Genomic DNA, 57,671 nt, shown 5'->3' on the forward strand with positions numbered 1-57,671 from the left:
CGCGTGATCGGCGATTGGATCGGCTTTTACAACCACCAGCGTCCTCACCAGGCGCTGGGCATGAAGACGCCCGCTGAGGCTTATGCTTTAGCGGCCTGACCTGTGCAGGTTCTGCTGGGTCAATACACATAAATGCAAAGTTGTGGGGGCCATGCACCCCGCCCGCATTCGGTGCGCACGAGGGCATCACACCAAGCCGAGGTCTTTAACGACGAGGCTCAAGCCATCGGTGGCGCGGCGTAACAAGAATCCTGTTGGTGTAAGGCATCCAAATGCAGAATTCCAAAAACAAAAACGGCCATGCAAAAACCGCATGGCCGTTTTTTATTCATAGCAGAGATTCTGCGCTTAACGGCGCTTAGTCAACAAGGCCGTCAAGATCGCGCCAGCAGCAGCGGCCATGAGCAGGGCTTTGCCGGGTTGCTGTTGCACGTAGCGCTGGGCTGCGTCGGAGCATCTTTGCGCGCGCAGGCTGGCGCGTTCGGTGGTGTCGGCCATGAGGTGGATGCTGTGGGTGGCGATATCCAGCGCTTTGCAGGCCAACGCGTCGATGCGGGGGTCGGCGTATTCACCCAAGCGTTGCAGGCCTTCCTGAGCCTGATCCACGCCAGCATTGACGGCGCGGCGGGTTTGGCGCAGGGCGTGTTCGGCCCCGTCCAGGGCTTTGTCGGTGACGTCGTGGGCGATGTTGGCGGCTTTATCGACGCCTTCTTCCACTTTTTCCAGCCCTTTGTCGGCGGCCTGGCGGATGGTTTGCACGGCGGCTTGGGCTTTGTCTTTTTCAAAATCGTTGGTTGGCATGGGGTTTCCTTTCAGTGTTTGTAAAAGCGCTTAAAGGGCTGGCGCCAAGCATGGCACACAGCCAAGCTGGCTGGACTATTTTTTGCGCATTTGGTTCATCACAAAGCTGACGACCGCAAAAATGATAAAGACCCAGAACAGGATTTTGGCGATTCCCGCCGCACCAGCGGCCACACCGCTGAATCCGAGCACGCCTGCAATGAGCGCAATGATGAAGAAAATGACAGCGTAGCGAAGCATAGACCGTTCTCCTTTTTGAAAGTTGGTCGAGCGTATTGCGATAGGCGAAAGCTCGACGTTGATGGGCTTTTATGATCTTTTAAAATAACAAATATAAAAACATTGTCAAACGACATATAAACAGCGCTTGTGCATGCCTTATGGAGCTCTGGCCCCGGCTTTTATACTCCCCGCCCTGTTACTCATGCGGCGCCTGCCGGGAAAGCACACCACCCATGCAATTGAAGATCGCGCTTATTGGCATGCCCGCCATTGGCAAGACGACGTTGGGCCGCAAGCTCGCGAGCAGTTATGCGCTGGGGTTTGTGGATCTGGATCAGGTGATTGAGAGCGCGATTGGCTGCCGCATCAGCGAATATTTCGAGCGCATGGGCGAGGCCGCATTCCGGGATGTGGAGGCGCGTTTGCTGGCCGAGCAACTGGCGCGGCCCGAGCCGTTTGTGCTTTCGACGGGCGGCGGCATTGTGTTGCGGCCCGAAAACCGCGCGCAATTGCGCCAGCATTGCCATGTGATTTACCTCACCGCCCGTTTGGAAACGCTGCTGCGCCGGGTGCGCAACGACCGCACGCGGCCGCTGCTGCAAGTGGCCGATCCGCTGGCCAAGCTGCGCGAGCTGCATGCGGCGCGCCACGCGCTGTATTTGGATACGGCAGATTTCCAGGTGCAAGTGGATGCTGGCACGCGCGCCACCTTGCAGGCGATTGTGCAGGCGCTGGCCCAGCGCGGCGTGCCCAAGCCCCCACCGCGCACAGCCCCAGCCGCCCCCACAACGGCGCGCGCCGATTGAGCCTGTTGAGCAACCTCGGCCGCCTGGCCGTTTTCTTTCTTTCCACCACCTCCGAGAAACCCCGCCATGTCCAGCTCCATCGCCTCTCTCAACCGTGTCGATATCGCCTTGGGTGATCGTTCCTACCCCATTCTCATCGGCCAGGGCCAGGCCTTGTGGCAGCAGGCCGAGGCGCTTTTTCCAGCGGGCACCAGCGCGCTGATCGTCAGCAACGAAACGGTGTGGCCCCTGTTCGGCCCCGCCTTGCGCGAGCGCCTGGCGCCGCATTACGCCAAGGTGGAGCACGTGGTACTGCCCGATGGCGAAGCGCATAAGGACTGGCTCCACCTGCAACGCATTTTTGACGCACTGCTGCAAAACGGCGCCGATCGCCGCTGCGTGCTGTATGCGCTGGGCGGCGGCGTGGTGGGCGATATGACGGGCTTTGCCGCCGCCTGCTACATGCGCGGCGTGGCGTTTGTGCAAGTGCCCACCACCTTGCTGGCGCAGGTCGATTCTTCGGTGGGCGGCAAGACGGCCATCAACCACCCGCTGGGCAAGAACATGATTGGCGCATTCCACCAGCCGCAACTGGTGGTGTGCGATCTGGACAGCCTGGCCAGCCTGCCTGCGGCCGAGTTCAGCGCGGGGCTGGCCGAAGTCATCAAATACGGCCCGATTGACGACATGGCCTTTTTCGACTGGCTGGAGGCGCACATGCCCGCCCTGATGGCGCGCGAGGCCGATGCCCTGCGCCACGCCGTCACCCGCAGTTGCGAGATCAAAGCCGCCGTGGTCAGCGCCGACGAGAAAGAAGCCGGCCTGCGCGAAATCCTCAACTTCGGCCACACCTTTGGCCACGCCATTGAGGCGGGCATGGGCTATGGCGCGTGGCTGCACGGCCATGCCGTGGCGGCCGGAATGGTGCTGGCCACCGCGCTCTCGCAGCGCCTGGGCCTGGCCGTCGATGCCGATTTCGCTGCCCGCCTGCGCGCCTTGTTGCAACAAGCCAAGCTGCCGGTGCAAGCTCCCGCGCTGGCCGCCGATGCAGCCGCCAACGGCCAGCGCTATCTGGAATGGATGCGCGTGGACAAAAAAGCCCAAGGCAACGCCATGCGCTTTGTGGTGCTGGAGCGGCCGGGCAAAGCCATCACCCAAAAGGTGGATGACGCGACCGTGCTGGCCCTGCTGGGCGATGCCATTGCCCTTTAACCATACCTTGCAGCGCCATGCCTTGGAGCGCCTGTTCAACCATTGGCGCAACACACGCAGCCGCAGCATGAGCGGGCAAATGCAGCGCACCAGCAAACAAGCCTGGGCGAAAACCCGAACCAACGCCCGGCCCTCCCCGCCCGCGATAATCCAATCAAAGGAAAAATCACTCTATGTCCATATAGCCAAAACAAGGGCATTTTATTTCTGTTGATTTGCAATAAAAACCCTCTTCACCCGACTTCACCGCCATGCACGCCCTCCCCGCCCCCCGGCATGCGCCCTACGCCAGCCAGCCAGCGCACACCCGCGGGCGGCGCGTAGCGGAAGCGGCCGCGCCCACCCGCAGCGACTTCCAGCGCGACCGCGACCGCATCGTGCACTCCTCCGCCTTTCGCCGCCTGGTTTACAAAACGCAGGTCTTTCTCAACCACGAAGGCGACATGTTCCGCACGCGGCTGACGCACTCGCTGGAAGTAGCGCAAGTAGCCCGCTCCATCGCCCGCCCGCTGGGGCTGGATGAGGACCTGGTCGAAGCCATCGCCCTGGCCCACGACCTGGGCCACACCCCCTTTGGCCACGCCGGGCAGGACGCGCTGCACGCCTGCATGCGCGAATTCGGCGGCTTCGAGCACAACCTGCAAAGCCTGCGCGTGGTGGATGTGCTGGAGCAACGCTACCCCGCCTTTGACGGCCTCAACCTCTGCTTTGAAACCCGCGAAGGCATCCTCAAACACTGCTCTCAAACCAACGCCCGCGCCATCGAAGCGCGCGAGCCAGGCGGCATTGCCCGGCGCTTTCTCGACCGCGCCTGGCCCAGCCCCAGCCTGGAAGCGCAACTGGCCAACCTGGCCGACTCCATCGCCTACAACGCACACGACATCGACGACGGCATCCGCTCCGGCCTGCTGCGCGCCGAGCAATTGCAAGACGTGGCCCTGTTTGCCCAGCACCACCAAGCCGCCGTGCGCGAACACCCCGCGCTGCGCGCGCAGCCCAAGCGCTGGCTGTACGAAACCATCCGCCGCATGCTCAGCGCGCAGATTTACGACGTCATCGACACCACTGCCGCCCACCTGGCCGAGCACCAACCCGCCAGCGCCGACGCCGTGCGCCAACTGCCGCCGCTGGTGCGCTTCAGCGCCCCCATGCAGCAGCAAGCCGTGCTGCTCAAGCAAACCCTGTTTGCCAAGCTCTACCGCCACCCGCAGGTCATGCAAACCACGCAACGCGCGCAGCAAGTCATCACCGATTTATTCGCCACCTACCAGCAGACACCCCAGCGCATGCAGCCCGAATTCGCCCAGCGCGCCCACCAGGCCAGCGCCGCTGCCGAGCAAGCCCGCGTAGTGGCCGACTTCATCGCCGGCATGACCGACCGCTACGCCCTGGCCGAGCACGCCCAAATCACCGGCTATCGCATCATGCAAGAGCCTTAATAATCCTTATTTTTCAAATCATTAGGAAAACAAATTGCCATATTTTGGCAACACCATATTGAAATTGAATTTACATTTGATTGGCAAATTTAAACATGCCTCCCCGCCCGCGCCAAGACTTTGCGGCCGCGCCCAAACCGCTTCTGGCAAGCGGGTATGATCGATCGCACTGGCAGGGCGAATCGGCCCTGCGTACGCAAGGCGGGCCAGGTGCAATGCCTAACCAGGCTGCCGCTTTGCGTGTTGTGGGGCAGCCTGCGGGTTGCCGCTTCTTTTTTTGCAAGGTCTTTTCATGTTCAAGAATCTCGCGGTGCTGAACACACAGCAACATCGCCAATTGCGCTTCACCCCTTCGCAGCCCTACCACTTTGCCGACAGCGAAATGCTGATTCCCATTGTGGCTTCCGAAGCCTTCGTGGTTGCGCGCGAATACACCATCGTTTTTTCGCTGGCGGGGCAAACCAATGTTTATGCCTTGACAGGCGTGGATCAAGGCGTGAATGCCTACGTCGCCCCATCCGGGCACTGGCTGGGCCGCTACGTGCCCGCACACGTGCGCCGCTACCCATTCATTCTTTCCGAGGCGCCCAATGGCAACGGCAATGGCGAGCGCCATTTCGTCATGCAGTTCGATCAGGACGCGCCCCACATGAATTTCCCCGACGGCGCACCGCTGTTCACGGATGAGGGCGAAGCCGCGCCAATGCTGCAACAGGTGCAGGAAATCTTGCTCAACCTGCAAAAAGACTTCGACTACACGCAAACACTGGTGGCGCAACTGGATGCAGCGGGGGTTTTGGTTGAAGACGGCCTGCGCGTACAGCCCAAGCAAGCCGATGACAAGCAAACGGTGCTGCAAGGCTTCCGCCTGGTCGATGTCAAAGCGCTGGGCCAGTTGGAGGCGGACAAACTGGCGCAACTGCGCGATTCGGGCGCGCTGGCATTGGCGTATGCCCATTTGCTGTCCCTGACCAATCTGCGCGATGGCGTTTTGACCGCGCCCAAAGGTTCCCACGCCGCAGCGGCGCTGGAAGCCCGCCGCACCGCCCACCTCAACGATGGCGAAGGCTCCATCAGCTTTGAAGGGGTGGACTGGACCAAAGTCGGCCATTGAGGCCCCCCCGTTGGAGCCTATCCGTCTTGGCGCAAGGCAGTCCAGTCCCCTCTTGAGGACGCAGCCTGAAATTGGCTGACTGCGCGCCAAGAAGGCCCAACCAAGGAGAAAACCCAACAAAAGGAGGTAGCTGTGCTACCTCCTTTTGTTTTGCGCAGCCCTCAAAAAGAGAGCGAGAGAAGGCGCTCGCCCCGCCGAGCCACATGCAAAGCGGCGCCCCGCTCAGGAGCGGCCTAGGTGGCGTTGCTCGGATCCGTTCCAGGCGGCTCAGCGCTGGTCAAACGGATAGGTGGTTTGGCGCAGGTCTTTGCGTGTTTCCACCAGCATTAATGGCGTGCTGTCCTGCTGGGGCAGCGGGGGGCGCTCACGCGGGACGTGCACGGGCTTGGGCGCGGCGGCGATTGCCGCTTGGGCCTGGGCCACTTTGGCGGCATCGGAATGCACCCATTGCAGGCCGGCCTGGGCCACGACGGCTTCCAGCATGGCGATGTCCAGCGTGAACGGTTGCGGGGCCAGCACGGGTTGCGCCGCTTCCGCAAGGGCAGGCTCTGCGACTGGGGCAGCAACTGTAACTGCGGGCGCAGCAGCTGGCGGCTCCGTGGCCTCTGGGGCAATTTGCGCCTGGCGGGCGGGCGCTGCGATGTCCGGCGAGTCGGTGCCATGCTCGGCGGCTTGTTCGGCAACCGCTGCCAACACCGGCATGGGCGCAGGCACCGGCGCGGGTTCGGCTGTCGGCTGCGCCGGGGCCGGTGCCGCGACTTCTTCCACTGCCACGACAGGCGCGGCAGACGGCGCGGTTGGCTCGGCTATGGCTTCAGCTTTTGCTTCGGCACTGTCTGCTGCCATCTGCTCCGGCGCAGCGGGGCGCGCGAAATAGCTGCGACGGCGGGGTGGCTCGTCCTGGAGGTCTGGCGCTGCCTCGGCAGAGGTTTCTTGCTGTTGCGCCAGCATGGCGTCCGCGTCACTGGGTGCGCGGCTTTCGCGCTCCTCACGGTTTTGGCGGCGACGGTCTCGCCCGTAGCGGTCGCGCGAGCGGCGCTCGGTGCGCTCGGCACGATCAGCGGGGGCATCTTCAAGCCGCCCTTCGCTGGCTGGCAGCGGTGTATCGGCATGCTCCAGCGCGTCGGTTGCCGTATCGGTCGCCAGCGCCTGTACGGATTCCTGTGCGCGGATATCGGCCTCGTTGGCGCGCGGTGGGCGAGGGGCGTCACGCGTTTCGCGCGCTTCACGTGCAGGCCGACGTTCCGAAGCGCTGTTTTCAAGCGCTTCCTCCTGCCCTGGGCGTCGGTTGCGCGCACGCTCATGGCGCAGCGCTTCACGCTCTTGCACAGGGCGCTCCGCGCGCTCATTGCCACGCGGCTGTTCGGCTCGGCGGTCTGTGCGCGGTTGGCGTTCAGCGCGTTCGGTGCTGCGCTCGCGCTCCGGGCGTTCACGTTCTGTGCGCTCATTGCGCTCGCTACGGCGTTCGCTGCGCGCTTCTTCGCCCTCTTGACGGGAGCGGTTTTGACCGTTACCCCGACGGCTGCGGTCAGAGCTGCGGCGCTCGGACGGTGCTTTGTTGCCGCGCTGGCGCTCGCGGCTGTCGGTTTTGTCGGCGGGCGCTTGGGCCGCCTGTGCATCGGGCGCAGCGGGGGTGAGGCCCAGCAGGGCCTTCAGCCGATCCAGCAGGTTGACAAAGAAGCGCTTGGCATCGCCGCCAACGCTGGCGCTCGCTTCGGGTTTGGGCACGGGCGGTGGAGCATCGGGCAACACGCCTTTGATGAGCGGGGTTTGGCGGTTGGTCGGCTCCTTGGAGCGGCGCGAAGTGGCCAGCGGGTCTTCGATTTCCTCGGCCAGCTTGTAGCTGACTTCGGGGTTGTCCAGGCGGCTGTCGTCGGCCTTGAGGCGCTCGAGCCGATAGTTGGGCGTCTCCAGCGTCTTGTTGGCGACGATTTGCACGTTGACGCGCTGCTGAATTTCAATTTTCGTGACTTCGGTGCGCTTTTCGTTGAGCAGGAAGCTGGCGACCTCCACCGGCACCTGGCAGTGCACGGCGGCGGTGTTGTCCTTCATGGATTCTTCCTGGATGACGCGCAGGATTTGCAGCGCCGAGCTTTCGATGTCGCGCACATGGCCGGTGCCGCCGCAGCGCGGGCAGGGGATGGAGGTGCCTTCGCTGAGCGAGGGTTTGAGGCGCTGGCGGCTCATCTCCAGCAGGCCGAATTTGCTGATGGAGCCGAACTGCACGCGCGCGCGGTCCTGGCGCAGCGCATCACGCAAGCGGTTTTCGACTTCACGGCGGTTCTTGCTGTCCTCCATGTCGATGAAGTCGATCACCACCAGGCCGCCCAGGTCACGCAGACGCATCTGGCGCGCCACTTCGTCGGCAGCCTCCAGGTTGGTGCGAGTGGCCGTTTCCTCAATGTCGCCGCCCTTGATGGCGCGCGCAGAGTTCACGTCGATGGCCACCAGCGCCTCGGTCTGATCGATGACGATGGCGCCACCCGAGGGCAGTTGCACGGTGCGCGCGTAGGCCGATTCGATCTGGTGCTCGATCTGAAAGCGCGAGAACAACGCCGCCGGATCGCGGTAGCGTTTGACCCGCGCGGCGTTCTCGGGCATGACATAGCCCATGAACTGACGGGCCTGCTCGTAAATATCGTCGGTGTCGATGAGGATTTCACCGATGTCGCTGTGAAAGTAATCGCGCATAGCGCGGATGACCAAGCTGGATTCCTGATAAATCAGTTCAGGCTTGCGCAGGCCGTCGGCGGCCTCTTCAATGGCGCTCCAGACCTTGAGCAGGAAATTCAAGTCCCATTGCAGCTCTTCAGCGCTTCGACCAATGCCAGCGGTGCGCGCGATGATGGACATACCTTTGGGGTATTCGAGCTGGTCCATGGCCTCTTTCAGCTCGCTGCGCTCGCTGCCCTCGATGCGGCGCGACACCCCACCGCCACGCGGGTTGTTGGGCATCAGCACCACGTAGCGCCCGGCCAGGCTGATGAAGGTGGTCAGCGCCGCGCCCTTGTTGCCGCGCTCTTCCTTCTCGACCTGTACCAGCAGTTCCTGGCCTTCGCGGATCACCTCGTTGATGCGCGCCTGGCTGGCACTCACGCCTTCGGCAAAGTACTGGCGGGAGATTTCCTTGAAAGGCAAAAAGCCGTGGCGCTCCTCGCCGTAATCGACGAAGCAGGCCTCCAAACTAGGCTCAATGCGGGTGACGATGGCCTTGTAGATATTGCCCTTGCGCTGCTCGCGGCCTTCGATCTCGATTTCGTAATTGAGCAGTTTTTGTCCGTCAACAATGGCCAGGCGGCGTTCTTCTTGCTGCGTGGCGTTGATCAGCATCCTCTTCATGGAGGGGTTCCTTTTCTAATCTGTAGCCGCTCTGGCTCGGGCCAGAGCGGCACATATTCCAATGTGAGCAGCCTTCCCCCATCAACTCATCAAGGGCGGGCGCTCGAAAGAAAGCCCAGGCAGATCAAATGGCAGACAGAAAAGCATGTACACGGCCCCATCCATGGCGCAAACAGCGCTCAGTCGGTTGAGCAAACGTGCGCCAAAGGCGGCGCTTGTACGGGGATAAGGGCGAAGGCTGTGCCAGCAGCGGGCTGTGACAACGGCAGTGGCAACAGGCGATGGATTGGGGCTTGTGACCAAGCGCAAGCGCGTGGCCCTTGCTCTGGCACAGGCCGCGACGGGCGGTGCGGGCGCAAAAACAGCGCCAACCATACGGCCCCTGCCAAAATCCACAATACCAGCGACATGGTTCGCTAAACGTCCTTCAGGCGGGCCAGGCATTCGTGTTGCGCACTGGCGCTGCGGCTGACCACCTGGAAAAAATGGCTTTCTGCTGTGTTCGATCTGCACAAGCTGACCATGCGACGCCGCAGTTGTTCTGTCCTTTGGGCGTTGGCAATGGGGCTTGGGCGCGTGGCTTGCCTCGTGACGTCTGGATGGGCCGACAGCCTCTGCACAGCGCCCCTTTTGAAGAAGGCTCGCGGGGCTTGTGACATGCGGGGAGAAAGCGGCAACCAAGGCGCCCCCAGAGACGGGAAAAACCGCGAACGGATTGCACTAAACTCACTCCGCTTGTTTCGCAACCTTCCTATCCTGCAATAAGGCAGAGCGATTATAGGGGCGCGCAGGGCTGCGACCGCCGGTTCCTTTTTCTCATCCTCTTCGGTTTTGTGCTCCACCATGACGGGCCCTGTGTCGGATTTTGGCCATACATCGTTGCCGCACGCGGGTTTGCGGCACGGTGATGGCTGGCACCACATCTCAAGCAGCCAGCCCATTGCAGTGTGTTTGCTCAACCGCGAGGGCACCTTGCTGGATCTCAACCCCAGCGCGTTGCAATTGTTCTCTTGCACGGCGCGACAAGCATTTGCGCGCAAGCTGAGCGACTTTATCGATGACTGGCCAAGGCATGTGCAGGCCTTGCGAGCGGCGGTGGATCAAGGGCAGCGGTATTACGCTGCCACTGCGCAATTGCGCGTCGGCGGGCGGCCTATGCCTGTGGTGCTGGAAGGAGTGGGCATCCAGCACAGCCAGCAAATTCTCATGACGATCCGGTGCCTGTGCGATTCAGGCGGTGTAGATGTTCTGCAGACGGTGGATCAAGGGGTGATGATGCACGATACCGAGGGGCACTTGGTGTATATCAACCAGGCGGCGCTGTGTATTCTCAACCACCCTCCTGAAGGGCTGCAATGGCGCGATGGTTTGTACTCGCAAGCTTGGCGATACGTGGATGAGCAAGGCGCGCCGTTGCCACTGGAGGAAACGCCTACGATGCAGGCGCTGCGCACGGGAAGTGTCAAGCAAGGCATCATGGGGCTGTACCGCGAAGAAGACCAATACTTTCGCTGGTTGAAAGTCATGGCCATTCCGCTGACCTATGTACCTGGCGGCGCGCACGAGCAGGTGCTGACGCTGCTGGACGATGTGACCCGGCAGCGCCGCGATGAGAGCATGTTCAACCGCTTGCAAGCGCTCTCTGCCATGGGCGCCTGGGAGTGCAGCAACAACTACTGCCATATGACTGAGGGGGCCTTGCGCATCTTGGGCCTGGAGGCCCAGCCTACCTCTTTGCAAGACTTTCTGGCTTGTTTTTCCCCTGTGAATGCGGCCCGCCTGGGACTGGCGGTGCAAAAGGCCCTGAGTGAGCGCTCCTCCTTTTCCGTGGAATTGAGCTTGCCGGGCGTGCCACTGCGGTGGTTGCGCGTGCGGGGCGAGCCAGACCATCTGGACCCTCTATCCAGCCGCATCAGTGGCACGCTGGAGGACATCAGCCGCGAAAAGCGCACACAAGCGTATCTGCACCAGAAAAGCCGCACCGACACGCTCACCGGCTTGCTCAACCGCGATGCGATTTTGCTCAAGCTGAAAAACTACACGGAGCGCGACGCCCCAGATGTGGCGGTGCTCTACATTGATTTAGATCGCTTCAAACTCATCAACGACGCCCTCGGCCACGACGTGGGCGATCGCGTGCTGCAAGAAGCTGCACGCCGCTTGCGCCAGGCCACCCCGGAGGGCGGGCGTTGCGCCCGCATGGGCGGGGACGAATTTCTCATGCTCTGCCCTGAGCACGAGCACCAGACTCCCGCCTTCGTGGCCGAACGCATCCTGGGACTGATGAGCCTGCCCTTTCAAATCGGGCACACCAGTTTGAACGTATGCGCCAGCATCGGCATTGCCCGCGCGCCGCAAGATGGCAAAGATGCCTCCACTCTCATCCAGAACGCCGATGCCGCCATGTACGAATGCAAACGCCGCGTGGGCAATAGCTGGCAGTTCTACAGCCAGGATCTGGCGCGCCGCCAGCGTGAAAAACTGCAATTCGACATCCTGCTGCGCCGGGCAATTGATGAAAACGAGCTGCGCCTGTTCTACCAACCGCAAGTGGATTTGCGCACCGGCCACCTCGTGGGCGCCGAAGCGCTGATGCGCTGGCACAGCAAAGTCCTGGGCATGGTGCCGCCCAAAGCTTTTATCGAGCACGCCGAAAGCTGCGGCGAAATCATCCGCATCGGCTCCTGGGCGCTGCGCGAAGCCTGTCTGCAAGTGCAGCGCTGGCGCGAGATGGGGCTGACGACGGTGCCCATCTCCGTCAACGTCTCCTACCGCCAATTCCTCACTGAAGACCTGGCCTTTGTCGTCGCCGACGCCCTGCGCTCAGCCGATCTGGACAGCAAAGCCCTGGAGCTGGAATTCACCGAACGCGTGCTGATTGAGGACGACCCGCTCACCGCCCGCACCGTCGCCCGCCTGCGCGAGCTGGGCATCACCCTCTCCATCGACGACTTTGGCGAGGGCTACAGCGCGCTGAACTACCTGCGCCGCCTGCCCGTGCAAAAGCTCAAACTCTCGCGCGAATTCCTGCAAGGCGTGCCCGGCGACCGCTCGGACGTCGTGATCTGCCAGGCCGTGGCCTCCATCACCCAAAACCTGGGCCTGGGGCTGATCGCCGAAGGCGTGGAAACCCCGGCGCAACGCCAGCTCTTGCTCGATATTGGCGTCTCGCAAGCGCAGGGCTACCTGTTCGCCCCGCCCCTGGTGCCCGACGCTTTTGCCCAATGGCTGGCCCGCCCCGACCGCTGGGGCCAGATGCAGCTTTAGAGCGTGTTATGCACTTTTCGCCCCCCGCGAGAGCGCCCCGGCGTGTGCAGTGCAAGGCGCCGTCCCCGCCGCAGCCTGGCTGCGCTGCAAGGGGACGGCAACGCCGCAATGCGCATGCCGGGGCGCTCTCCCTTCGGGCTGGCCCCAAAACCATGCACTCGCCGCGTTGGCCCGCTTGCCAAGGCAGCCAGCCTTGGCGGCGCGCGCCGCCTTGCGATTACACGGTTTTGGGGCCAGCGCGGGGGTGCGCAAAGTGCATAACACGCTCTAAACCCAATTCAAACGAAAAACCATTTCAATACCAACTTGCCGAAACAAGGTAATTTTATTTCTCTTTGATTTGTAAATAAAACCCTTTTCCGGCCAGGACAGGAGAACCCCCATGCTGTTTCTGCTCTCGCCCGCCAAATCACTCGATTACGACAGCCCCATTGCCCCCGAGCTGCCCACCAGCGAGCCGATCTTCACCGCCCAATCGCGCCTGGTGATTGCGCAGTTGCGCCAGAAAAGCGCTGCGGAACTCTGCTCCCTCATGTCCATCAGCGCCAAACTGGCCGAACTCAACGTCCAGCGCCACCGCGCCTGGAGCGAAACGCCCGCCCCCGAGCAGGCGCGCCAAGCCGCGCTGGCCTTCAATGGCGACGTGTACGAAGGGCTGCAAGCGGCCAGCCTCAGCGCGCAAGATTGGACCTGGGCGCAAGAGCATCTGCTCATCCTCAGTGGCCTATACGGTGCGCTGCGCCCGCTGGATCTGCTGCAACCCTACCGGCTGGAAATGGGCACGCGCCTGCCCGTGCCGCTGGCGGAAAAGGCCGATGCGCCCGTGGCGGAAAACCTCTACCAATTCTGGGCCGAGCCGCTGGCCCAGTATCTGAACACGCGCCTGAGCGCGCACCAGACGCCCATCATCGTCAACCTCGCCTCCAACGAATACTTCAAAGCGGTGGACACCCGCCGCGTGAGCGCGCGCGTGATCGAGTGCGTATTTCAGGATGAAAAAGCCGGCCAATACAAAATCATCAGCTTCCTGGCCAAGCGCGCCCGCGGCCTCATGGCCCGCTACGCCATCGAAACGCGCGTGCAGCGCCCCGAGGATTTGCGCGGCTTCGACCGCGAGGGCTACGTATTCGACGACGCCCTCTCGAGCGCCGACAAACTCGTTTTCCGCCGCCGCGAAGCCGACCGCCCGCGCGCGGCGTGAAAGCGTGGGGGCGTGAGCGGGCTCTGAACGCTACGCCATGCCCACCACCGCCCGCACCGAGCGGGCGATGACCAGCTCCTCATGCGTGCGCACCACCAGCACAGCGGTGCGCGCCTGCTCGGCGGAGATCCAGGTGGCGTGCTCGGCGTTGCGGGCGGGGTCCAGCTCAATACCCATCCACCCCAGGCGCTCGCAAATGCGGGCGCGAATGAGCACGGAGTTTTCGCCAATCCCGCCGGAAAAAACCAGCGCATCCAAGCCGCCCAGTTGCGCGGCCAAAGCGCCCAATTCGCGTTGCGCGCGCATGACGAAATAGTCGATGGCGCGCTGAGCCTGCGGCGTGCCAGCGGCCTCCAGCGTGCGCATGTCGTTGGACAGATCGGACAGGCCCAGCAAGCCCGATTCGTGGTAGAGCACGCGGGCAATCTCTGCGCTGCTGAGCTTTTCCTGATCCAGCATGTAAAGCAGCACGCCAGGATCGATCTGCCCGCAGCGCGTGCCCATCGCCAAGCCATCCAGCGGCGAAAAACCCATGGAGGAAGCCACCGCCCGGCCGTCATGCACCGCGCACATGGAGGCACCGTTGCCCAGGTGCGCGACGACGACGCGCCCCGCCGCCAACTGCGGCGCAAGCTGCCGCATCTGGCCGGTGATGTATTCATAGCTCAAGCCATGAAAGCCGTAGCGGCGCACGCCCTGCTCGTAATAGCGCGAGGGCAGGCCGAAGGTGTCGTTGACAAACGGCTGGTCGCGGTGAAAGGCGGTATCGAAGCAGGCCACCTGCGGCACGCCGGGGAAGGCAGTCATGGCGGCGCGCACGCCAGCCAGGTTATGCGGCTGGTGCAGCGGTGCAAAGGGGGCCAGGGCCTCCAGCGTCCGCATCACATCGGACGTGATGACGAGCGGCGCGTTGAATTGCGGCCCGCCGTGCACGATGCGATGCCCCACCGCCGCCAGTCGCAGGGCGGGGAAGTGGCGCTGGATCGTCCGAATCACCACCATCAAAGCGCCAGTGTGGGTGCCCAAATCCCCTTCGGCCACACCTTCGGCAACAGGCAGAGCTTGCCCTTGTGCGTCCTTGAGCTGGATGACCCCATCCGGGCCGATTTTTTCCACCTTCCCCGAGAGCAAGGCCTCGTCGCCCGTGGCGGCAAACAGCGCCACTTTCAGGGAAGAAGATCCCGCGTTGAGCACGAGAAATCCGCAATCGCTCCAATCGCCATTGACAGCCATTCGTTGTCACCCACTGTGTTCAGGTTGATGCATGCACGGTGCGGGCCATTTCCCGCACACCAATCATTTCAATCAAAAGAAAAACCATTTCACACCCAAATTGCCGAAACAAGGAAATTTTATTTCCCAATGAATTGGAAAATAATGCCAGGCATACGCCAGATCGCCACAACTGCAACGCGACACGCGCGCAGCGGCTGGCGACCCCATCGGCAACTTGCGCTGCGGCAGCGTTGGCAGCAGTCACGCCACCAACGCCAGCGGCTCATCGCTGCTTTTGCTTTGCCTGCCAAGCGTAGTGCAGGTTGGCCACGGCGCAGGAAGCCAGGCGCGCCATCGGGCTGTCAGAGCGGGAATTCAAAATCACCGGCACCTTGGCCCCCAGCACCAGGCCGGCAGCTTCCGCATGGCTGACGAAGGTCAGTTGCTTGGCCAGCATGTTGCCCGCATCGATGCCAGGCACCACCAGGATGTTGGCCTGCCCGGCCACGCCGCCGCTCAAGCCCTTGGTGCGGGCAGCGCCCACGTCCATGGCGTTATCCATCGCCAGCGGGCCTTCCACCAAACCGCCCTTGATCTGGCCGCGATCGGCCATTTTGGACAGCAGCGCCGCATCCAGCGACGACTGAATGGCAGGGTTGACCGTCTCCACCGCCGAGAGCACGCCCACGCGCGGCGTCATATCCAGCGCCTGCGCCAAATCGATGGCGTTTTGCACGATATCGACTTTGGTGTGCAAATCCGGCGCGATGTTGATGGCCGCATCGGTGACCATCACCGGCTCGGCGCGGCCTGGCACATCCATCACGAAAACGTGCGTGAAACGCCGCCCCATGCGCAAGCCCATCGCCTTGTCCAGCATGGGATGGAGCAAATCGTCGGTGTGCAAATGCCCCTTCATCACGGCATGCACGCGGCCTTCGTTGACCAGCGCACACGCCATGGCCGACGCAGCGCGATCGCCCTCGACATCGACGATCTCGAAAGCGGAAATATCCTGCTGCAACTCTTGCGCCACCGCCCGGATGCGCTGCGCATCGCCGACCAGAATCGGCACGATCAAGCCCTTGTGCGCCGCACGCAAGGCGCCGCCCAGAGAGTTGGGATCATCGGGGCACACCACCGCAATGTGCACGGCGGGCAGGCTGCGCGCGCGCTCGATCAACGCCTCGAAGTGACGATGCCGCTGCACCAGCAGGCCCGGGACTTCGACATCATCGCGGTCGAACTTCTCTTTGGGCGCATAAACGCTGGCCTGCCCTTCCAGAATCAACGCCTGATCGGCCACGCGCTGCACCCCGGTGCGCAAGTGCACGATGCCATCGGCCTCTTTGCCCAGCACCTCCACCTGCACCAGCAGCTCCTCCCCCACATGGGCGCGCTCAAAAGCCTCGAACGTGTTGCGCTTGAGCAAAGTGCCAGGCCCCGGCAAATGCGTGCCCAACAAAGAAATGGCCAACGAAGCCACATACATGGTGGAGGCAATGTTCTCCGGCTTGCCATCGCCGTTGACATCCACATCGGGCAAATGCATGGGGTTCAAATTGCCAGACGCGGCGGCGAAAACATACAAATCGTCCGCCGTCACAAGGCGGCGCAACTGGGCACGCTCACCGACCTGAATCTCGTCAAAAGTGCGATTGATTAAGTGCATGAATAGCTCGTCCCTGCCTGCTGCGCAGGCGTGATTCAAAAACCCCGCTACACGACAGAGCACCTGTCAAGCGGGAAAACCATCATACCCGGGGATCCAGCCGCTTCGACGCACACCGCGGCGCAGTCCTAGCCAACCCGAGATCTGGCACAAGATCACAAGGCACAAAAAAACCCGCTTGCCTGATGCAAGCGGGTTTTGATGGTTGGCGCGGCTGGCAGGATTCGAACCCACGACCCCTTGGTTCGTAGCCAAGTACTCTAATCCAACTGAGCTACAGCCGCTAAACAGAAAAAGCCCTTTAATGAGGCTTTCAAATTTGAAAATTGGCGCGGCTGGCAGGATTCGAACCCACGACCCCTTGGTTCGTAGCCAAGTACTCTAATCCAACTGAGCTACAGCCGCTGAAGGGGAGAATTCTAGCACACAAAAAACAGCTTTCTGCATTCTTTATCGATACCGCCGTCCACCCCAAGCTGTCTGACGCCTGCCCTATCCTGGCTTTTTATGGGAGAATCCGTTTCTTTACCTTACTCAGGCGGCGCACATAGCAAAGGTTGCGACAGCGCAAACGCCGCGTTGCTCCGACATGAACAGGCCAATGCGACATTTGCCCAGCCAAACCCAGCGCGGCTTTGACCGCGCTTTTTGCTGTTTGTGCGCCCACGCCCCGCCCGCCGACCGGCCCTCATTGACACCATGATCCGCATTACTCTTCCTGATGGTTCCGAGCGCACGTTCGATCACGCCATCTCCGTTGCCGACGTAGCCGCAGCCATCGGCCCCGGCTTGGCCAAAAACACCGTAGCAGGCAAAGTCAATGGCCGCCTGGTCGATGCCTGCGACCTCATTGAGCACGATGCCAAGCTGCAAATCATCACGCCCAAAGACGAGGAAGGGTTAGAAATCATCCGCCACTCCTGCGCGCACTTGGTTGGCCATGCCGTCAAACAGCTCTACCCCACCGCCAAGATGGTGATCGGCCCCGTCATTGAAGAAGGGTTCTACTACGACATCGCTTACGAGCGCCCCTTCACCCCCGAAGACATGGCCGCTATCGAACAGCGCATGAAGGAGCTGATTGCGCAGGACTATGACGTCATCAAAAAAATGACCCCGCGCGCCGAAGTCATCCAGGTGTTCCAGTCGCGCGGCGAGGATTACAAGCTGCGCCTGATTGATGACATGCCGGATGAGACCGCCATGGGCCTGTACTACCACCAGGAGTACGTGGACATGTGCCGCGGCCCGCACGTGCCCAACACGCGCTTTCTCAAATCCTTCAAGCTGACCAAACTTGCTGGAGCCTATTGGCGCGGCGACTCGCGCAACGAACAATTGCAACGCGTTTACGGCACCGCCTGGGCTGACAAAAAGCAGCTTGACGCCTACATCCAGCGCATCGAAGAAGCCGAAAAACGCGACCACCGCCGCCTGGGCCGCGAGCTGGATCTTTTCCATCAGGACGAGCATTCGCCCGGCACGGTGTTCTGGCATCCCAAAGGCTGGGCCATTTGGCAGCAAGTCGAGCAATACATGCGCCGCGTTTACCAGGACAACGGCTACCAGGAAGTCAAAGGGCCGCAAATCCTGGACAAGACCCTGTGGGAGAAAACCGGTCACTGGGACAAGTACCGCGAAAACATGTTCACGACCGAAAGCGAAAAGCGCGAATACGCGCTCAAGCCGATGAACTGTCCAGGCCACATCCTGATCTTCAAGCAAGGCATCAAGAGCTACCGCGATCTGCCACTGCGTTACGGCGAATTCGGCTCCTGCCACCGCAACGAACCTTCTGGCGGGTTACACGGCATCATGCGCGTGCGCGCCTTCACGCAAGACGATGGCCACATCTTCTGCACCGAAGACCAAATCCTCGCTGAAGTCAGCGCCTTCAGCGCCCTGCTGCAAAAGGTGTATGCGGACTTTGGCTTTACCGACATCATCTACAAAGTCGCCACCCGGCCCGAGCAGCGCATCGGCTCTGACGCCATCTGGGACAAGGCCGAGCACGCCTTGATGGAAAGTCTGCGCGCATCCGGCTGCGAATTCCAAATCGCTCCAGGCGACGGCGCTTTCTACGGCCCAAAAGTCGAATACACCCTGCGCGATGCCCTGGGGCGCCAGTGGCAATGCGGCACCATCCAGGTGGACTTTTCCATGGCCGAGCGGCTGGATGCGGAATACGTTGGCGAAGATGGCGCCCGCCACCGCCCCGTCATGCTGCACCGCGCTATCGTGGGCAGCCTGGAGCGTTTTATCGGTATCCTGATCGAGCACTACGCAGGCGCCTTGCCCATCTGGCTGGCCCCGCAACAAGTGAGCGTGCTCAACATCACCGATGCCCAGGCCGATTACTGTCGTGAATTGGCTGAAAAACTCCAAAAAGCCCTGCCACATCAACCCATCCGGGCCGCGCTCGATCTTCGTAACGAAAAGATCACTTATAAAATACGCGAGCACGCCTTGAAAAAAGTGCCGTTTATTCTTGTTGTGGGCGACAAGGAGAAAGCGGCAGGCACCGTGGCTGTTCGTGGCCGCGGCAACCAGGATCTCGGCGTCATGCCGCTGGAGCAGTTCATTGGCCTGCTGACTGACAAGATTCAAAGCAAGCAATGACCAAAGCCTAGGCACCCCAATGGAGGTGCCTTTTTTCCGCCCTCCAGCCTCTGTGGGCGGCGAAGACATCAACCAACTTTGAAGGTGAAGACCATAGCTACTGAATACCGCGACCGCCGCCAGCGCGAAGAACGCAAACACCGTTTGAACCGTGAAATTACCGCACCCGAATTGCGCGTCACAGGCCCTGATAACGAGGCCATCGGCATCATCAGCCTGCAAGAAGCGTTGCGCATGGCTGGCGACTTGGATGTGGATCTGGTCGAGATTGCGCCTACCGCCTCTCCCCCGGTAGCACGGCTGATCGACTACGGCAAGTTCAAATACCAGGAGCAAAAACGCGCGGCAGAAGCCAAGGCGCGCCAGACGGTGATTGAAATCAAGGAAGTCAAATTCCGCCCTGGCACCGATGATGGCGACTACAACATCAAGCTGCGCAATATCCGCCGCTTCCTGGAAGATGGCGACAAAGTCAAGGTCACTTTGCGCTTCCGCGGCCGGGAGATCACCCACCAAAACCTGGGTCTGGACTTGCTCAATCGCCTGCGCGATGAGCTGGGCGACGCCATAGTGGTCGAGCAATTTCCCAAGCTCGAAGGCCGCCAAATGGTGATGATGATTGCCCCGCAACGCAAAAAAGCCGGTGGCGCAAAGCCCAAGGCTGAGGGCGGGGAAGCCTCAGCCTAATCCCAACTCGGAATGAGGGCAGCTCGCGCACCATGCCGGGCAGCCCCATTCACCGCGATGAGGGAGTCAATAGGCCAGTAGGCTCCATCACTCTGTTGCTGTTGCGCGCCCTTGCAAGCGCGCGCACCATAGCTGCATCAACAACTCCAGCCGTGCTTTTGCCGCAGGCAAGGGCACGATGGGCCACGGCGATGCAATCGCACCAGGGGCAGGCGCGACGACGCGTCCCAGCGGACAACGGCTGGTCAACGCCACACTGAAGCCGGCCCGCTGGGCTGCAATCAATGCCGCCTCCAGGGCATGATGCAGCGTGCCATTGCCGGTAGCGGCCACCAGCGCGCCATCAAAACCCGCTGCCTGTAAGGCCTGTACCTGGCGGGAATCGAAGTGGGCATGGCTGCTCAGCCATGCCACCGCAGGCAAAACGCTCAAAACCTCGGTGATGGGGCGCGTTAACAAAGCGCTGTGTAGGCCAGCGGGCCAATCGCCAGCCGCCACATCCCCCGCAGTTGCTCCCGCCAACCGCACCATGCCGTTTTCTACCCAGCCCCAAGGGCCTGCCTCGCCAGAGCCAAACGCGGGAATATGAAACGGCTGCATTTTTTGCACCAACTGGGCTGTGTGGAGCGCACCCGCAGCCACAGCTAACACGCCGCGCAAACGAGGGCCGACAGCCCCGCCGCCTGGCAAGCCGGACAGGGCCGCCTGACAAGCATCAAGCAAGTTTTGCGGCCCATCGGGCGATAAAGCAGTGGCCGGGCGCATGCTGCTCACCAACAGCACCGGCTTATCGGAAGGCGGCAGCACACGGTGCAAAAACCAGGCGGTTTCTTCCAGCGTATCCGTGCCATGGGTGACCACCACCCCCGCTATTTGCGGATCGGCCAGCGCCTGGCGGACTGCGTGGGCAATGCTCAACCAATCCTCAGCATCCAGATCTTTGCTGTCCTTTTGCAGCACTTGGCTTGCCTGCAAGCGTGCGGGCAATTGCTGCAAAGCGGGGACAGCGGCCAGCAAGTCCTCGATACGCAATGCTGCAGCTTGATACCCCGCTTGCGCTTGTGCGTCGGCCACGCCAGCAATGGTGCCGCCAGTGGCCAAAATGGCCAAAACAGGCAAAGAATTCATGCGACTTTCCCCTTGAAATGGTTTTCACCGGCATTTTGGGCTTTGAAGTTCGCTCCGAGCGGTTCATTCCCAAGTCAATCAGGGAAACCCCGCAAAGGGTATCCAGCCGGGACCTCTCTCGCACAGGCCATGCACTCTAGAATCCGCCCCACTCTGGCGTGCTTGGGTGAGAGCTTGCTTGCACTGCGCGCCGTGTCTGGTCATTTTTTCAAAAACTCCGAAGGAGCTTTCCATGATTCACAAAAAAAATCTGCTGGCTGCATCCGTGGCGCTGGCCATTGCGGCGTTGCCGATGGGCGCACAAGCCAAGACCTTCAAATGGTCCAGCCAAGGGGATGTGACGAGCTGGGACATCCACATGCAGAACAACAACACCAACAACGCGATGCACGCGATGGTGTATGAATCGCTGACCTACTACAACAGCCGCACGTTTGAAATCGATCCCGTACTGGCTACGTCCTGGGAAGAAATCACCCCCACCCAGGTGCGCTTCAAACTGCGCGAGGGGGTGAAATTCTCTGACGGCAGCGAGTTCACCGCCGATGATGCGGTTTTCTCGATTGAGCGCGCGATGAAGCCCACCTCCAACCTGGCCGTTTTCACCAACGGCATTGAGCGGGTGGAGAAAGTCGATCCCCATACGATCGACATCCACCTCAAAGCGCCCAACCCCATCCTCACGCGTCAGCTCACCGAGCTGCGCATCATGAGCAAAGCCTGGGCCGAGAAGAACAACTCGCTTGAACCCAAGGACATGAAGGGCACGGAAGAAAACTTCGCGCACCGCAACGCCATGGGCACCGGCCCCTACACGCTGGAGTCGTGGCAGCCAGACACCCGCATGGTGTTCAAACGCAACCCCCACTGGTGGGGCAAGATGGAAGGCAACGTCACCGAAGTGATTTACCAGCCCATCGGCTCGGCGGCCACACGCATGGCCGCGCTGCTCTCGGGCGAGCTGGATTTCGTGCTCGACCCCACGCCGCAAGACCTGCCCCGCCTGCGCAAAACGCCCAGCCTGAAGGTGGTGGACGGAGTGGAATACCGCACCATCTTCTTTGGCATGGATCAGCACCGCGACGAGCTGCCTGGCTCCAACATCAAGGGCAAAAACCCGCTGAAAGACCAGAAAGTGCGCCAGGCGCTCTACCAGGCCATCGACGTCAACGCCATCACCAAAAACACCATGCGCGGCCTGGGCCAGCCTACGGGCACGCTGATTGCGCCCATGGTCAACGGCTGGACCAAGGAGCTGGACCAGCGCCTGCCCTACAGCGTGGAGGAGGCCAAGAAGCTGCTGGCCGAAGCAGGCTACCCCAACGGTTTCGAAGTGGACTTTGCCTGCCCCAACAACCGCTACATCAGCGACGAGGCCATTTGCCAGGCCGTCACCGCCATGTGGGCGCGCATCGGCGTCAAGGCCAAGCTGCGCACGCAACCCGTGGCCACTTACATGCCCATGATCCAGCGCCATGAGGCCAGCATTTACATGCTGGGCTGGGGCGTGCCGACGTTTGATGCCATGTACACGCTGCAATCGCTGGTGCGCACGCGCACCGAAGGCGCGGACGGCAACTACAACGTGGGCCGCTACAGCAATGCCGAGGCCGACAAGCTCATCGATGCCGCCAAGCAAGAGAGCGACCAAGACAAGCGCACCGAGCTGCTGCGCCAGGCGCTGAAAGTCTCCAACGACACGATCTCGCACCTGCCGCTGCACAACCAGGTCATCCCCTGGGCGATGAAGAAAAACGTCAACGTGGTGCACCGTGCGGACAACCGCCTGGATATGCGCCTGGTCGTGATCGACTGATCCTGCCGCCTGCCATGGCGCAAAGGGCGGGCGCCAAGCGCGCCTTGCACGCCTTCCCCCGCCTTTTGCGCCGTTCCCCATCTCCGCTGGCCCAGGCCAGCGGCTTGTTTTTTGCGCCCCAAGCGGCGCGCACCCAGCCCTCCCCTCGCGATGCTTGTTTTCATACTCCGCCGCCTGATCCAGGCCGCGATCGTCATGGCCTCGGTGGCCTTGATTGCGTTCATGCTGTTCCAGTACGTGGGCGATCCGGTTTACGCCATGCTGGGGCAGGACGCCACGGCTGAAGAAATCGCCCAGTTGCGCTCCGATCTGGGGCTGGATCAGCCCTTTTTCGTGCAGTTTTGGTATTTCCTCGTCAACGCCATGCAAGGCCAGTTCGGCGTGAGTTTGCGCCAGGGCGTGCCGGTTTCCGAGCTGATTGCCCAGCGCTTTCCCGCCACGCTGGAGCTGGCGCTGGTGGCCGCCGCGCTGGCGCTGCTGGTGGGCTTGCCCATGGGCGTATATGCGGCGCTGCGCCGGGGCAGCTTGATGAGCCAGGCGTTCATGACGTTCTCGCTGCTGGGCGTGTCCTTGCCGACGTTTTTCATCGGCATCTTGCTGATTCTGGTGTTCGCCGTGCATCTGGGGTGGTTTCCCAGCTTCGGGCGCGGGCCGGTGACGGACTTGGGCTGGTGGAACACAGGCTTGCTGACGCTGCAAGGCTGGCACCACATCACGCTGCCAGCGATCACGCTGGCGATCTTCCAGCTCACGCTCATCATGCGGCTGGTGCGCGCGGAAATGCTGGAGGTGCTGCGCACCGACTACATCAAGTTCGCCCGCGCGCGCGGCCTGCACAACCGCGCGATTTACTTTGGCCATGCGCTCAAGAACACCTTGGTGCCCGTCATCACCATCACCGGCTTGCAGCTCGGCGGGCTGATTGCCTTTGCCATCGTGACGGAAACCGTGTTCCAGTGGCCCGGCATGGGGCTGCTGTTCATCAACGCGGTCACGTTTGCCGATGTGCCCGTGATGGCGGCCTATCTGTGCCTGATCGCGCTGATCTTTGTGGTCATCAACCTGATCGTGGATTTGCTGTACTTCGCCGTCGATCCGCGTTTGCGCGTGGACAAATCCTCCGGCCATTGAATGCGGCCGCACAAACCCACACCGCAATTGCAAATCAAGGTAAAAATGAAACGTTACACATCATGCCGAAATAAGGTTGTTTTGTTTCTTTTTGATATATAAAATAATCCACCTATAACCACCATGACCCTTCTTCGCCGCACCTTTTGTACCTGGCTGGGCGCTGCCTCTGCCGCCGCCCTCTGCGCGCTGGGCGCACCCGCCCATGCCGCAGGGGCATCCGCTGCCAATTCGGCCTGGCCCACGCGCAGCATCTCCGTCATCGTGCCGTTTGGCGCAGGCTCCAGCCCGGACGTGATGAGCCGCATCGTCATCGAGCACGCCGCGCAAAGCCTGGGCCAGTCGATGGTGGTGCTCAACCGCCCCGGCGCCAGCGGCAACATCGGCACCCACGCCATCGCCAAGGCTGCGCCCGATGGCTACACCATCGGCGTCTCCATCACCGGGCCACTGGTCAACAACCCGCTGATGGACGCCAACCTGCCCTACCGCCCCGAACGCGATTTGCAGCCCATCACCCTGGCCGTGCACCAGTACAACCTGCTGGTCGTGCCCGCCGATTCACCCCTCAAGCATCTGGACGATTTGCTCGCCGCCGCCCGCGCGCCGCAATCGCGCCTGAACTTTCCCAGCACCGGGGCGGGCACCGTCTCGCACCTGGCGGTGGAGCTGCTGATGGCCCGCGCGCAAGGGCAGGCGCTGCACGTGCCCTACCCCTCCTCGCCTGCGGCGGTGACCTCGCTGCTCAATGGCGACACCCAGTTTGCCGCCTTGCCGCCCGTGGCCGTCATGCCCATGATCCAGGGCGGCAAGCTGCGCGCCCTGGCCGCCGTCTCGGCCCAGCGCATGGCCGCCCTGCCCGACGTGCCCACCGTGGCCGAGCTGGGCTATCCCGGCATCGAAGGCTCGGGCTGGATCGGCTTCGTCGCGCCGGCGGGCCTGAACGCGCAGGTGCTGGCGCGTCTGAACGCCGCCCTCACCCAGGCCCTGCAAGACGAATCAGTGCGCCAGCGCCTAGCGGGCATGCACATGCAACCCGCACCCGGCACGCCCGAGGACTTCGCCCGCTACCTGCAACAAGAGTCGCAACGCTGGGCGCCCGTGATCGAGCGCCTGGGGCTGGCGGCCCAGCCTACAACCGCTGCGCCCCTGAACGCGCCCCTGAACGCCCCCAAGAACACGCCAGAGGCCACACCGCCCACCACCGACCCAACCGCCACCTCAAAAACGCCCTGAAGCACGCCTTGCCCATCTCCCTTGGCCCCATCCGCACAGAACGCCGTCCAGCCAGCCGCCCTCTTACAGCGGCCCAGCCAGCCAGCCCTGCGCCCGAGAACCTTGACGCAATCCGCTATGCCTGCTGCCCTTTCCGCTGACCCCTCTACCGCGCCTGGCGCCCCTTTCGCTGCTGCATCCGCTACCGAAGCATCCGCCACATCTGCCACTGCAACGCTGGCGGCAGGCGAAGTGTTTTTCACCACCCCCATGCAACAGCAGTGGCGCTCGCACGCCCATGCGCAAGACATCCACTGCCTCGCACCCGCCACGCCCCACACCGTGCAAACGCTGTTTGCCCAGGCGCGCACGCGGGGCATCGGGCAAGCGCAGCTCTTTGCCGCCATTCCCTTCGACGTGCGCCAGCCGGCCAGCTTCTCCATCCCTGCACGGCTGGTGCAAACCAGCGGCCCTTTGCCTCAACAGGCGGTGCAAACACCCGACCCGGCACTGCACACCACGCCCCTGCCCTCGCCTGAGCGCTATGCCGAACTGGTGCGCCAGGCGCTGGCGCTGCTGGAGCGCGGCGAGCTGCACAAAATCGTGCTGGCGCGCGCGCTGGATGTGCAGGCGGGCGGCCCCCTCTCACCCGGTGCCATCGTGCAGCGGCTGGCGGCGCGCAACCCGCACGCCTTTTTGTTCCACATCCCCTTGTGCAACGCCGCAGGTGCGCCGCACGGCAGCATGCTGGGCGCCAGCCCCGAGCTGCTGGTGCGCCGCAGCGGCCGGCAGTTGACGCTGCACCCGCTGGCAGGCTCCATCCCGCGCCATGCCGATGCGGCCGAGGACGAGCGCCGCCGTCAGGGCCTGGCCGCCTCCGAGAAAGACCTGCGCGAGCACCGCTACGTCACCCAGGACATCGCCCGCCACCTCGCGCCGCTGTGCTGCGAGGTGGATGTGCCCGAGCGCCCCAGCGTCATCGGCACCGATGCCCTGTGGCACCTGGGCACCACCATCACCGCCACGCTGCGCGATGGAGCCACCACGGCGCTGGACGTGGCGCTGGCCCTGCACCCCACGCCCGCCCTGTGCGGCAGCCCCACCGCCCAGGCGCTGGCCCACATTCAGGCGCTGGAGCCGTTTGCGCGCGATTACTTCGCGGGCCTGGTGGGCTGGCAGCGTGAAAACGGCGATGGCGAATGGGCCATCACCATCCGCTGCGCGCAGTTCGACGGGCAACGCCGCTTGCGGCTGTATGCGGGCGCGGGCATCGTCAGCGGCTCCGACCCCGAGCGCGAAGTGCAGGAAACCGCCGCCAAGCTCAGCACCTTTCTCCAATCCTTGCAGCCCCAGGCCATCCCATCCCAGTCATAACCCGAACCAGTCATAACCCGAACCGCCATGAGCATCCCCACCATCTCCGACTACGCCATGCCGCAACCGGGCCAATGGCCCGCCAGCCGCGTGCAGTGGCCGCTTGAGGCCCGCCGCTGCGCGCTGCTGATCCACGACATGCAGCGTTACTTCCTGCGCTTTTACCAGCCCGGCGGCGCGCTGCTGCCCGCACTGCTGCGCAACCTCGCCGCCCTGCGCCACTGGGCCGATGCCCACGGCGTGCCCGTGCTCTACACCGCCCAGCCCCACCAGCAGGCGGCGCAAGACCGCGCCCTGCTCAACGACATGTGGGGCCCCGGCCTGCCCGCCGCCGCGCCCGAGCAGGCCGAGATCGTGCCCGAGCTGCTGCCGCGCCCGCAGGATGTGGCGCTCACCAAATGGCGCTACAGCGCCTTCGCCCGCTCCGACCTGGCCCAGCGCATGCAAGACTGGGGGCGCGATCAACTGCTCATCGGCGGCGTGTACGCGCATATCGGCTGCATGGTCACCGCCGTGGATGCATTCATGCACGACATCCAGCCCTTCTTCGTCGCCGACGCGCTGGCCGATTTCTCCCGCGACGAGCACGACATGGCGCTGCGCTACGTCGCCTCGCGCTGCGGCGTCGTGATCGGCACGCAAGAAGTCACGCGCACCACCACCAACAAGCAAACCCCGCCATGACCAGCGCCGCCTCCACCCCCACGCCCTTTGCGGGCCAACTTGAGAGCCAATCTACAGGCCGCCCCACAGGCCAACTCACGGGCCAACTCACGGGCCAATTTGCCGGCCAGCGCGTACTGGTCACCGGCGCAGCCCAAGGCATTGGCCGCTGCATTGCGCAAAGCTTTGCCGCCCAGGGCGCGCAAGTCATCGGCCTGGATGTGCTGGCCGACGCACCCGACAGCCCCGCCACGCCCGAGCGCCCCTGGCGGCTGCTGGCGCTGGACATCGCCGATGCCGCTGCGGTGCAAGCCGTCAGCGCCCGCTTGCAGCAGGAAGAGGCGCGGCTGGACGTGCTCGTCAACGCCGCCGGCATCTTGCGCATGGGCGGGCTGGACGATCTCACCGCGCAGGACTGGCAGCGCAGCATGGCCGTCAATGCCATCGGCCCCTTCACCCTCATCCAGCAATGGACGCCCATTTTCAAGCGCCAGCGGCGCGGCAGCATCGTCAACATCGCCTCCAACGCGGCCAATTTGCCGCGCCTGGGCATGCTGGCCTACGCTGCCTCCAAAGCCGCGCTGCTCAGCCTCAGCCGCGGCGTGGCGCTGGAGCTGGCGCCCTACGGCGTGCGCTGCAACATCGTCTCGCCCGGCTCGACCGACACCCCCATGCTGGCGGGCATGCTGGGCGATGCGGCAGGCCAGCAGCGCCTGATCCAGGGCCTGCCCGAGCAGTTCAAGCTCGGCATCCCCCTGGGCAAAATCGCCACGCCGCAGGACATCGCCCACAGCGTGCTGTTTCTGGCCAGCGAGCAAGCCGGGCACATCACCATGCAGCAAATCGTCGCCGATGGCGGCGCCACGCTGGGCGTGTAGCCACAGACCAAAGACCACTCACCCCAAGAGACAAAGGAACCCCCGATGATTCGAACCCTCGCCCGCTGGTGGGACAGCGACCTGGGCTACAGCTTTCGCCACTCGCCCGTGGCCATTCTTGCTGCGCTGATCGCCGCCGTATGCCTGTTTTGCGCCGCCTTTGCCGGCTGGGTCGCGCCGCACAACCCGCTGGACTTGAGCACGCTGGAACTCTCCGACTCGCGCCTGCCGCCCGTCTGGCTCGAAGGCGGCAGCAGCAAATACCTGCTGGGCACGGACGACCAGGGGCGCGACATCTTCTCCGCGCTCATCTACGGCGCGCGCATCTCGCTGCTGGTCAGCCTGGGCTCGGTGGCGCTGTCGCTGCTCATCGGCGTTTCGCTGGGGCTGCTGGCAGGTTTCAAGGGCGGCTGGGTCGATAGCCTGCTCATGCGCGTGTGCGACGTGATGCTGTCCTTTCCCTCCATCCTCGTGGCGCTGCTGATTTTCGGCGTAGCGCGCACGCTGTTTCCCAACTCGGGCGAAGACATCACCTTTGCCGTGCTGGTGCTCTCCATCGCGCTGACGGGCTGGGTGCAATACGCGCGCACCGTGCGCGGCTCCACCCTGGTCGAGCGCGGCAAGGAATACGTGCAGGCCGCGCGCGTGACCGGCGTGCCCTCGCTGCGCATCATGCGCAAGCACGTGCTGCCCAACGTCATGGGGCCGGTGCTGGTGCTGGCCACCATCCAGGTCGCCACCGCCATCATCACCGAGGCCACGCTGTCCTTTCTCGGCGTGGGCGCGCCGCCAACCTCACCCTCGCTGGGCACGCTCATCCGCGTGGGCAACGACTACCTGTTCTCCGGCGAGTGGTGGATCACCATCTTCCCCGGCCTGATGCTGGTGCTCATCGCGCTGTCGGTCAACCTGCTGGGCGACTGGCTGCGCGATGCGCTCAACCCGCGCCTGAGTTGATATTCCAATCAATGTAAAATCGCCTTTATACCTAACATACCGAAACAAGGCCATTTTATTTCCTATTGATCGATAAAAAACACACCCACGCTCTGCCCATGCTGCTTGAAGTCAAAAACCTCGTCGTCGAATTCCCCAACCGCCGCGGCACCTTGCGCGCGCTCGACCGCGTTTCCTTCTCCATCGCCCCGGGCGAAATCCTGGGTGTGGTGGGCGAATCGGGCGCGGGCAAATCGCTCACCGGCGCCTCCATCATCGGCCTGCTCGAGCCGCCCGGGCGCGTCGCCAGCGGCGAAATCTGGCTGGACGGCCAGCGCCTCGATCAGCTCACGCAAGAGCAAATGCGCCCCATCCGCGGCCGCCACATCGGCGCCATCTTCCAGGACCCGCTGACCTCGCTCAACCCGCTCTACACCGTCGGCCGCCAGCTCACCGAAACCATCCTCACCCACCTGCCCATGAGCCGCCAGCAGGCGCGCCAGAGGGCCATCGAGCTGCTCAAGGACACCGGCATCCCCGCCGCCGAGCAGCGCATCGACCACTACCCGCACCAATTCTCCGGCGGCATGCGCCAGCGCGTGGTCATCGCCCTGGCGCTGGCGGCCGAGCCCAAACTCATCGTCGCCGATGAGCCGACCACCGCGCTGGATGTCTCCATCCAGGCGCAAATCATCACCTTGCTCAAACGCGTGTGCAAAGAGCATGGCGCCGCCGTCATGCTCATCACCCACGACATGGGCGTGATCGCCGAAACCTGCGACCGCGTCGCCGTCATGTACGCCGGGCGCGTGGCCGAAATCGGCCCCGTGCACGAAGTCATCAACCACCCCGCCCACCCCTACACGCGCGGGCTGATGGCCTCCATCCCCGACATGGAGATGGACAAGGAGCGCCTCAACCAAATCGACGGCGCCATGCCGCGCCTGAACGCCATCCCCCCCGGCTGCGCCTTCAACCCCCGCTGCCCGCAAGCGCACGAGCGCTGCCTGAGCGAACGCCCCGAGCTGATGAACGCAGGCGCCACCCAGGCCGCCTGCTGGCTGGTGCAAGAACACGCCCACGCCGCGCCTTGCGCCCAGTGACCGACAACCGGGAAAACACGCCATGACCGCCACGATCGACACCCTCGCCCCCACTATGGCCACTGCGGCCACCACCAGCCAGCCCGGCAGCGCCCCGCTGGTGCAAGCGCACGACCTCGCCCGCACCTTCGACGTCTCCGCCCCCTGGCTCAACCGCGTGCTCGAAGGCAAGCCCAAAACCTTTTTGCACGCCGTCGATGGCGTAAGCTTCACCATCGAAAAAGGCCAAACCCTGGCGCTGGTGGGCGAATCGGGCTGCGGCAAAAGCACCGTCGCGCGCCTGCTCGTGGGCCTTTACAAACCCACGCGCGGCCAATTCCTCTTTGAAGGGCAAGACGCCCACGCCGCCTACGCAGGCGCTGGCGCCGAAGCCATCCGCCGCCGCATCCAGATGATTTTTCAGGATCCCTACGCCAGCCTCAACCCCCGCTGGCTGGTGCGCGACATCATCGCCGAGCCGCTGCGCGAACACGGCATGCTGCGCGGCAGCGTCGCCCTGCAAGAGCGCGTGGGCCAACTGCTGCAATCGGTCGGCCTGAGTGCGCTGGACATGGGCAAATACCCCCACCAATTCTCCGGCGGCCAGCGCCAGCGCATCTCCATTGCGCGCGCGCTGGCCACCGAGCCAGAGTTCCTCGTCTGCGACGAACCCACCAGCGCGCTCGATGTCTCCGTGCAAGCGCAGGTTCTCAACATCATGAAAGACCTGCAACGCCAGCGCCAGCTCACCTATTTGTTCATCTCGCACAACCTCGCCGTCGTGCGGCACGTCAGCGACCACGTCGGCGTCATGTACCTGGGCCGCATCGTCGAGCTGGCCAGCAAGCACGATCTGTTCGACCGTCCGCGCCACCCCTACACGCGCATGCTGCTGGACGCCATCCCCAAAATGCACGACACCGGCCGCGCCCGCACCCCCGTGCAAGGCGAAGTGCCCAACCCGCTCAACCCGCCCAAAGGCTGCGCCTTCAACCCCCGCTGCCCCCACGCCAACGAGCGCTGCCGCAGCGAACGCCCCGTCATGTTCCAGGCCGGCGCCACCCAGGTCGCCTGCCACGCCGTGCAGGAAGGGCGCCTGGATTGATCAAATTACAAATCAATGGAAAATAAACAATGCCATTTCGGCAACATAGTCAATGAATCCATTTTCCATTGATTGGAAAAACAAACCGCAACGCCAAGCACGCAGCGCGCGTGCAAAGTCACTGCCTGAAGCGGGAAAAAACGCCGCCTCTTTACAATAGAGCGTTTGTCGCCCTACCCCTACACCTCACGAACAGCCCTCACGAACAGCGCCATGAGCAAAACCCTCTACGACAAGATATTCGACGAGCACGTCGTGCACACCGAGGAAGACGGCACCGCCGTGCTCTACATCGACCGCCACCTGGTGCACGAAGTCACCAGCCCGCAGGCTTTCGAGGGCCTGCGCGAGGCCGGTCGCAAAGTCTGGCGCATCAGCTCCATCGTCGCCACGGCCGACCACAACACCCCCACCACCGGCTGGGAGCGCGGCTACGACGGCATTGAAGACCCCATCAGCAAAGAGCAAATCGTCACCCTCAACCACAACATCAACCAGTTTGGCGCGGCCGCCTTCTTCCCCTTCATGAGCCGCCGCCAGGGCATCGTGCACGTCGTCGGGCCGGAAAACGGCGCCACCTTGCCGGGCATGACCGTCGTTTGCGGCGACAGCCACACCTCCACCCACGGCGCGTTTGGCGCGCTGGCGCACGGCATTGGCACCAGCGAAGTCGAGCACGTCATGGCCACGCAAACCCTGCTGGCGAAAAAAGCCAAAAACATGCTCATCCGCGTCGAAGGGCAAGTGGCGCCAGGCATCACCGCCAAAGACATCGTGCTGGCCATCATCGGCAAGATCGGCACCGCAGGCGGCACGGGCTACACCATCGAATTCGCCGGCAGCGCCATTCGCGCCCTGAGCATGGAAGGGCGCATGACCATCTGCAACATGGCCATCGAGGCGGGCGCGCGCGCCGGGCTGGTGGCCGTGGACGACAAAACCATCGAATACCTCAAAGGCCGCCCGCTGGCGCCCGGCTTTGACGAAGCCACCGGCCGCTTCGTCGGCGGGCCCGAATGGGATCACGCCGTCGCCTACTGGCGCAACCTGCACTCCGACCCCGATGCCGTGTTCGACAAAATCGTCGAGCTGGACGCCACGCAAATCGTGCCCCAAGTCACCTGGGGCACCTCGCCGGAGATGGTGCTGGGCGTGGACGCGCGCGTGCCCGATCCCGACAAGGAAAAGGACGCCGTCAAGCGCAATGCCATGGAGCGCGCCCTGCACTACATGAACCTGGAGCCGGGCAAGCCCCTGTCCGACATCCATGTGGACAAAGTCTTCATCGGCTCATGCACCAACAGCCGCATTGAAGACATGCGCGAAGCCGCTGCCGTAGTGAAAAAGCTGGGCCAGAAAGTCGCCAAAAACGTCAAGCTGGCGATGGTGGTGCCCGGCTCTGGCCTGGTGCGCGAGCAGGCCGAGCGCGAAGGGCTGGACAAAATCTTCACCGCAGCAGGCTTTGAATGGCGCGAGCCAGGCTGCTCCATGTGCCTGGCCATGAATGCCGACCGGCTCGAGCCCGGCGAGCGCTGCGCCTCCACCAGCAACCGCAATTTCGAAGGCCGCCAGGGCGCGGGCGGGCGCACCCATCTGGTCAGCCCCGCCATGGCCGCCGCCGCCGCCATCCACGGGCATTTTGTGGACGTGCGCCGCTTTGCCTGAGCGCGCCGCCAGCCTATCGGGCCGCCGTAGCTGGCTGTGCAAAAACGTTGTAGTAAGGTTGCCCCTTCCAGCGCCAGCCCCCCGGCGGCGCTGGTTTTTCCAACCATCCTTTCAAGGAGAAACATGATGAAAAAAATCGCATCGGCTGTGTTCGCATCGCTGCTGGCCCTGGCTGTGACGGGCTGCAACACCGTGCAAGGCGTTGGCCAGGACGTGCAAAAAGGCGGCGAAGCCATCGAGCGCGCTGCTGAAAAAGCCAAGTAATGCCCCGGCCCGCAAGGGCCTGCCCACCCAGCCCGCCTCCATCCACCTGGGGCGGGTTGGATTTATTTTATAAATCAAGAGAAATAAAACATTGCCATTTCGGCATCGCAGGCATGAAGCCATTTTTCTTTTGATTTGGATCACCCCACGCCGCTGCGCCCCCCGGAGCACCATGCAGAAGTTCACCGTCCACAAAGGCTTAGTCGCCCCGCTTGATCGGGAAAACGTCGATACCGACGCCATCATCCCCAAACAATTTCTCAAATCCATCAAACGCACAGGCTTTGGCCCCAACCTGTTTGACGAATGGCGTTATCTGGACCAGCCGGGCCAGCCCGGCGTGCCCGAGTCCGAGCGCAAACCCAACCCGGACTTTGTGCTCAACCAACCGCGCTACAAAGGGGCCTCGATTCTGCTGACGCGCCAGAACTTCGGCTGCGGCTCCTCGCGCGAGCACGCGCCCTGGGCGCTGGTGCAATACGGCTTTCGCGCCATCATCGCGCCCAGCTACGCGGACATCTTTTTCAACAACAGCTTCAAAAACGGCCTGCTGCCCATCGTGCAGCCCGAATCGGTCGTCAGCCGTTTGTTTGACGAGGTGTACGCCTTCCCCGGCTACGAGCTGACCATCGATCTGGAAAACCAGCACATCCTGCCGCCGCAGGGCGAGCCGCTGCCCTTTGACATCATCCCGTTTCGCAAATACTGCCTGCTCAATGGCTTTGACGACATCGGCCTGACGCTGCGCCACGCCGACAAGATCCGCGCGTTCGAGGCCGAACGCCTGGCGCGCAAGCCCTGGCTGGCCCACACGATGGCGGTTGAGCGCGCGCCGGAGTAAGCCCGCCGCCTTTGAACGACGCGCACTGCGCACACACCGAAAGAGCCGCCAACCCAGGCGGCTCTTTTTTATAAATCAAAAGCAATAAAACAACGCTATTTCGGCAATATGCACATCAATCCATTTTCATCTTGATGTGCAACACACTTCACCGCTTGCGCACCATGTGGACGAATACACCCAGCGCCAGCGCGCTGTAGAGCAGCGCCGGCGTGGCCGCGGCCAGCAGCGGCGACCAGCCGCGCAAATTGCCCACATAGCCCAGCACGTTGTTGAGCATCAGGTAGCTGATGCCCACCAAAATGCCCAGGAACATGTGACCGACGATGCTGCCGGAGCGAAAGTGCAAATACGCAAACGGCAGCGCCAGCACCATCATCACCAAACAGCCCAGCGGGTAAAACACCTTGCGCCACAGCTCGATTTCAAAGCGCTGGGTGGATTGGTCGTTGGCGCGCAGGTGGTTGACGTAGCTGATGAGCTGCATGGTGGACATGCCATCGGGTTTGAGGATGGCCGCATCAAGCATCTCGCGGCTGAGCGTGGTGGGCCAGCGCAGCCGGGCGTGCTGCTGCACCCGCATCGGCTCCAGCGCGCCGTTGAGGCTGCCATCGGCCTGCAACACGGGCGGCGCCACACCTGCGGGGAGCACCTGCTCATGGGCGTTATGCAGCAGCCAGGCCCCTTGGCCCGCAGCATCGTGCGCGGGCGGCAGCTCGGCGCTGTCGGCGCGGATTTGCCGCTGAAGCCGCCCATCAGGCCCGAACTGGAAGATACGCACACCTTGCGCCAGGCCATCGGTGCGCACGGCGGCCACGCTGACGATGACAGAGCCGCCTGTCTGCTCCCCGCCATCCTGGCCGCCGCCTGCCTGCCACTCTGCCGGCGCGGCCTGCCGCTCGCGCAACCAGGCCCCGGCCCGGCCCGCGTGCACCTGCCCGCCCAAGTGCTTGGCGCGCAGCAACTGGGCCGAGCGCTCGGCCCAGGGCGCGACGTAATCGCCCATCACAAACGTCACCGCCGTAAACAGCAGCCCGACCGAAAGCAAAATGCCCAGCGCCTGCCCCGGCCCCAGCCCACCCGTGCGCAAGATGGTGAATTGCGAGGTGCGCGCATAGCGGGCCATGACAAACACGGAGCCAATCAGCACGCAAATGGGCAGCAGCTCATACACATGCATGGGGGCCGACAAGGCCATGTGCCCCAGCATCTGCGCCACGCCGTAGGACGATTGCACGCCCGAGCGGCTGACGAAGCGGCTCTCGTCAATCAAATCGAAAAACAGCAGCAGGGCCAGAAACGCCAGCGTCGTCATCGCCACGGTGGCGATGATTTCGCTTTGCAGCATACGGGTGACGATTTTCATGCGCGGCCCTCCCCGCCTGCGACGACGGCTTTGCGGCGCGCCCGCCCGCGCCACTGGCCCAGCGTCCACTGGGCATTGCGCGCCATCAGCCAGGCCCAGGCCAGCACAAACACGCCCCCATGCAGCAGGGCCAGCCACAGCCCGCCGTGGATGCGTCCGCGCGCCACCCAGTTCTGCCCCAGCGAGAGCAGGTTGAAATACACCACAAAGACCAGCAGCGCCGTCACCACATGGCCCATGCGGCCCGAGCGCGGGTTGCTGCTGGTCAGCGCCAGCGCCAGGATGATGTAGTTGATGGCCGCCAGCGCCAGCCCGGCGCGCCAGACCAGCTCGGCCTCGTAGGCGTTGCCCTGCTCGGGATCGTCGATCCTGGCCAGCAGCTCGGCGCTGGGCGTAGCGCGGATGCTGGTTTGCGCCTCGCTAACCGGGTCGCGCCGCAACAGCACTTCATAGCGGTCGAACTCGGCCACGCGCAGCGCGGGTTTGTCGCCACGGATTTGCTCCACACGCTGGCCAGTCTCCAGCACCACCCAGCTTTGACCGCCTTGCTGCACCAGACTGGCGCTGCGCGCGGTGGTGACGGAACTCTCCTCGGGCTTTTCCTGCGCAAAGAAGATTTGCCGCGCCTGCTCCAGCGAGCTGCTGTCGCGGTCCACGAAAAAAACGCTGTCGCCGCTGGAGGAAACCTGAAATTCGCCCGGCGCAATGCGATCGAGATCGCTGCGCTGCTGGAACTGGTTGCGCAAATCCAGAATTTGCGCCTGCGACCACGGCCAGGCAAACAGCGACAGCGCGCCAATGGCCAGCACCAGCGGCCAGGCAAAGCGCGCCAGCGTGGGCAAAAAGCCCGCCAGCCCCCGCCCGCTGGCAAACCAGATCACCATTTCGCTGTCCTGGTACATGCGCGCCAGCGTGCCAATGACGGCCACGAACAGGCTCAAGCTCAACACAATGGGCATGTAGCCCAAAACCGTGTAGCCCATCACCAGCATAATGTCGGACGGACTGACCGACCCCTTGCTGGCCTGGCCCAGCGTGCGAATCAGCATCAAGGTGATGACCACCATCAACAGCACCGTGAGCGTGCCCAGAAAGCTGCGGGACAAATCCTTGCGCAGAGAGGTATCGAACAACATGGGGGTTGGGAAGGGAAGTTCCGAATTCTTATCGACCGATCAAAGGAATGCACACATGCCCATCACGCTGGAGCTGAAAACCCTGGATTTGCAAACCGCCGCGCGGGAAAAAGCCGATTTGCTGCTGGTTTTGCTGCCCGCCGCCCAGGCCGATGCCCAGGCTGCAAACAAACCCGCTGCCAAGCCAGCCGCCAAAGCCAGCGCCAAAACAGCGGCCACGGCATCAGCCAAGATCAGCCAGGCCAGCGCGCCCGAGGGCCTTGCCGCCCTCATCGATCAAGCCAGCAGCGCGGGCGATCTCCTGCTGGACAAGCCCGGCAACCAACTGGCGCTCTACAGTGTCGCACAAGTCGCTGCGCGCAAAGTCGTGCTGCTGGCCACCGGCAAAGGCCAGCCCCACGACATCGCCAAAGCCCTGCAAACCGCCCGTGCCGCCTTCTTGCACGACAGCGTGAAAAAAGCCGTCGTACTCTGGCAAAGCGCCCCGGGCGACGCGCAAAGCCCCAGCGAAAGCCAGACCCTGGCCCTGGTGCAGGCGCTGGATGAGGCCACCTACCAATACCAGGACACCAAGCCCAGCGCGCACCCGCTGGCGCTGGAGAAAATCGTTCTGGGCGTGCCCAACAAAGCCCTGGCGCAAGATGCCTTTGCGCGCGCCCAGGGCATCACCGCAGGCATCGCGCTGGCGCGCCAATTGGGCAACCTGCCCGCCAACCACGCCACGCCCGAGCACCTGGCCCACACCGCGCGCGAGCTGGCCCAAGCGCCCCAGATCACCGCCAAAATCCACGGCCTGCGCGAGATCGAGCGGCTGAAGATGGGCGCCTTCCTCTCTGTGGCGCGCGGCTCGGCCCAGCCGCCGCAATTCATCGAGCTGCACTACCAGGGCGCAGCCAAAAACCAGCCCCCCGTGGTGCTGGTAGGCAAAGGCGTGACCTTCGACACCGGCGGCATCTCCCTCAAGCCCGCCGCCAGCATGGATGAGATGAAGTTCGACATGTGCGGCGCGGCCAGCGTGCTGGGCGTGTTCCAGGCGCTGGCGCAATTGCAGCCGCGCATCAACGTCGTCGGCCTCATCCCCGCCACGGAAAACATGCCCGGCGGCAAAGCCACCAAGCCCGGCGACGTCGTCACCAGCCTGAGCGGGCAAACCATCGAAATCCTCAACACCGATGCCGAAGGCCGCCTCATCCTCTGCGACGCGCTCAGCTACGCCGACCGCTTCAAGCCCCACGCCGTGGTCGATATCGCCACCCTCACCGGCGCTTGCGTCATCGCCCTGGGCAAGCTGCGCAGCGGCCTGTACGCCAACGACGACGCGCTGGCCCAGGCCCTGCTGGAGGCGGGCGAGCAAACGCAAGACCGCGCCTGGCGCATGCCCCTGGATGACGACTACGCTACGGGCCTGAAAAGCCATTTCGCCGATATGGCCAACGTGGCCGGGCGCGAGGCCGGCTCGGTCACCGCCGCCAAGTTCCTGCAAAAGTTCACGGGCGACTGGCCCTGGGCGCATCTGGACATCGCTGGCGCGGCCTGGAAAAGCGGCAATGCCAAAGGCGCGACCGGCCGCCCCGTGGGCCTGCTGATGCACTACCTGCTGGGCCAGGCAAGCTGAAGGCCAGGCGCATGATGTACGCCCGCATCGATCAGCAAGTCATGCGCATTGCCGCCCAGGTCATGGGGGTGGCCGTGGCCGATATCGAGGCCCACACCCCCATCGCACACTGGAGCGACAAGGCCACCATCAACGACGAGACCTGCATCGCCCTGAACCTGAACATCAGCACCCAAAGCGCCAGCCAGTGCCGCACCGTGGGCGAATATTGCGAGCTGGTGGAACGCCACGCCCAGCAGCGGTTTTGAAACAGCGATTTCAAGGGCCAAGAGCCCTTTGATTACCAATCAAAAGGAAAATAAATCACCATATTTCGGCATAATGGGAAATTACTCTATTTTCCTTTGATTGAAATTCAAAGCCAGAAAGCCCAACAGCCGCCCGCTGCGCTTCGGGCGGCTGTTGGGCTGGTATTGGTACCAGCGCTGGCCAGCTCGGCTGGCTGCGTTCAGCGCCAGAGCCCCTGCTGCTGCAAAAACGCCTGCAAGCGGTCGGCAAACTGCGCATAACCTTGGGCGTTGGGGTGTACGGCATCGGCCATCAGCGCCTTTTCACGCATCACCTCGCCCCAAGCCCCGGTGAGCAGCGGCACGTCGTGCTGCTTGGCCAGCTCGGCATACAGATCGTGATCGCTGGGCCGCCCCAGCGCCGCGCCCAAGCCCAACGCGGGCACGCCGATGAGCACCGCGCGGCTGCCCTGCGCTTGCACTTGGCGCAAGATGGCATCGATGTTCGCGCGCGTCGCGCCAGCGGACTTTTGCCGCAAAAAATCATTGCCGCCAATGCACACCAGCACCAACGCGGGCTGATGCGCCTCAAGCAAGTCGGGCAGGCGCGCCAAGGCTTGACCGCTTTCGTCACCGCTGACGCCTGCATTGACGACTTGCCAGCCGCTGCGCTGCGCCAGCAAAGCTGGCCAGGCGGCCTCCGCGCTGGCGCCCACGCCTTGCGTGAGCGAGTCGCCCAAGGCCAGCACGACGCTGCCCGGCGGCACAGGGGCTTGCTGGCCTTTGTCGCTGCACGCGCCCAAACCCAGCGCGAGCGCCCCCGCCAGCAGCCGCACGCATAGACGGCGGGATAGGGCGGTGGGCATCGGGTGTTGCATGTTGCACTCCTTTGTGTGACGTGTGGCTGCGCGCTCAGAACCTGTTTCTCGGCGCGAGTGGATAAAAAGCGGTTTGGGATGGGACGCAAGGCGCAGCAGACCGCCCAAAGCCGCTTGATTGACCACCGCGCAGGGAGTTTGAACAGGCTCTCAACGTTGCAACCAGCTTTTCACCCGCGCCTGCATCTGCGGCGAGATGGCGCGCACCAATGGCCGCATGACGGGCATGGCGCGCAGCCGCGCCAACTGCCGCAACGCCACGCCACGCAGGCCGCGCGCCGCAGCTTCGGCGCTTGGGTGGCCGTAGCGCGTGGCTTGCACCAACGCCTGGGCCACGCGGTGCAGCGCTTCGATGGGCGTCATGCCCTCGGCCCTGGCGGGTGCGGGCAGGTAGTCCTGCGGGTAGCTCCAGCCGCCCCATTGCTGATCGGCTTCGCGCAGCTCGGGCGGCATTGGCGCGCATTCGGGGGGCTGGCTGGGCAAGAAGTGGCGCTGGCGCACGTCCACAAAAAATTCCAGCCATTGCTGCGCGCTCCAATCCCAGGGGCGCACCCAGCTCCAGGGCCGATCGGCCACGCGCGCGGCGAATGCGCCCAGATCGGGCACGGCCACGGGGCAGCCTTGCTGCAAGGCGGCGCTGAGGGTGTAGCTGTAGGTTTCGGGCCATTGCGCGGGCAGCCAGACCAGATCGGGGTGCAGGCGCTGCAAGATGGCGGGCAGATCGCGCTCGTCGTATTGGCCGTGCACGTGCAGGGCGCTGGCGGGCTGGGTTTGCAGGTGCCGGTAGGCGTAGCCGATGAGGTGAAACTCCAGCGGCAGGCCCTGGCGGCGCGCTTGCAGGGCGGCTTCTTCCAGCACATCAGCGCCTTTGATGGCACTGAGCGCGCCGATGACGACGATGCGCAGCGGCGCGTCCTCACCCAAGGGGCGCGGCTGGGGTTGGGGCAAGGCGGCCAGGTCCACATCGGTGTGCGGCGCAAAGCGGATGTGGGCTTTGGGGGCGAAGTGGTGCATGCGCAGGGCCGTATCCAGACTGGGGGCCAGCACGTGGCGCGCGCCTTCGAGCAGCAGGCGGTTGCGGATGCGCCAGCCGCGCACGTTGGCCTCCACGGCGGGGATGGGCGCGGGGTGCACGCCGCCGCAGCATTCGCCCTGGGCATCGACCTCGTAGCGGCCTTTGCGGCCCGTCATGGTGACGTTGGTGCAGTAGCTGTAGAAGTCGTGTGCAGTGACGTCGTAGCCCACGCCCAGGAGCTGGGGCAGCTCCCAGGCCAGCTTGTCGTGGCCCAGCAAATGGTGGTAGTGGATATGCGCCACGGGCAAGGCGGCCAGCAGTTGCAGCAGCGCGTCGCGCTCGCGCACGGTGTCGAACTGGGCCGACCAGCGCGGGCTGAGGCTGTAATGGCCATCGGGCGCTTGCGGCTCGATCAACTGCACGCACACCTGCTGGGCACCAGCGGGGCGCAGCGAAACAAACGCGGCCTGCCCGGCCAGGGTTTGCGCCAGCTCCAGCACATGGCGCTCGGTGCCGCCGCCGCGCTGGTGGTGCACGGCGAGGATGACGGGCAGTCGCGCGCCGTCGGTGGCGCGCAGCCAATCCACAGCCAGGCGCGCAGCGCGGGCGGGGTCGCGCCGCACAAAGTCGTGCACCTGCCATTCGTAATCGGGGTGCAGGCGGCGCAGGGTTTGCATGGCGGCCTGCTCGCGCGGGCTTTTGCTCTCGCCAAAGCTGACGCCGCCGGTGTGCAGCACGTAGGCGTCCAGCGCGTGCAGGTTGCGCCAGCCTTTGGCGATGGCGCGCTGGCAGAAGTCGTTTTCTTCGCCATAGCCTTTGCCGAAGTGTTCTTCATCGAACAGGCCCACCTCGTCCAGGCAATCGCGGCGGATGTACATGCAAAAGCCCACGCCCGTGGGCACCTCCACGCTTTGGCCGGCGTTGGCGGTGGCAAACAGGCGATCGATCGAGGCGGTGCTCTGACCGGGCGGCAGCGGGTTGTCGCGGCAGAAGTCGGGGTAGCTGCAAATGGTGGCGTTGCTGGAAAACGGCGTGACGGTGCCGGCACGCGCACCCGCTGGCATGCCGCTTGGCGCGTTCGCTTGCCCTTGGGCGGGCGCGCCTTCTGCGGGCAGGGGGCGGTAAGCGGCTTGACGCAAGCGATCCAGCCAGTCGTTGGCGACTTCGGTATCGCTGTTGAGCAGCAGCACATCGTTATCGCCCGAGTGACGCATGCCGCGGTTGACGGTGCCGACAAAGCCCAGGTTGTGCTCGTTTTCCAGCAAGGTGATGCGCGGCTCGCCAGCGGCTTTTTCGCGCAGCCAGGCGGTGACCTCCGGCTCGGGGCTGCAATCGTTGATGACGATGAGGCGGTAGGGCGTAGCCACCGGAGCCGCCAGTACGGACTCCACGCACAACTGCGTATCGGCCAGGCCGCGATACACGGGCACGATGATGTCCACCGTATCGCTGCGGGCCTCGCCCTGGGGCTGAGGGGCAGGGGCGGCGGCTGGCTCGCCCTGCGCGACCGCCTCTGCAGCTGAGGTGGCAGCGGTATCCATGGATACGCTGTCATCCGTGGGCTTGCCATCCAGGCTGGTCGGCACGGCTTGAGCAGGGCCGGGAGCCGAGGCTGCAAGCGCCTCGTGTGCCCCAGTAGAAGGAGCCGCTGGCGCGGCGGGCTGCTCATCCGGCGTCTGGGCTGGCGCCGGTCGGCGTTTGAGCATATCGCGCAGCTTGACTATGGGGCGGGTGTAGCGGAACACGCGCGAATTGCGCATGTTCTCCAGGTGCTCGACCATGCCGCGCAATTGCTGGTGCAGATCGGCCACTTCGGCCTGCGCCCTTTCACGCTCGCCAAAGATGTGTTGGGCTTCGCCCAGCGCGCGCTCCAGACGGCGCTGGGCCTCATCGCGCTGGCGCAACACATCGGCATGCGCGTGGTGCAGTTGGGCATGCTCCAGCGCCAGCTTTTCATGCTCCTGGCTGATGTGCTGCATTTGCTGCCACTGCTGGGCCTGGCGCTCGCGCAAATGCTGTTGCTCGGCGCGCAAGGGGCCGACGACGCTGACCAGGCTGATGTAATCGGCCGACATGGGCCAGCCCAGCTCCACTTCCAGCACCAGCGGCCCGCGCGCGGCAGCGGCATCCAGCTCAGACGCTATGGCGACAGGCAAAGGCAAGACCAGCCAGGGATCGCTGCCGGCCAAAATGGCGGGCAGGCCACCGGCATCGCTGGCCCGCCCGAGCACGGCGTCGCCCCACACCATTTCATGGGTAGAGGCCGTTTTCAGCAGCTCCGCCGCATCGACATCGCTGCTGTGCCAGGCCCACAAGGGCGCTTGGGCCTCGCTTGCGTGGGCGTCCGGGTGCTCCGGCGCGCGCAGCAAACGCATGCCATACAAATAGAGAATGCCGGGCCGGTCGGCCGGATCGAATTTGAGCGCCCGCAGCCCGCCCAGCGGCGGCAAGGCAAACGTCAGCGTCTGGCGCGGCAGGCCGATCACCCCAGCCTGCACGCATTTGCGCTCCTCGGCCCAACCCTGGCCTTCGTCCCAATACAACTGGGCAGAGAACAACGCCTGGGGCTGGAGAGCGCCCTCCCCCGCCCCTTCGCCCGGCTCGTGCTGCAACACAAAGCGGCGGTTATCGGGCTGGGCGGCCGGTTGGGCGGTGGCAATGAATTGGTAGGTGAGCGCATCGCCCCGGGCCAGCAAATGGCGCGCCACGGCAGGCGGCAGGCGATCGAACGGCGTTTTGAATTCGGACTCCTGCAAGGCGCGCTCAATCACCTCCAGCGCGGTGACTTGCCAGCCCGCCTGCTCCAGCAGGCGCAGCAGCGATTTGCGCGTGACGTGGCGCACGTGGGTGGCATCCAGCAGCCCTTCTTCGCGGTAGAGGAACTCGCCTTCCATCAACTCCGCCAGCAGGCCCGCATAGGCCGTGTTGGGGATGGAGATCAGCAGTTGCCCGCCTTCGTTCAACAAGGCCGCCATGTCGCGCAACATGGCCTCGGGCTGGCGCAGGTGCTCCAGCACGTCGGCGCAGACGATGCAGTCGTAACGCATGCCGGGAAAAAGCTGCGTAAGGGGCGAGCGTTCCAAATCCGCAACCTCGACCTTGCGATAAGATGCGCGCGCCATTTCGGCCTCTGCGGCATTGAAGGTCACGCCATCGACTGTGCACTGTCTGTGTTCATGCAGATACTGCCCCAACGCGCCGCTGCCGCAGCCCACATCCAACACGCTGGCGCCGGAGCCGATCTTGCCCACCAGCACCGACAGCGAGGTGCGTTCGCCCTCGTCAATGTGGCGCAGGTACACGTGCATTTCGTCTTTGGAAAGAGTCATTGTTCAACGCAGAAAAGGGCTGGCGTGCAGAAGGCTTGAAACCCCACGGCGGCCAACCTTGTTTGATGTTTTCAGCCCATGCGCACCGCGTGTCATGCACTCTCCCCCCTCGCTCAGGCAACCATCCAGCGCCAGGCTTGGGCGTGGTCGGCGGGCCAGCGCACCCAGGCCGCTGGCCGGATAAAGAGAAGGGGAAAAGCCCATGGCACACGCTGAAGCGCCCGCAACCGCTGGCACGCGCCCCTCGGTGGCCTTGTCCATCGTCAGCCACCAGCACGGCCAGATGATTGCCGACCTGGTGCACCAACTGGCCGAGCGCGCAGAGCCTTGTCTGAAGCGCGTGATTGTGACATTGAACACGCCTGAGCCAGCCCTTGCCCAGCAGTTGCACAGCTTGCAGCAAGCCCTCTCCAACCCGGCGCCAGGGCATGCCGCGCGTGGCGTTTTTGCGCTGGAGATCATCCACAACCGCCGCCCCAAAGGCTTTGGCAGCAACCACAATGCCGCCTTCGCCACCCTGGCCGCGCTGCCCGATGCGGCCATGCCCAGCCACGTCTGCATTCTCAACCCCGATTTGCGTTTGCTGGACGCCCAGCCGCTGGCGCAACTGGCTGCCGCCCTGGCCGATGAGGGTTGCGGCCTGGCCTATCCGCGCCTGGTGGGCGCCGATGGCCGGGTGCAGGACAACGAGCGCAGCCTGGTCACGCCGCTATCGCTGCTGCGCCGTCGACTGCTGGGGCGCATTGAATCGCGCATCGATTGGGTCAGCGGCGCTTGCATGATGCTGCGCACGCGCGACTGGCTGCGCCTGGGCGGCTTTGACGAGCGCTTTCACATGTATTGCGAAGATGTGGATCTCAGCCTGCGCGTGCGCCGCGACATCGGCACGCTGGCGCGCGCCCGCACCACGATGGCGCACCAGGCCCAGCGCGCCAGCCATCGACGGCTCAACCACCTGTTCTGGCATGTGCACAGCCTGCTGCGGCTGTGGGGCCGACCGAGCTTTCGCTGGGCGCTGCGCCATCGGGCAAACGCTTTTCGCTCTGCCGACTCCGACCAACCAAGCTAACCGATCAAGAAAGCGGACATTTCCTTATGGTATGGCTGTGCGTCTGGGCCTTTTTCATCTCCGCCATTGCCAGCGGGCTGCTGGTGCGCCTGGCGCGCCGGCACGCGCGCCGCTACCCCGGCGATATGCCCCAGCGGTTCCATCTGGGCGACGTGCCGCGCGTGGGCGGCCTGGCCCTGGCGCTGGGCATGGGCGCGGCCACGGTGCTGGGGCTGGTCATGACCTTGCGCGGCGACATCGCCAATTTGCAATTGGGCGCTTGGGCGCTGGTCTGGGGCGTGTGCATGGCCCCGGCCGTCGCGGGCGGCTTGCTGGAAGATGTCAGCCAGCGCATGACGGTGCGCTGGCGCTTTTTGCTCACCCTCACCAGCGCGGCGCTGGCCGTGTTCTGGCTGGGCGTGACCGTGCCGCGACTGGACATCGCCTGGCTGGACGGCCAGGCCACCCTCTGGCCCTGGCTGGGCATGGGCATTGCCCTGCTGGCCATCGCCGGGCTGCCACACGCCTTCAACATGATCGACGGCTACAACGGCCTGGCCTGCATGGTCGCCATCATCGTCGCGCTGGCGCTGGCGCACGTCAGCCTGCAAGTGGGCGACCGCTCGCTGGCGGCGATCTTTCTGGTCACGGCCGCGGCCAGCGGCGGCTTTCTGGTGTGGAACTACCCGCGCGGCCTGCTTTTTGCGGGCGATGGCGGCGCCTACCTCTGGGGCAGCGTGCTGGCCATCGGCAGCATTGCGCTGGTGCAGCGCCATGAGAGCGTTTCGCCCTGGTTTCCCGTGCTGCTGCTGATCTACCCCGTGTGGGAGACGCTGTTTTCCATGTACCGCAAATGGGTGCGCGGCGTCTCTCCCGGCGTGGCCGACGCGCTGCACTTTCACCAACTGATTTACCGCCGCATCGTGCAGCGCGTTTTCGACGACGACAACGAAACGCGCGACATGCTCATGCGCAACAACCGCACCTCGCCCTACCTCTGGGGCTTTACGGTGTTGACAGTGCTGCCCGCCACGCTGTACTGGCGCACCACCTGGGTGCTGATGCTCGGCTGCCTGCTGTTTGCCATTTGCTACACCTGGGCCTACATCGCCATCGTGCGCTTCAAAGTTCCCGCCTACATGCGCTGGCGCAACGATCCGCCGGATGATTCAGCCTCCAATCCACCTTGATATTCCAATTCAAAGGAAATAAATTATCGCCATTTCGGCATGATGGATATAAAGCAATTTTTCCCCATGAAGAAATAACCCGAACTTGCCATCCGCAATGGCGCAAACACCTGCACACGCCACGCGCCTGAACCCATCCGGCCCGCGCAGCTTTTTCAGCTCGATACAATTGCCCCCACTTCGCGCCTGCGGCACGCGCTTGGGTCTTGAGCGCCAGCTCTGTCAAAGCCTCTTTGGTGCGTCAGCGCCCCCCCGGCGCCGCTGCCACAACGCCAGGCCTGACCCGCGCGAGGGCGGCTCGATTGGCCGCTGCACATGCCGCCCCTGCAAACGCCGCGCCTTTGCACAAACTCTCGAATACCCGCCCACCGCGCCCCACGGTGCGCCACGGTGCGCCCTACCTACCCTATTGCTTTCAAACTGCCATGACACACGTCGTCACCGAAAACTGCATCAAATGTAAATACACCGATTGCGTGGATGTGTGTCCGGTCGACTGCTTCAAGGAAGGACCCAACTTCCTCATCATCGACCCCGATGAATGCATCGACTGCGCCGTCTGCGTGCCCGAATGCCCCGCCGAAGCCATCTTCGCCGAAGAAGACGTACCACCCGATCAGCTCCACTTCATCGAGCTCAACGCCGAACTCAACGCCACCTTCACCACCATCAGCAAGCGCAAACCCGCCCTGCCCGATGCCGATGACTGGAACGGCAAACCCGACAAACTCCAATACCTGGACCGGGGCGAGTAAGCACCCGCAGCTCCCGCCTGACCCATCAATTTTATATTTTAAAAAGAAAATAAATCAACAAATTTAGGCAATATATACAATATACTTAATTTCTTTTGATATAGAAATATCTCTTTCTTCGCACCCCATCGCCCACATCCAGCCGCATGCTCGCCCAGCCCAACGCCCCCCCGATCGAAACCGATGTCGTCGTCGTGGGCGCCGGGCCTGCGGGGCTGTTCCAGATCTTTCAGCTTGGGCTGCTGGGCCTGAGCTGCCACGCCATCGAGGCCCTGCCCCATCCTGGCGGCCAGTGCATCGAGCTGTATCCGCACAAGCCCATTTACGACATCCCCGCGCTGGCCCAGGTCAGCGGCGCCCAGTTGGCCGCGCAACTGCACCAGCAATTGGCCCCCTTCCCCATCCAATGGCACTGGGGCCAAACCGTGCAGGCCGTGGAAGACGCCCCCGAGATCGGCCCCGGCTGGCTGCGCGTGCGCGCGGCCACCGCCCTGGGCCAACCAGGTGCGACCATCCACGCCAAAGCCGTCGTCCTCGCCCTGGGCCCCGGCGCTTTTGTGCCCCGCTTGCCCAGGCTGGAAGGGCTGGAGGCCCTGCTGGCCGCACAAACCCAAGTCTTCGTGCAATCACACGACCAGGCCGCTCCGCTGGCGGGCCAGCGCGTCGTCATCTACGGCGGCGACGAAGCCGCCGTCGCCAAAGCCCTGCAACTGGCCCAATTGCCCCAGGCCCAGCGCCCCGTGCACATTGCTCTGCTGCACCGGCGCGACGCCTTCCGCGCCGACGATGCCGCCCTGGCGCAACTGCAAACCCTGCGCGAGGCCGGCCGCCTCCACGTTGTGACCGGTCAACTGGAGCAGCTTGGCATGGCCCACAGCGGCCCAGCGCCCCACGGCGATGCGCCCACGCTGCAATCGCTGCACCTGCTCACCCCCGAGGGCAGCAGCGCGCCACTGCCGCTGGACATCCTGCTGCTCTACCAAGGCCTGGCCCCCAAACTCGGCGCCGCACTGCAATGGGGGCTGGAGCTGGAGGCCAAGCACATCGTGGTCAACCCCGCCACCCTGCAAACCAGCCGCGAGGGCATTTACGCCATTGGCGACATCGCCCGCTACCCCGGCAAGCGCAAGCTCATCGCCTGCGGCTTTCACGAAGCCATCCTCTGCGCCTTCGCCATCGCGCAGGCCATTCAGGGCAAACCCCTGCTCACCCAATACACCACCACCAGCACACAATTGCTGGAGCGGCTGGGCCAGCCAACCACCACTCGCTGACAGCCCTCCGTTCACCCCACAACCCGCACCCCGCAACACCGCCAAGCCCCATGACCGGCCTGATCTCCACCACCTTGCGATGCTTCAAAAACGCCCTGGGCCTACACGCCCCCGAAGCGCCCGCACCACGCCTGAACCTGGGCTGCGGCCACGACTACCGCGAGGGCTACGTCAACATCGACCTCAACAGCGCCCACAAGGTGGACTTGCAATCCGACGTCGCTGATTTGCGCGCCATCGCCGACAACTCCTGCACCGAAGTGCTGGCGCAAGACGTGCTCGAACACCTCGGTCGCCACCGCAGCCAAACCGCTTTGCGCGAATGGAACCGCGTGCTCCAAAGCGGCGGCGCACTGTTCTTGCGCGTGCCCAGCCTGCTGGACCTGCTGGGCCTGCTGCAACACCCCGACTGGCAAAGCTACGAGCAGCAAAAACGACTCATCCAATGCCTTTACGGCACCCAAGGCTACGAAGGCGACTTTCACCTCAACGGTTACACCGAAACCACCCTGCGCCAGGAACTGGCCGACGCAGGCTTCACCATCACCCGGCTGGATGTGGAGGACGGCTGGCTCTTCACCGTCACCGCCTACAAAACACGGCACGCCCCGCCCGACCCCATCCTCAGCACCGATTCAGACCAGGCCTTTTTGGAGCAAGCCTACTTACGCCTGCTCGGCCGGGAACCCGACGCTTCCGGCCTGCAACACTACCTCGCCCTCCTGGCGCAAGGCATCGACCGCGAAGCCGTGCTGGACACCATCGCCCAAAGCGAGGAAAGCCGCCACAGGCATGCGCCCGAGGACAAAAACGCTTAATTACAAATCAAAAGATAATTGAATTCATTTATATCAAGCCATAATTGAGAATTTCTATATCCTATGATCTAGAATAAAAACAGCCGTAAGGACTCTGAACAGGCGCTGAGCGCCATGCCTTTCAAAGTCCTGCCCGCTGCGCGCCCAAGCGCCTGCACACCCTCTCCCGATTGCGGGAGAAGGTTGGAGTGAGGGCGTACGCCCGCCAGGGCGCAAGAAAGTCAGGCACAGCTCCCCCCATCCCAGCATCGCTGCGGCGTTTCCCAATGATCGCGGCCACACCATCAAAAAAGGCCTTGAAGGGGCATCCCCCCTCAAGGCCTTTGTCATTGCGTCAACGCTTGGCGCCGATTACTTGCGGCCAAACCTTGCGCGGTACGCCAGCATCCACATCGCCAGCATGACCAGCAACACCGCCCATGGGGCATTGGCTGGCACCGGCACTGCCGAAGCAGGCGGCGTGGGCTGCTGCAAGGACGGTGGCATCACACTGGCCTGGTTATTGGCATGCACACTGTCACTCGACGCCGTGCTCACCGTCACCACGTTCAGGTAATCACCCGTCGCGTTCACTGTGGCCACAACCTTCAGCGTGGCGCTGGCGCCATTGACCAAAGTGCCCACCTTCCAGATCGGCGCTGCAAACGTGCCCACGCTTGGCGTTGCCGACACCAGCGTATAACCGCTGGGCAGCGCCTCAGTGACCTGGACATCCAAGGCATCCGAAGGGCCATGGTTCTTCACGGTGATGGTGAAGGTCACCTTATCGCCCGCGGCCACCACGCCAGGCTCCACCGTCTTGAGCACCCCCATGTCGGCCACGCCGGCCACGACCACCGTCGCCGTTGCGCTATCGCACACGGTGCTGGCCGCAACCAGGCAAATCGTGTACGGATAGGTGTAAGTGCCAGGCGTCGTGCCAGGGGTCACGGTAATCGTGCCATCGGCATCCATGGTGATCGCCCCTTCAGCCGGCTGGGGTGCCTGGCCAGGAATGAGCTTCACGTTGGAAGCATCCGCCGGGCCGCCAACGGCCGTATCCAGGCCACCGCCGTTATCACCCAGCACCGATGGCGTCTTGCCGCCTTCTTTGCCTGCGATGGGCTTCATCTCATCGTCCGTGGCATGGATCAAGGTCACAGCGCCCACCGTCACTTTGGCAACGGCTTCATCGCACACCGTGTCATTCGGTGCCTTCAGGCAAATCTTGTAGCTGTACTCGTAATCGCCCGGCGTTGTGCCTGCCGCGATCGTGAGCGTGCCATCCGGATTCATCTTGATCGAGCCTTTGGCGGGCTGCTGCGAGAGCTTGCCCGGCGTCAGCGTAACGTTGCTGCCCGTGGCAGGCTGGCCATTGGCCGTGTCGCCAACCAACACCGAAGGCGTGGTCGTCGGCTTGTCACCAGGCACAGTGCCAAAGCTGTCGTTGACGGCGTCAATCACCGGCGTGCTGGGGGTGCCCACCGTCACTTTGGCAACGGCTTCATCGCACACCGTGTCATTCGGTGCCTTCAGACAAATCTTGTAGCTGTACTCGTAATCGCCCGGCGTTGTGCCTGCCGTGATCGTGAGCGTGCCATCCGGATTCATCTTGATCGAGCCTTTGGCGGGCTGCTGCGAGAGCTTGCCCGGCGTCAGCGTGACGTTGCTGCCTGTGGCAGGCTGGCCATTGGCCGTGTCGCCAACCAACACCGAAGGCGTGGTCGTCGGCTTGTCACCAGGCACAGTGCCAAAGCTGTCGTTGACGGCGTCAATCACCGGCGTGCTGGGGGTGCCCACCGTCACTTTGGCAACGGCTTCATCGCACACCGTGTCATTCGGTGCCTTCAGACAAATCTTGTAGCTGTACTCGTAATCGCCCGGCGTTGTGCCTGCCGTGATCGTGAGCGTGCCATCCGGATTCATCTTGATCGAGCCTTTGGCGGGCTGCTGCGAGAGCTTGCCCGGCGTCAGCGTGACGTTGCTGCCTGTGGCAGGCTGGCCATTGGCCGTGTCGCCAACCAACACCGAAGGCGTGGTCGTCGGCTTGTCACCAGGCACAGTGCCAAAGCTGTCGTTGACTGCATCGATATGAACAGTTGGCGGTGGTGGTGGTGGTGGTGGTGGTGGTGGTGGCACAGGATTGACCACTTTCACTTTAGCCAAAGCGGTATCGCACACCGTGTCATTCGGCGCTTTCAGGCAAATCTTGTAGCTGTACTCGTAATCGCCCGGCGTTGTGCCTGCCGCGATCGTGAGCGTACCGCTGGCATCCATCACGATGGAGCCTGTGGCAGGCAACGTGGACAGAGTGCCTGGGGTCAGCGTGACATTGGTCAACGAAGCATTAACACCATTAGCCTGATCCGGTGTCGTGCCATTGGGGCCAACCAGCACCGAAGGCAAGGTGTGCGCGACGTTGTTGGTCTTGGTGCCATAGTTGTCGTCAATGGCGTCGACTGTTGGGGCCGGACCGGTAGCTGCCTGTACTTTCACTTTCGCAACCGCAATGTCACACACCGTGTCATGGGGCGCTTTCAGGCAAATCGTATAAACGAACTGGTAATCGCCCGGCGTCGTGCCTGCAGCAATGGTGATTTCCCCGCTGCTATTCATGGCAATCGCACCGTTTGCTGGCGTTACCGACGGCGCTCCAGGCGTCAACGTCACATTGGCAAGCGTTGCATTCACCCCCGCATCGGCCTTGTCCGGTGTCGAAACGGGACCCACCAACACCGAGGGCAAGGTGTGTGCCACGTTGTTGGGCTTGGCACCGTAGTCGTCATCAATCGCATCAATGCTGGGCTCCGTTCCCGACGCAGCAGTCACTCGCACTTTGGCGACGGCGGTATCGCACACCGTGTCATTGGGAGCCTTCAGGCAAATCTTGTAGGTGAACGTGTATTCACCCGGTGTCGTGCCCGCCGCAATGATGATGACACCATCGCTATCCATGGCGATATAGCCTGCCGCCGGCACCGTCGAGGGTGCGCCAGCAGTCAGCGTGACATCCGAAGCTGCCGCAGCCACTCCTCCAACCATGTCTGGCGTGCTGCCAGGGCCGGTCAAAACGGAAGGCAATGTGTGCAGCTTGTTGTTTTCCTTCACGCCATAGTCGTCGTCAATAGCGTCAATGGCTGCTGGAGCAGAAGGCACGACTGTAGCTGTATCGCTATCGTCGCCCGCGCTGTAATCCGGCGTCGTAGTCGAAACAGTTGCCGTGTTGGCGTAAGGGCCTGTTGCATTCACTTTGGCTTTGATCGTCAGTGTTGCACTGGCTCCATTCGCAAGCGCGCCAATCGTCCATGTCGGCGCTGTATAAGCCCCAATAGACGGGTTCGCGCTCACCAACGCAAAACCGGCAGGCAATTGCTCTTGCACTTTCACATTGGCTGCACTTTCCGGACCTCTGTTCTGCACTTTGACAGTGAAGGTCACCTCCGCACCGATAGCGGCCGCAGGGTTATCCACTGTTTTCACCAAGCTGACATTCGCTTGCCCTGGAGGAGCAGGAGGACCAGCAACCACCTTCACTTTGGCTTCCGCATTCGCGCAGGTGGCAGCATTGGGATCCTTCAGGCAGATCTTGTAGCTGTATGTGTAAGTGCCAGGGGTCGTGGCGCTCTTGACAGTGATAACACCGTTGGCATCCATGGTGATACCGCCATCTGCTGGCGTGGCAGAGAGTGTGCCTGGCGTCAAAGTCACGTTGGCGGGCGTCGCAGGTACCCCATTAGCCGTGTCCGGCGTTGTGCCCGGACCTTGCAACACCGTTACCAGAGTGTGTACTTGATCGTTGACCACCGTACCGTAGTCATCGTTAAAGGCGGCAATGGCCGGAGTGGGCTGGGGGCTACCTGTGACCGTCACCTTGGCGGTTGCAGTCGAGCACGTAGTTTGATGCGGCGCCTTCAGGCAGATTGTGTAACCGTAGGTGTAGCTGCCCGGTGTCGTACCCGCAGCGATGGTGATCACCCCATCGTTATTCATCGAAATAGAACCAGTTGCAGGTACGTTCGACAACGCCCCGGGGGTCAAATCGACGTTACCAGTAGGACCTGTTGCGGCATTTGCACCATTGGCTTTGTCAGGCGTAGAGCCTGGGCCAACCAATACCGAAGGCAGGGTCTGAACGACGTTATTAGGCTTATTGCCATAGTCATCATCAATTGCCTGAATGGTTGGTGCCACAGGCTTCAACTCGCCAAAGTTGTAATTTTTGCCCGCACCATTGTTCGTCAACAGAATATTGACGATGCTGCTGGGCAACGTACCTTGTGCGCTGGCAGTACCGCCTCCATTACCTGCTGTGGTCTTGCCATCGTTGTAACCAGCGGGTTGGGTGAGCTGCACCAAGCTGTACAAGCCATCTGCCAGGCCTTGGAAGGCAAAAGCGCCATCCGTTGCCCCACTCGTAGCCGTGCGCGTAACCAATTGGTCATCGCCCGTGCAAGAAGGCGGCGACGTGGTCATGTTCATGGCTGTGGTATCCACCGTGCCATTTGCGCCTGCAACGCAGCCATACAGGGTGATGGTGTTGTTCGCGATACCCGCTTCCCCTCCCTCTAACTGGCCATTGTCATTCGCGTCTTCGTAAACATGGCCCGCCAGACTATTGCCTGCAATGCGAACAGGCTGCTGCGACTGGGCATAGACATATTGCAAGCTGCTTGCTGGATCAGGTGAGTGACCACCCACGCTGTTGTTGAAAATATCTCCGCCTTTGGCAATATTGGCATCGGTCGAGAAGTTCAAAAGCACAACATAGCCCTTACCGCCAGCCAGCGTTGAAACACCGGGCTGGATACGCACCGCTGTCACAGCCGCCATGTTAGCGGGGCAGCCTGCTGAGCCGAATGCAGTCTCCAAACACCATTTCGTTGCGCCAGCACTGCCGTTGCTGGGGTGGCGAGGATCATTCTGGACCTGGTCGGGCGTGCGATTGGTGTAGTAAATCTGCGCCGCAGCGTCATCGGCTGGCTTCACAACGCCTTTCAATGCGTAGGCGCCAGCATCAAATGTCGAACCCGGGTTGCGGCTCAAAGCCGAGTCGCCAACATAAGGCAAGATATCAATCCAGTGGGGGATATCAGGGGCACTGACATCCACCAGCGCGGTGTATTTCAGCTCATACTGAAAATCCTCGCCAGCCGTGATGGCAGGGGTGGTTGTACGCTTCTCGATACGGAAACCCGGAGCAGTTCTCACTCGGATATCGGCCACACTGGCTTTGGCACAATCGCCGAAACCATTAGCCACACTAAACGTACATGCAGCTTCGTAGTCGTTAACACCGCCATCCACGGCGACGTGGTTACGCAAAGAAGAGTCATTGGCAACGCCAAGATCCACGACCGCGTCAAACTCAATCGCACCAAGCTGAGCGCCAGCATCGCTGTCTGCGCCTTGGTATGGTGTTTTCTCACCAAGATCCCAAGTCAACGTGGTGTAGCCCGCCGCAGGCGTGTTGGCTGCCACTGTGGGAGCCACAGTGGCACTACCTGATTGGTAGGCCAGCCCCGGTGGCAGCACATCCGTCACCGTATAGTTGGCCTTTATTGGCGGGAAAGTGGTTGCGAAACGCGGCTCCAGACGATATCTGACCGTCGATCCTGCCGAAACTGGCGTTGTATCGGTATCTGCCGGACTTGCCACCGTTTTCTTCACGCGAGAGATGGTACGGGAGGGAACAACCACCAAGTGATCACGCAACCGCGTGTCATCAATCTCAGCCAAGTTCGCGCTGCCGCTGCCGGCATCGCCCCTGTTGCGGATCACAGCGCCTGCGGGGATGGGGGCGTCCTTCACACGCTGGGCGCCTCCCTCTACATCAATGGTTTCCGCCCAAGTTTCACGCAGCACCAACCCCCGCACATACAAGTAATGCGCATCACCTGCACGCATGCGTGGAATATCGGCACGCACATACACCAAACCACCAGCTTGCTCGGCTTCATTCTTGCTGCCATGCCATGTGATACCGGGGTCATTACACTTAGCCGTTCCGTACGCGGAGGTGCCTATAGAGGAGCCTGCATACTCCCCCGTAGCGGTGCCAGTACTAGGGAAAAACTTCCCGGCATTGCGCGAGCCGTATTTAACAGTATTGTCCTGACCATAACTGCGCACACCGAACACCACAGGATCAAGATCAAACGCCGTGCGGTCGATGATTTCGCACAGGTAAGCATCGACATGATCGGTGGCCCCCGAATTGTTGTACACCACACGACTGCTCACCACCTGCCCTTTGGCCATGTGGTTGACGTGGCGATCGCCATTCACGCCAGGGTCTTCCACCGTGGCATAGGGAGCAGGTCGCGGGGTATTTTCAATGGCTTCGGGCGTGTAGTACTTGCTCGCACTGCCCGAGGTGGTGTTTTGCATCTTATAGGAAGCCTCTTTCTGCCCCCCCTGCGGCGGATTAGCGGGCGCCGGCACGTCCTGCCCACTAATCGACTTGGCCTTGATGCCATTGAACTTGATGGTATGCGAGACTGCAGTGCCATCTGAGGGATAAGAGCTCAAAGGCGTCCACAACACCAGCGTTTTATTGGAAACCCACCATTCCGTATCTGGTACTGTGTAATCGCCCCCTTTCAGAGTCGGGCGACGCTTGAGGGACGTATCGACTCCCGTCAGCGAAAGCGTGATTTGCTGCTCTGTGGCGCTCACAATGCCACAAGTGCCTCCATTAGGCACCACGCTAGCAGCCGTGCTGGGCCTGCCCTCATCCCGTACGCGATCAAATGTGTTGATACTGCTGCCTGATTCGTAACTGGGGCTTCCTGCCAAAGGACTTCCGCAGCCTGTAACAAACCCACCCGTGGCTGCAGGCGTTCCGTGTGGCGCAGTGCCATCGTGCCACGTATCCAGGCGTACACCTGCGGGGTAGGCAAGATCCACTTTGATCTCGACAGGGTCGCTGTTGAGTTGTTCCACCCCTTTGCGGCCATGACCGTTGGGGTGACGCGCCACCAAGCCCACCATAGGGCGGTGATACGCGCCATCTTCCCCTAGCGGGCCATTTTCAGTGCGCCAGCCATAACCCTTTGGGTTACCCTGGTAACTCATCTGCACCACTACGTCGTAGAACGGGGCGGCCGTGACCTTCAGGTCTTCCGCATTGGAGTTGGGCGAGAGGGCCGTGCTAACCTTGCCCGATGTCAAGGCAGTCACTGGTGGGGTTAATGGTGTGTCATTGGGTGTGCTACCTCGAACAAACCCCGTAAAAATGATGGATTGCGTGGTGTTTGGGGTGACGCTAGCTACTACGCAGGTCAAAGTCTGCTTATCAACAGAAACCTCCGAACCTGCGCCGTCACATAGGCTGGGGACCCCCGTCCATTCACTATGGCCACCAGCAGGCAATGTACTGATGAGCTTAACGTTCGTATCTCCCGCAGCTCCTGTCCTAAAGGTCATTTGGTAGGTGAACTCGTCGTTGGTACGGACGATTTTGTTGTTCGGCCCAGCGTCGTAGCCTGGGCCCGATTGAGCCACATCAAAACCTTCAGTGCCATCTGTACCGTTGGCGACATCCAGCAAAGTCACCTGTGCATGCGCCTGAGGCGCCGCCCAAGCGGCCAGCGCGACCAGCGCAGCCCCCGCCGTTGCACGCCAAGGCCACGGGTGACGCCTTAACCATGGTGGGTTAGTTTTCGTCATAAGGAAGATCCCCTCGACTATTTGTGAATAAAGTGTTTACCAGTAGTCCCCACCCGCATTAAAACAATGCAAGTAGGTACACGCTTCATATCTCCATTGACCGAAGCTACCCCTTCCTTTCGGGTAGAGACCGCCCAATGTCTGCGTGATCGTAAGCGAAAAAAAAAGAACGTTGCAAGGCTTCAAATAAATTTACGGAAATTTGGGTTTTGCAACCCCAGCTTTCCAACGTCCCTCTGCCCAACTGGGGAATCTGCACAACAAGTGCCTTTTGAGCTGGGTGACTATGTCAGGCCAATCACAAGCACCCCGATTTATTACGATTTGACACAAAACAATCCGAAGACCCAGCACGAGACCACGCATGGGTTAGGCGTGCCCCATGCTTCACGTCATTCAATCAGAATCTTTATTTCCAGTACAAAAGAGAAATAATGAGTTTTTGGGCACAACTGATAAAAAATAAATCTTTCTTGATATAGAAAATTATGGATACAACATATATGGCTCTCGTTCGCGCATCCAAGCCGCTTCGTCCGCGCGCGCCAGCGCATCCAAATCGGCCGGCATGGCAGTGGGATCATCCACCCAAACGCGCAGCAGAGGGCTGCCATTGATCAAGTCGATGGCCAAGCGGTCGTGCTCATATTCGTAGGGAAAGTCACGCCAGAGCGGATAAGTTGGCTGTTGCTTGCGCAGCGCCTTGAAGGCCAGCGCTTGCAAGCGCCAGGGCTGAAAGGTAGCGTGGTCGTAATGGCAGGGGTCTTCCACATGGATTTGCACGCCTGCGCACAACTGCCCTGCATGTTTGTGAAACGTCGGCTCAAACCAGCATTCACGCAATACACAGCCGCGCATCCAGCTTGAGGCCAAGGCGCGCATGTCTTCGATCAAACGGCCAGTGTCAATGTCTGGCGCGCCGAACATTTCCAGCGGGCGAGTGGTGCCGCGACCTTCACTCAGGGTGGTGCCTTCAAGCATGACGGTACCCGCATAGGCGCGAGCCATACCCAAGCTGGCAGCATTGGGGCTAGGGTTGACCCAACTGCGCCAATCTCCCGGCCCAAGCGGCCAACCATAGCCTGGGGGCGCATGGGGGTGCCAGCCATGCATGGTGATCACACGGTATTCAAGTTGCAAGCCCAAGCGTGCAATAAACCAGTGTCCCAACTCGCCCATCGTCATGCCATGGCGCATGGGCAGCGGGCCTGCACCAACGAAACTTTCCCACCCTGGGCGCAGACTCAAACCTTCAACGGGGCGGCCGGCGGGGTTGGGGCGATCCAGCACCCACACTGCTTTGCCATGCGCCGCGGCGGCCTCCAGGACGTAGCGTAGGGTGGTGATGAAGGTGTAAATGCGACAGCCCAAGTCTTGCAGGTCAACCAGTAGGACGTCAAAGGTATCCATCATCGCGTCGGTAGGGCGGCGCACTTGACCATAAAGGCTGAAAACGGGAACGCCCAGCCGAGGATCGGTGTAGTCAGGCGACTCCACCATGTTGTCCTGCTTGTCGCCCCGCAGCCCATGCTGAGGACCGAAAGCGGCTGCTAAACGCACATCGGGCAGAAGGGCCAGCGCATCCAGCGCGTGGGTCAACTCGCGCGTGACAGAAGCGGGATGCGCCAGCAAGGCAACGCGGCGCCCTTTGAGGGGCGCGCGTAAAGCCAGATCTTGCACAAAACGTTCGAGGCCGGTTTGC

At 62.8% G+C, this 57,671-nt stretch carries 41 protein-coding genes and 2 tRNA genes (1 of these 43 running past the window's edge); 28 read left to right on the forward strand and 15 right to left on the reverse strand.

Annotation, left to right across the window (positions count from 1 at the left end; translation table 11 throughout):
* The first annotated feature begins 3 nt into the window (after nt 1-3).
* Nucleotides 4-99 (forward strand): integrase core domain-containing protein, encoded by a 96-nt coding sequence (locus EBQ26_RS04750; RefSeq protein WP_238944160.1) that lies wholly within the window; start codon nt 4-6, stop codon nt 97-99.
* A gap of 249 nt (nt 100-348) precedes the next feature.
* Here the strand turns inward: EBQ26_RS04750 and EBQ26_RS04755 are convergent, their stop codons facing one another.
* Nucleotides 349-801: a hypothetical protein gene (locus EBQ26_RS04755; protein WP_122237892.1), complete on the reverse strand. Its 453-nt coding sequence runs from the start codon at nt 799-801 to the stop codon at nt 349-351.
* Nucleotides 802-876: 75 nt separating this feature from the next.
* Nucleotides 877-1,041, reverse strand: coding sequence for a DUF1328 domain-containing protein (locus EBQ26_RS04760; RefSeq protein ID WP_122237893.1), 165 nt, complete (start codon nt 1,039-1,041; stop codon nt 877-879).
* A gap of 215 nt (nt 1,042-1,256) precedes the next feature.
* On the opposite strand from EBQ26_RS04760, the gene EBQ26_RS04765 reads away from it, so the two are divergent.
* The 4 genes from EBQ26_RS04765 (at nt 1,257) to EBQ26_RS04780 (ending at nt 5,573) form a co-directional block, all read left to right on the forward strand.
* Nucleotides 1,257-1,829, forward strand: coding sequence for a shikimate kinase (locus EBQ26_RS04765; RefSeq protein ID WP_124779759.1), 573 nt, complete (start codon nt 1,257-1,259; stop codon nt 1,827-1,829).
* Nucleotides 1,830-1,895: 66 nt separating this feature from the next.
* Entirely contained in the window at nt 1,896-3,020 is a 1,125-nt protein-coding gene (gene aroB, locus EBQ26_RS04770; protein ID WP_122237895.1) for a 3-dehydroquinate synthase, read from the forward strand.
* Between the two features lie 251 nt (nt 3,021-3,271).
* The gene (locus tag EBQ26_RS04775; protein WP_122237896.1) at nt 3,272-4,459 is read left to right on the forward strand and encodes a deoxyguanosinetriphosphate triphosphohydrolase; all 1,188 of its coding nucleotides are present in this window, start codon (nt 3,272-3,274) and stop codon (nt 4,457-4,459) included.
* Nucleotides 4,460-4,751: 292 nt separating this feature from the next.
* Nucleotides 4,752-5,573 (forward strand): SapC family protein, encoded by an 822-nt coding sequence (locus EBQ26_RS04780; RefSeq protein WP_122237897.1) that lies wholly within the window; start codon nt 4,752-4,754, stop codon nt 5,571-5,573.
* 267 nt (nt 5,574-5,840) lie between these two features.
* Here EBQ26_RS04780 and EBQ26_RS04785 read toward each other — a convergent pair whose 3' ends face one another.
* Nucleotides 5,841-8,912, reverse strand: coding sequence for an Rne/Rng family ribonuclease (locus EBQ26_RS04785; RefSeq protein WP_122237898.1), 3,072 nt, complete (start codon nt 8,910-8,912; stop codon nt 5,841-5,843).
* 843 nt (nt 8,913-9,755) lie between these two features.
* On the opposite strand from EBQ26_RS04785, the gene EBQ26_RS04790 reads away from it, so the two are divergent.
* On the forward strand, nt 9,756-12,179 hold the full coding sequence (locus EBQ26_RS04790; RefSeq protein ID WP_122237899.1) for a sensor domain-containing protein: 2,424 nt from the start codon (nt 9,756-9,758) through the stop codon (nt 12,177-12,179).
* Nucleotides 12,180-12,561: 382 nt separating this feature from the next.
* Nucleotides 12,562-13,380: a peroxide stress protein YaaA gene (gene yaaA / locus EBQ26_RS04795; RefSeq protein ID WP_122237900.1), complete on the forward strand. Its 819-nt coding sequence runs from the start codon at nt 12,562-12,564 to the stop codon at nt 13,378-13,380.
* A gap of 30 nt (nt 13,381-13,410) precedes the next feature.
* Here the strand turns inward: yaaA and EBQ26_RS04800 are convergent, their stop codons facing one another.
* The 5 genes from EBQ26_RS04800 to EBQ26_RS04815 form a co-directional block, all read right to left on the reverse strand.
* Nucleotides 13,411-14,613 carry an acetate/propionate family kinase gene (locus EBQ26_RS04800; protein WP_122237901.1) on the reverse strand — a complete coding sequence of 401 codons (1,203 nt, stop codon included), beginning with the start codon at nt 14,611-14,613 and terminating at the stop codon, nt 13,411-13,413.
* Nucleotides 14,614-14,632: 19 nt separating this feature from the next.
* Complete coding sequence (locus EBQ26_RS12580; protein WP_147473997.1) at nt 14,633-14,860, reverse strand: hypothetical protein; 228 nt, start codon at nt 14,858-14,860, stop codon at nt 14,633-14,635.
* Nucleotides 14,861-14,878: 18 nt separating this feature from the next.
* Nucleotides 14,879-16,267 (reverse strand): bifunctional enoyl-CoA hydratase/phosphate acetyltransferase, encoded by a 1,389-nt coding sequence (locus EBQ26_RS04805; protein ID WP_122237902.1) that lies wholly within the window; start codon nt 16,265-16,267, stop codon nt 14,879-14,881.
* 206 nt (nt 16,268-16,473) lie between these two features.
* Nucleotides 16,474-16,551 (reverse strand) — tRNA-Arg (locus EBQ26_RS04810).
* Nucleotides 16,552-16,594: 43 nt separating this feature from the next.
* Nucleotides 16,595-16,672 (reverse strand) — tRNA-Arg (locus EBQ26_RS04815).
* 294 nt (nt 16,673-16,966) lie between these two features.
* On the opposite strand from EBQ26_RS04815, the gene thrS reads away from it, so the two are divergent.
* Both thrS and infC read left to right on the forward strand, forming a co-directional pair.
* Complete coding sequence (gene thrS / locus EBQ26_RS04820) at nt 16,967-18,886, forward strand: threonine--tRNA ligase (RefSeq protein ID WP_122238029.1); 1,920 nt, start codon at nt 16,967-16,969, stop codon at nt 18,884-18,886.
* Nucleotides 18,887-18,970: 84 nt separating this feature from the next.
* Nucleotides 18,971-19,573: a translation initiation factor IF-3 gene (gene infC / locus EBQ26_RS04825; protein WP_122237903.1), complete on the forward strand. Its 603-nt coding sequence runs from the start codon at nt 18,971-18,973 to the stop codon at nt 19,571-19,573.
* Between the two features lie 87 nt (nt 19,574-19,660).
* Here infC and EBQ26_RS04830 read toward each other — a convergent pair whose 3' ends face one another.
* Nucleotides 19,661-20,701: an asparaginase gene (locus tag EBQ26_RS04830; RefSeq protein WP_122237904.1), complete on the reverse strand. Its 1,041-nt coding sequence runs from the start codon at nt 20,699-20,701 to the stop codon at nt 19,661-19,663.
* Between the two features lie 232 nt (nt 20,702-20,933).
* Between EBQ26_RS04830 and EBQ26_RS04835 the strand changes: the two genes are divergently transcribed.
* The 12 genes from EBQ26_RS04835 (at nt 20,934) to leuD (ending at nt 33,671) form a co-directional block, all read left to right on the forward strand.
* Nucleotides 20,934-22,517, forward strand: a complete 1,584-nt coding sequence (locus EBQ26_RS04835) for an ABC transporter substrate-binding protein (RefSeq protein WP_122237905.1) — start codon at nt 20,934-20,936, stop codon at nt 22,515-22,517.
* Nucleotides 22,518-22,667: 150 nt separating this feature from the next.
* The gene (locus tag EBQ26_RS04840; RefSeq protein WP_122237906.1) at nt 22,668-23,648 is read left to right on the forward strand and encodes an ABC transporter permease; all 981 of its coding nucleotides are present in this window, start codon (nt 22,668-22,670) and stop codon (nt 23,646-23,648) included.
* Nucleotides 23,649-23,771: 123 nt separating this feature from the next.
* On the forward strand, nt 23,772-24,884 hold the full coding sequence (locus EBQ26_RS04845) for a Bug family tripartite tricarboxylate transporter substrate binding protein (RefSeq protein ID WP_122237907.1): 1,113 nt from the start codon (nt 23,772-23,774) through the stop codon (nt 24,882-24,884).
* 117 nt (nt 24,885-25,001) lie between these two features.
* On the forward strand, nt 25,002-26,237 hold the full coding sequence (locus EBQ26_RS04850; RefSeq protein WP_122237908.1) for an isochorismate synthase: 1,236 nt from the start codon (nt 25,002-25,004) through the stop codon (nt 26,235-26,237).
* A 27-nt stretch (nt 26,238-26,264) separates the two neighbouring features.
* Nucleotides 26,265-26,921: an isochorismatase family protein gene (locus tag EBQ26_RS04855; protein ID WP_122237909.1), complete on the forward strand. Its 657-nt coding sequence runs from the start codon at nt 26,265-26,267 to the stop codon at nt 26,919-26,921.
* On the forward strand, nt 26,918-27,778 hold the full coding sequence (dhbA, locus tag EBQ26_RS04860) for a 2,3-dihydro-2,3-dihydroxybenzoate dehydrogenase (RefSeq protein WP_122237910.1): 861 nt from the start codon (nt 26,918-26,920) through the stop codon (nt 27,776-27,778). Before EBQ26_RS04855 ends, dhbA begins: the two co-directional genes overlap by 4 nt.
* Nucleotides 27,779-27,823: 45 nt before the next feature.
* Nucleotides 27,824-28,735: an ABC transporter permease gene (locus tag EBQ26_RS04865; RefSeq protein ID WP_122237911.1), complete on the forward strand. Its 912-nt coding sequence runs from the start codon at nt 27,824-27,826 to the stop codon at nt 28,733-28,735.
* Nucleotides 28,736-28,833: 98 nt separating this feature from the next.
* Nucleotides 28,834-29,817 (forward strand): ABC transporter ATP-binding protein, encoded by a 984-nt coding sequence (locus EBQ26_RS04870; RefSeq protein WP_122238030.1) that lies wholly within the window; start codon nt 28,834-28,836, stop codon nt 29,815-29,817.
* Nucleotides 29,818-29,872: 55 nt separating this feature from the next.
* Nucleotides 29,873-30,901 carry an ABC transporter ATP-binding protein gene (locus EBQ26_RS04875; protein WP_122238031.1) on the forward strand — a complete coding sequence of 343 codons (1,029 nt, stop codon included), beginning with the start codon at nt 29,873-29,875 and terminating at the stop codon, nt 30,899-30,901.
* A 213-nt stretch (nt 30,902-31,114) separates the two neighbouring features.
* Nucleotides 31,115-32,566: a 3-isopropylmalate dehydratase large subunit gene (gene leuC / locus EBQ26_RS04880; protein WP_122238032.1), complete on the forward strand. Its 1,452-nt coding sequence runs from the start codon at nt 31,115-31,117 to the stop codon at nt 32,564-32,566.
* Nucleotides 32,567-32,689: 123 nt separating this feature from the next.
* Entirely contained in the window at nt 32,690-32,830 is a 141-nt protein-coding gene (locus EBQ26_RS04885) for an entericidin A/B family lipoprotein (RefSeq protein WP_122237912.1), read from the forward strand.
* A 172-nt stretch (nt 32,831-33,002) separates the two neighbouring features.
* Nucleotides 33,003-33,671 (forward strand): 3-isopropylmalate dehydratase small subunit, encoded by a 669-nt coding sequence (leuD, locus tag EBQ26_RS04890; protein WP_122238033.1) that lies wholly within the window; start codon nt 33,003-33,005, stop codon nt 33,669-33,671.
* Between the two features lie 148 nt (nt 33,672-33,819).
* Here the strand turns inward: leuD and lptG are convergent, their stop codons facing one another.
* Nucleotides 33,820-35,037: an LPS export ABC transporter permease LptG gene (gene lptG, locus EBQ26_RS04895; RefSeq protein ID WP_122237913.1), complete on the reverse strand. Its 1,218-nt coding sequence runs from the start codon at nt 35,035-35,037 to the stop codon at nt 33,820-33,822.
* Nucleotides 35,034-36,173 carry an LPS export ABC transporter permease LptF gene (gene lptF / locus EBQ26_RS04900; RefSeq protein ID WP_122237914.1) on the reverse strand — a complete coding sequence of 380 codons (1,140 nt, stop codon included), beginning with the start codon at nt 36,171-36,173 and terminating at the stop codon, nt 35,034-35,036. The genes lptG and lptF overlap by 4 nt, the downstream gene beginning before the upstream one ends.
* A 55-nt stretch (nt 36,174-36,228) precedes the next feature.
* Here lptF and EBQ26_RS04905 point away from each other — a divergent pair, with 55 nt between their 5' ends.
* Together EBQ26_RS04905 and EBQ26_RS04910 are read left to right on the forward strand one after the other, a co-directional pair.
* Nucleotides 36,229-37,788: a leucyl aminopeptidase gene (locus tag EBQ26_RS04905; protein WP_122237915.1), complete on the forward strand. Its 1,560-nt coding sequence runs from the start codon at nt 36,229-36,231 to the stop codon at nt 37,786-37,788.
* A gap of 11 nt (nt 37,789-37,799) precedes the next feature.
* Entirely contained in the window at nt 37,800-38,036 is a 237-nt protein-coding gene (locus EBQ26_RS04910) for a hypothetical protein (RefSeq protein WP_122237916.1), read from the forward strand.
* Nucleotides 38,037-38,236: 200 nt separating this feature from the next.
* On the opposite strand, the gene EBQ26_RS04915 is transcribed toward EBQ26_RS04910, so the two are convergent.
* Nucleotides 38,237-38,893 (reverse strand): arylesterase, encoded by a 657-nt coding sequence (locus tag EBQ26_RS04915; RefSeq protein WP_238944147.1) that lies wholly within the window; start codon nt 38,891-38,893, stop codon nt 38,237-38,239.
* A 150-nt stretch (nt 38,894-39,043) separates the two neighbouring features.
* Nucleotides 39,044-43,237, reverse strand: a complete 4,194-nt coding sequence (locus EBQ26_RS04920; RefSeq protein ID WP_238944148.1) for a methyltransferase domain-containing protein — start codon at nt 43,235-43,237, stop codon at nt 39,044-39,046.
* A 202-nt stretch (nt 43,238-43,439) separates the two neighbouring features.
* Here EBQ26_RS04920 and EBQ26_RS04925 point away from each other — a divergent pair, with 202 nt between their 5' ends.
* The 5 genes from EBQ26_RS04925 to EBQ26_RS04945 all read left to right on the forward strand — a co-directional run bounded on the left by EBQ26_RS04925 (nt 43,440) and on the right by EBQ26_RS04945 (nt 48,322).
* Nucleotides 43,440-44,306, forward strand: coding sequence for a glycosyltransferase (locus EBQ26_RS04925; RefSeq protein WP_122237917.1), 867 nt, complete (start codon nt 43,440-43,442; stop codon nt 44,304-44,306).
* 26 nt (nt 44,307-44,332) lie between these two features.
* Complete coding sequence (locus tag EBQ26_RS04930; protein WP_122237918.1) at nt 44,333-45,475, forward strand: glycosyltransferase family 4 protein; 1,143 nt, start codon at nt 44,333-44,335, stop codon at nt 45,473-45,475.
* Between the two features lie 425 nt (nt 45,476-45,900).
* The gene (gene fdxA / locus EBQ26_RS04935; protein ID WP_122237919.1) at nt 45,901-46,230 is read left to right on the forward strand and encodes a ferredoxin FdxA; all 330 of its coding nucleotides are present in this window, start codon (nt 45,901-45,903) and stop codon (nt 46,228-46,230) included.
* Between the two features lie 146 nt (nt 46,231-46,376).
* The gene (locus EBQ26_RS04940; RefSeq protein ID WP_122237920.1) at nt 46,377-47,504 is read left to right on the forward strand and encodes an NAD(P)/FAD-dependent oxidoreductase; all 1,128 of its coding nucleotides are present in this window, start codon (nt 46,377-46,379) and stop codon (nt 47,502-47,504) included.
* A 50-nt stretch (nt 47,505-47,554) separates the two neighbouring features.
* Entirely contained in the window at nt 47,555-48,322 is a 768-nt protein-coding gene (locus EBQ26_RS04945) for a DUF4214 domain-containing protein (RefSeq protein ID WP_122237921.1), read from the forward strand.
* A gap of 351 nt (nt 48,323-48,673) precedes the next feature.
* On the opposite strand, the gene EBQ26_RS04950 is transcribed toward EBQ26_RS04945, so the two are convergent.
* Nucleotides 48,674-55,969: a DUF11 domain-containing protein gene (locus tag EBQ26_RS04950; protein ID WP_122237922.1), complete on the reverse strand. Its 7,296-nt coding sequence runs from the start codon at nt 55,967-55,969 to the stop codon at nt 48,674-48,676.
* A 486-nt stretch (nt 55,970-56,455) separates the two neighbouring features.
* Nucleotides 56,456-57,671, reverse strand: partial view of an exo-beta-N-acetylmuramidase NamZ family protein gene (locus EBQ26_RS04955; RefSeq protein WP_122237923.1) — the 3' portion only. It continues 2 nt past the right edge of the window; only the last 1,216 of its 1,218 coding nucleotides appear in the window; only part of the start codon is in view: it crosses the right edge, with 1 base visible at nt 57,671; its stop codon occupies nt 56,456-56,458.

The organism is Allofranklinella schreckenbergeri, assembly GCF_003703475.1.
GTDB classification, from domain to species: Bacteria; Pseudomonadota; Gammaproteobacteria; order Burkholderiales; family Burkholderiaceae_C; genus Lampropedia; species Lampropedia schreckenbergeri.

Coding starts and splice junctions, on each gene's coding strand:
- EBQ26_RS04805 (WP_122237902.1), bottom strand. CDS start 16,267: ATGCACTTAATCAATCGCACTTTTGACGAGATTCAGGTCGGTGAGCGT.
- aroB (WP_122237895.1), top strand. CDS start 1,896: ATGTCCAGCTCCATCGCCTCTCTCAACCGTGTCGATATCGCCTTGGGT.
- dhbA (WP_122237910.1), top strand. CDS start 26,918: ATGACCAGCGCCGCCTCCACCCCCACGCCCTTTGCGGGCCAACTTGAG.
- EBQ26_RS04840 (WP_122237906.1), top strand. CDS start 22,668: ATGCTTGTTTTCATACTCCGCCGCCTGATCCAGGCCGCGATCGTCATG.
- lptG (WP_122237913.1), bottom strand. CDS start 35,037: ATGAAAATCGTCACCCGTATGCTGCAAAGCGAAATCATCGCCACCGTG.
- EBQ26_RS04830 (WP_122237904.1), bottom strand. CDS start 20,701: ATGAATTCTTTGCCTGTTTTGGCCATTTTGGCCACTGGCGGCACCATT.
- EBQ26_RS04870 (WP_122238030.1), top strand. CDS start 28,834: ATGCTGCTTGAAGTCAAAAACCTCGTCGTCGAATTCCCCAACCGCCGC.
- EBQ26_RS04930 (WP_122237918.1), top strand. CDS start 44,333: ATGGTATGGCTGTGCGTCTGGGCCTTTTTCATCTCCGCCATTGCCAGC.
- EBQ26_RS04920 (WP_238944148.1), bottom strand. CDS start 43,237: ATGACTCTTTCCAAAGACGAAATGCACGTGTACCTGCGCCACATTGAC.
- EBQ26_RS04845 (WP_122237907.1), top strand. CDS start 23,772: ATGACCCTTCTTCGCCGCACCTTTTGTACCTGGCTGGGCGCTGCCTCT.
- EBQ26_RS04765 (WP_124779759.1), top strand. CDS start 1,257: ATGCAATTGAAGATCGCGCTTATTGGCATGCCCGCCATTGGCAAGACG.
- EBQ26_RS04945 (WP_122237921.1), top strand. CDS start 47,555: ATGACCGGCCTGATCTCCACCACCTTGCGATGCTTCAAAAACGCCCTG.
- EBQ26_RS04790 (WP_122237899.1), top strand. CDS start 9,756: ATGACGGGCCCTGTGTCGGATTTTGGCCATACATCGTTGCCGCACGCG.
- lptF (WP_122237914.1), bottom strand. CDS start 36,173: ATGTTGTTCGATACCTCTCTGCGCAAGGATTTGTCCCGCAGCTTTCTG.
- fdxA (WP_122237919.1), top strand. CDS start 45,901: ATGACACACGTCGTCACCGAAAACTGCATCAAATGTAAATACACCGAT.
- EBQ26_RS04950 (WP_122237922.1), bottom strand. CDS start 55,969: ATGACGAAAACTAACCCACCATGGTTAAGGCGTCACCCGTGGCCTTGG.
- EBQ26_RS04850 (WP_122237908.1), top strand. CDS start 25,002: ATGCCTGCTGCCCTTTCCGCTGACCCCTCTACCGCGCCTGGCGCCCCT.
- EBQ26_RS04875 (WP_122238031.1), top strand. CDS start 29,873: ATGGCCACTGCGGCCACCACCAGCCAGCCCGGCAGCGCCCCGCTGGTG.
- EBQ26_RS04755 (WP_122237892.1), bottom strand. CDS start 801: ATGCCAACCAACGATTTTGAAAAAGACAAAGCCCAAGCCGCCGTGCAA.
- EBQ26_RS04865 (WP_122237911.1), top strand. CDS start 27,824: ATGATTCGAACCCTCGCCCGCTGGTGGGACAGCGACCTGGGCTACAGC.
- EBQ26_RS04910 (WP_122237916.1), top strand. CDS start 37,800: ATGATGTACGCCCGCATCGATCAGCAAGTCATGCGCATTGCCGCCCAG.
- leuC (WP_122238032.1), top strand. CDS start 31,115: ATGAGCAAAACCCTCTACGACAAGATATTCGACGAGCACGTCGTGCAC.
- thrS (WP_122238029.1), top strand. CDS start 16,967: ATGATCCGCATTACTCTTCCTGATGGTTCCGAGCGCACGTTCGATCAC.
- EBQ26_RS04835 (WP_122237905.1), top strand. CDS start 20,934: ATGATTCACAAAAAAAATCTGCTGGCTGCATCCGTGGCGCTGGCCATT.
- leuD (WP_122238033.1), top strand. CDS start 33,003: ATGCAGAAGTTCACCGTCCACAAAGGCTTAGTCGCCCCGCTTGATCGG.
- EBQ26_RS04760 (WP_122237893.1), bottom strand. CDS start 1,041: ATGCTTCGCTACGCTGTCATTTTCTTCATCATTGCGCTCATTGCAGGC.
- EBQ26_RS04915 (WP_238944147.1), bottom strand. CDS start 38,893: ATGCAACACCCGATGCCCACCGCCCTATCCCGCCGTCTATGCGTGCGG.
- EBQ26_RS04855 (WP_122237909.1), top strand. CDS start 26,265: ATGAGCATCCCCACCATCTCCGACTACGCCATGCCGCAACCGGGCCAA.
- EBQ26_RS04775 (WP_122237896.1), top strand. CDS start 3,272: ATGCACGCCCTCCCCGCCCCCCGGCATGCGCCCTACGCCAGCCAGCCA.
- EBQ26_RS04905 (WP_122237915.1), top strand. CDS start 36,229: ATGCCCATCACGCTGGAGCTGAAAACCCTGGATTTGCAAACCGCCGCG.
- EBQ26_RS04785 (WP_122237898.1), bottom strand. CDS start 8,912: ATGAAGAGGATGCTGATCAACGCCACGCAGCAAGAAGAACGCCGCCTG.
- EBQ26_RS04925 (WP_122237917.1), top strand. CDS start 43,440: ATGGCACACGCTGAAGCGCCCGCAACCGCTGGCACGCGCCCCTCGGTG.
- EBQ26_RS04780 (WP_122237897.1), top strand. CDS start 4,752: ATGTTCAAGAATCTCGCGGTGCTGAACACACAGCAACATCGCCAATTG.
- EBQ26_RS04885 (WP_122237912.1), top strand. CDS start 32,690: ATGATGAAAAAAATCGCATCGGCTGTGTTCGCATCGCTGCTGGCCCTG.
- EBQ26_RS04800 (WP_122237901.1), bottom strand. CDS start 14,613: ATGGCTGTCAATGGCGATTGGAGCGATTGCGGATTTCTCGTGCTCAAC.
- yaaA (WP_122237900.1), top strand. CDS start 12,562: ATGCTGTTTCTGCTCTCGCCCGCCAAATCACTCGATTACGACAGCCCC.
- EBQ26_RS04940 (WP_122237920.1), top strand. CDS start 46,377: ATGCTCGCCCAGCCCAACGCCCCCCCGATCGAAACCGATGTCGTCGTC.